Consider the following 41,995-nt stretch of genomic DNA (forward strand, 5'->3'; position numbering starts at 1 on the left):
GGTATCAAGCCAATTGACCCAGTTTTCCAAAATCTCCCAGGCCGCCGGGTCATTGCTGCAAAAGTAGTATTCCGCCAGCCGGTAGAAGGCCCAATACTGCCCCAGGCCATGCCCCACTTCCGGATAAGAGCTGCCGTTTAATTTCCCTTGGATGATCTTCCAATTGTCCTGCAATTCGGTGGCTGGTAAAGCCCGGCCCTTGGTAATCCTGACCATATCAATCCAGCCTTCAAAATAATGGTAATTGTTGTCGCTGGCCCGACCGATACATAAGGGATAAGTGCCGTCGCAATTGCCGGGACGTTGACAGACACAGGTGCCAATAGTTCCGTCTAAACAGAAGGTTACGTTGCCGTCCCGATCCGCCGAGGCCGCCACATAATGCCATTGGTTGTCATCTATTATTAAATCAGGGACAGGATAATGATGAGTGTGTGTGCCGTCATCAATTTCCAGATTTAATTTATTTGCACTGTTAATCCATAAACCCCAGCCGTATATGTAAGGGCTATCCCGTTTAACGACAATTCCCCTCCAGCTGCTGGATAGATCGTCGCGTTTAATAACCGCCTCGATGGTAAAATCTTCGGTTCCCATATTGAAATCATCACAGCTGGCATGAGAAAGATAATGACTGGCATCCAAACGGACTGAGGTATCCCCGGGCTGACAGATGCCGGTGGAGTAAACCGGAGACCCGCCGCCCTGCCAGGTCAGGGCATGCCCCTTGCCGGAAGCATCGGTCAGGGCCTCGTTGAAGTGCCAGAAGCCCATGACCTTGCTGTAATCCCGATAGCGCGGCCACCAGCAAAACTTTCCGAAGTTTTCCTCGCCGCACAGGGCAATGTTTTCAATGTCGTTCCGGGTGTGCACCGGCATTATCGGGCCCTTGATCCCGCCATAACGCTCGTTAAACTCATCCTGGGCATCCCGGTGCAACTGTAAATAATTGGTCTTCAGATCATGCCGATCCAACAGATACGGCCCCAACGGATGCGCATAATGCACCAGGGTCGGCCCCCGCCAGGCGTTCTGGCCATATGGCCCCAAGGAGATCGCCAACCGCGGCGCATAAGGATAGTCATCCCCGGCCTCCAGGTTGACCCCTACATCGTCCAGCCACCAGGCCGGTGCCTGCGATAAAATCATGGGGATTTCAGAATATTTGAATTCCAGCAGCCGTAGCCGGGTGGCGCTGGCAAAGGTCATATGGTCGTCAAACTTGATATCCGTAATCAGGAGGGTGCCGGCATCGGGAGGGCTGCCGGCAATGCTGAAATCAATTAGATTTATCGGGTGAGTTAGCTCATCCCCGGCATTCTCCGGGATAAAATCGTTAAAATCAATGCTCACCCGCTGCCAGGCGCCGATCGTCACCGTCTTATCTTTGTAAAAATAATTGTCATTGGCATCCTTGATTTTGACCCGGATCTCCTGGCTGCTGACATTGGCAATCGACGGGTTGATCAGAAAATTGACATTCGTCCGCCCGGTCGAATCCACCTGGGCCGAATCCACCCCCACCCAGACCCCAAGAGAATAAATGGTCCCGGTGGACACCCAGCTGATTTTCCGCTGGGTATAAAAAATCTCCTCAAAGATGGTCTCGGTCTCTTCCCGGTCGCTGATAGTGATCAGACACTTGCCGCTCCCGCCGGGATAATACCACCGTCCCCACTGGCTCCGCCGCCGGTCCCGGTCGTCCACGACATTGTCAATCCGCCAGAACTGGTCAAAATCCACCTCAAATTCGGTCAATTCCTCATACCGGTCCGGCACCGCATGTATAAAATAATGCTCTGCCCCCCAGGGATCCTCATCCCCCGGCTCCGAATCATTCAGGATCACCTGCAGCCGCCTGGGATGATGCTCCGGATCGCCTACCCAAAAAGACCAATAATCATTTTCCTCAAAATCATTTCCTTCTCCCGCTTCCCAATAAATCGCCATGCCGTTACCCAATGCAATCGGCGTTTCTCGGCCGGCGGTTTTAATCTCGACATGTTGGTCTATTTGAGTTTCCTCATAGTCATATACGGTCAAAGTAAATTCCGCATTGCCGATTTCACCTGCCTTGGTTATCTGGATGTCATACTTAAAACTATCTCCGCTTTGATAACCATCATGAATTATGAGTTTAGCTGTACCTGGGTTCCCGCCTGCGGGATACTTGGTTTTCGCCATATTTCTGATCTGGCTGGGAGTGCCATTCCCCCGCAGCCTAAAGCGCACTTGATCAATGTTGCTGAAGGGGCTTTCGGCCAGGCTCCAGTTCATGCCATAGCCCCACCAGGCCGAAAAGTCGCTGGTGGTATAATCATTGATAATCACCCGCAAGGCCCGCGATCCCTTTGCCGGGGCCAGCTTCACCATCTCTTTTGCCTTATCCCCGGGATAGAGGTCGATGGCAAATTTCTCAAACCCTCCTGCTCCCAGAGTCGAATCATGATAAAGCAGATAGGAGCCTTTATCCCACCGCCCGCGCTCAAAGGTGTCCATAATTAAGGGCGAACTCAGACTGGCCTGCCGGGAATAAAAACTCTCCCACAAAAATTCGATGATCTTGCTGTAGTCCCGGCCCCGTTCCCTCCCGGCAAAATGCAGGATGGACATTAAATCCAGAATCCGGTCCACCGCGAAATCATAAGTGTAATCACCTGTTTCACGATAAGCCGGGCGCATACAAGGGTATGAACTGAGCGCCTCATACTTGCCTCCCCGCTCTCCGGTCTGATAGATGTAATAAACCTGGACTGCGGTGCCGGCTGGCAGGCAAGTGCCCAGAGTGATAATGGTCAGGTCCCCCTGGTTCTTAAAACTCCCTCCCGTATAGTAATTGGTTTTATCTCCGCTCTCGGGCTCGGCCCAGAACCCGTTCCAGGGGAACACCGCACTGGTTTTCCACACCCCGCGCAGATAATAGACCTGTCCGCCGCCCAACAGAGGCGCTTGAAGGTAAACCTTGCCATCCTGAGCCACTGTCGTCTGGCTGCTTACCCCGCTCCAGTTGCCGTGCACCGCCTCCATCAGCGGCGTGCCGCCCATATTATCGAACGTCCAGTTAAATTGAGCCGCCCGGGCCCACTGTATCCGCCCCATCAAAACACTCCACTAGTCCCCTCTCCCTCTGGGAGAGGGCCAGGGTGAGGGTATTTAATCCTCCCCCAGATACGCCCTGATCTTGATTTCCCCGAAATCCACCCAGAATTCATATAAACACGCCGCTACAATGGCCTGAATGGCGCGGGCCGCTTCTAAATCCTCAAACCGCACCCCAATGTTGTATTCCAGGGTATCGGCTCGGGCCTGAGCAAAATGCTCCGGGCTGATATAATCCACCAGTCCCACCTGGGTCAAAATATCCTCGATGATATCCACCGGATGCCTGGTGTCATCCTTCACCACCCGTGCTTCCACTCTCCCTGATTTCCCCACCACCGTTATTTCCCCGGTCTCCGCCGACGCCGCCACCGACCCGGTCACTTCCTCATCGTTCAGATACACCCCCGTAATCTCCTGAAACGGCGCCCCATATACCCGGTAGTGATAAACCTTGGCATGGGCGGTGATCTCCCACTGATCCCCGGCCACAAAGTCATCGCCGGCGCCGCCCGTCCAGTAAATCTCCAGGCCGTATTCCAGGATCAAGGGCTCCGCCGCCGACGCGGTCACAATTTCCGTCTTCTCCCAAGTCTGGCCGCCGTCCTTCGACCACTTGCAGGTCGCTGTCCCAAGCTCCCCGGTCGTCTCCGCCTCAATCAGATAAACTTTGTCTATCTCCCCGGCATACTTGCTGTCGTCGACGATATACAGGGTCGCCGAGCCGCTCCCGTTTTTTATCGGCTCATCACAAAACGCTTCATCCGTGCTGATCAACTCTGTCTTGTCCCGATAATACCCCCGCATGAACGGCCTCTTGGTGCCGTCCTCATCCGGCACCCCGATCTTCTTTTGCAAACCCTCCATGATCAAATCGGCCGTCTCCAGCACCGCAGTATGTCGCCCCTGCCAGCTATGGCCGATCTGGCTGATCTTCAGCAGCTTCCCGATATAGACCAACTGCCACTCAACAGACCCGTTGGCCAGTTCAAAGCCATGATAAAGCCTGATAAATTTCCGATACCAGGGCAGCTCTTGGAGATAGAAGCTACCGCCTCCAGGGATCCACTGCCGCTTCCGGTTATCCACTTCCAAAGCATTAGTTCCAGCCCTTAAGTCGCTGAAATCCAAGGCCATATCTACGGCAATCTCGCCAGGGCTGATGATTTCGCTATCCGCCAAATGAATCTGCCCCTCAAACCCCAGGTCCTCCAAGTATCCCGGAAACTCCCCATCACTGGCATAGCTCTGATAGCCGCTCTCTGGGGCCTGATCGACCGCATAGGCAGTATAATTATCCGCATTGCCGACCTCTTCTACCGCCCAGGCCCGGATGTTTTCATCAAACTCTACCTGTATTTGGAAAAATTGGTTTAAATCATACTCCTGGCCTGCAGTCAGTTTCTGGTAAGGCGCGCTGCTGACAAGACCATATTCTGCTGCACTCCGCAGCCTGATTACGGTCTCCAGGTATCCGGCCTGGTCCTTCCAGCTAGGGATCATCCGGTTCAGATTGGCCGTATGGGCCTGCATCACCGGCCCGGTCCAAGCCCCGGAGGTCTTATATCCGGCCTGCATGGCCAACTTGCCGGCCACGCCACCATATTCAGTATTTACATAATCCCCTGAGTTCTCCGCCAACCCGTAATCCAGATCGTAGGGATAGAGGACCGCTTTGACCAGAGGCTTGGCTCCCCGTAATCGGCGTTCTTCCTGGATATATTCTACGGTTGCGTCTCTCATGGCACCTTTGCGTTTTGGCCTGAGCTAAATTTCTTCCAACTCAATGGTTCCTGACCAATAACCCGGGGCTACCTCGACAAAATCAAAATCATTCACCCAGGCAAAAACCCCTGTCCGATTCTCATTCGCGTCCCGGTAGAAATCAATATCCACCCCGGCCTGCTTGATCTCCCGGAACTGCTCTTTTTGAGATGGAGAAATATAGCTAAAATCCAGTCGCCAGAATTGTTTTAAAGCCCGGTTATAACTTCTTAGCGTTCCATCCAGAGATCGTTGCCGATCATGGTCGTCGTGGCAAGCCTCTTGATAATTCCAGGAAAAGTTTACCGGGAAATTATAGGTTTGTGGGCTCCCTCCCACTGGTGTCCAGACAAATTTCCCATTCGGCATCTTTGAGTTCCCTAATTTTCTTTAAAGTAATATCTGGCTACTGCTAGACTTTCCGGCTTTGGGCCCTGTTCAAAGCGGGTATTATCTGCCGACTGACAATCCTATCCCAATTAAGCCCGGCCACGCTGTCTCCATCCAAGGCCTGTACCTGGATCTGAATCTTATAGTTGTGACCGGCTGCCACCTTAGAATCGGCCAGTCGCTCAAACTGGCCGGTTCGCAAGGCCTCAAAGTGCTTTTGTCCCAGGCGGGCCATGCTGTCTCGCGGCAATATGCCTTCCCCGGTTTGGGCGACTATTAGTTTCTCGTCGGCCTCCAGGTGATTGGTTATCCCCCCCAGATAAGACGGCGGCACCACCATCCCCTGGTGGGCCTTGACTACCCCACCGTGGTGGAACCATCCTAAACCCGGACTGACTCCTCCCGATAGGCTGCCGCCGCCCAGATCTCCCATCAGGCCCAAATTGCTGCCAAAAGCGTTCAGCCCGGGTCCCCAGGCTTGCTTGAGATTATTTACCAGCCCCGCTCCCAGATCGTCCAAGTTCTCGGACAGGTCTTGAACCACCTGGTGCAAACTCTCGGATATCGTCTTGGTGGTATCCACGGCTTGGTCGGCGATCTGAGCAAATTTTTGGCCGGCCATGCTTTCCATCGAGTTCAGGGTGCCTTCCCAATCTTGGGCCATATCCTCCCAGAATCCTTGCAATTGGCTTATTTCCTCTTGCCAGCTTTGCAGTCGGGCCTCGCTGTAAGAATCGTTAAGATCGTTTATATGCTCCTGAGATTCCTGATAGTTACTGACCATTTCGGCTTCTTTGAATTTGCCCCAGGAATCTTTCGGGTAAGTTCGCTTCGCCATAATCAATCCTTTTAAATCCTTGTCCAAGCCTAATTAGGCGGTTGTGTGACGGTCGGAACTCGGGGAATTTTTAACTAGTCGCTGACTATTGATAATCCGCCTGAACAGCCCCAATAACATCCAGGTCTCTAAACTTAGGTCATTGGCCTGGAAAGGATAGCCTGCGCTTTGGAGTTGGTAAAGAAATAATAAGTGCCAGGTCCAGGGGGAGATCCGCTCGACAGGGATATACTCCCGACACTGGCTACAGGCCCACTCTGAAAATCCCTGGTCCTCCTGCTGACATTTCTGGCGCTGGGCCTCGGTACATAGCCGACCGGAGACAATTGCTCCGATTTCCCTGATGAGGTCGGTAATCATGTTGCCATCGCCGTTGTTTAGGGCACAGCCGTCCCTGGCTGCGCCGGGGGTTATTCCCCCCAGTTGGGACTCCCGGCCGATTCCGCTCTTAACCCCTCAAAGACATATTGCCCCAAAAAAGAGATCAAATCCGGGGCATGACGGGCCAGCTGTTCCTTCCAATCCGAATCCGTCGCGGCATCCAAGGGCACTTCCTGACCATCTTTAATCACGTAAAAATCTCCCGGGGCAAAGCCGGTCATAATCTCCAGGCCAAATTTAAGCCTGGTTTCGCCTAAACGTAATTGCCGGCGTTGGCCTTCGATCCGGAAAGCCGAGGTCTGGTAGGCCACTCGTTCTTCTGAAGTCGGAATCCGATAATACAGAGTGATCACCGTTCCCGAAATCGGATCCCGGACCCGCAAAGTCTGTGGCTCATCAGCAAGTTTTCTGCCCATATCCTTCCCTTTGTAAAGCAGCCATCAATTTTCAGTCACTGACTACTGACCACTGGTTAATGACAACTGATTATCGACCATAACCCGAGACCTGATTTTGGACATAAACTATCACTGATCCCAGGCTGTCGTCCTCCAGCACCGCAAATTCGATGCTCTCTGCCAAGCGCCGTTCCGCCACCCGCGTCGGCACCGCCACAATTCCTACTTTAGGAAAGACAATCTCCACCGTGTATTTATATCCAGGCGCGTACTCGGGGCCTTCAGATTTGAGATGCACTACCAGGGTGTCATTATCGGCCAGATGTTGTTTCATCAGAAAATCGCGGAAATCCCGATCAAATTCTAGCTTCTGGCGGCGACCCCGGCGAAAGGCCCGATTAGCATAAAGGGCGCCACTCCCGGCAGTGCTTTCGATATTTAAATTGTTCATAAAAGTCCAACTCAGGTCCCGCAACTCCGCCGCCAGCAGATGCCCCCCCTGGATGGCGCTGCCGGTCCACTGACCGCCAAGAGTGACGCGTAATTGGGTGGACCGCAGTGGGGGTTCGCTAACCCGTTCGGGAAAATTCATCCAGCCGCCTTCGGTGGGAAGATAATAAACCCGGTAATTAGTATTATCCCCGGTGCCGCCGGGGGCAATGATGGTAATTACCGCCGGGCTGGTCCCAGAAACCGCGGTATAGGTAACGTCCTCCCAGGCTGCCGTGCCCGGGTTTTGCACCTTTATGGCCTGAACATTACTGAGCCGTTCGGCTGCCGTACTGCCTGCCACCCCATTGCTGGCCAGAGTCAGACTGGTAGCATTATAAGCCTGCAATACCGTTTCCCAGTAGGTATTGTCGTCAATTTTGCCGGTGCCTTTGACAACCCCGCTGATCTTGGCCCAACCATCCTTGGGAAATCGAACCTTGACCTGGTCGACAAAACAGGAGACAAAACGGCACTTCATCACCTGTTGGCCCAGACGTTGGGCTGCAGTGAAGGACGGATTTGATCGGGCCACGTCCAGGTTGCCGGCCATCGGGGTGATGGTATGCCGATAGCCGCCGCTTCCCGCGGTGCTGGTGCTTACCTGCCCCAGGGCATAAGCCAGCAAAAAGGCAAAATGCTGCGGCTGGGCCCGGGAAAATTCCACATTGCCGCGCGTCAACCCTCCCAGGTCGTAAATTCTATCCGGTTCTTCCTTGCCCGTGGCTTCTTCACTGTTGGTCCAGCGGGTCGGGTAGTAGTTTAGGACATTATGCAGATCAACCAACAGAGTGGTGTCCAGCGTCTGGGCGGAATTTATCTCGGCTTCGCGCTGTTGCGCGGAAACGGCCAACAGATTATGAGTGGCCAGAAAGTTGCGAATAGACCAGGCCATATAATGCTCCCCTCTCGAACCCTAGTTGGGGTTTTGGTTTTTAGTTTTAGTTGGTAATCTTAAAAGATAACCAATGATTCCATCCGCTAAACCAAAACCATCCACCAAAACTGCCAACTTATCCAAAACTTACAACCACTTGAGTCTGATAATCGGCGGCAAACACCGCTACCTGGCGATTATTGATCAGAGCCTCTTCCCTGAGCAGCATAAAAGGATTGACCTCCAATCCCAGGTCCTGATCCCACAACGCCAACCGTACATCTTCTAACATCTGATAGGCCCCGGTATTGCCCAATCGCCCTTGCTGATTTCCCCGCAGGTTGCGGTCGGCCACGATAATGCTGAAGGTCAGTTTCAGGTCATAACTGTGGGCTGCGGCTTTTCTAACCTGGGTGTCCTTCAACATGACCAAAGACGCAGGAAGGCGCCAGGCAAACTCCCCCAGATCCGCCTCCAGCTGTCCCTGGTAACTTTCAATGGTCTTGACATAGGACCCCAACCGGTCGGTCAATGCCGCTAAAATCGCATCCTCAATCTCTTTAATGGTGTAATCCGCCATTTTCTATCCAGTGTCTCGGCTTTCTCTATGGTTGCTAAACCCGGTCCAGAACAGTTCAACCGGTTGTTGCCGCCCAACCATGAAACCGCTACCATCTTCCCAGGTAGGTCCGGCTAAATACCCGCGCCTCGCTGGTCATCTCAGTCACCTCCCGGCCGGTGGACGTGGCGGTGCTGCCGGAAACGCTCACCACTGCGGTCCCCTGGGCAATGGCCTTAAGCTGCACCAGCGCATCCTCATACTTCTGCCGTCTGACCACGGGGGCCACACTCCGCCGGGAATAAAGATGATACAAAGCAATGTCCACCGATAATGACTTGACTCGATCCGGAACCGGATCAAACGGCACCAGGTACTGCACGCCACAGTAGGCATCGATCTCACTATCGGCCTTGGCAATCGCCTCCGCCACCACCGCGGCATCGGGCGTACCCCCGGACTCGCTGGTGATTTCAGCCAGTTCTTCCAAGGGAATCATCTTCAGCAGATCATCTTGGCTGCAATAGGCCATCCTGCCTCCCTTTTGTCCGTCTTTGCTGCCCGTCGTCAGTTGCTGACTACTGACCACTTTCACAACCCCGAATCGGGGCCTTTCTATCGGTCTGGATCAGACACCGCCTCGGCTTTAATCGAAACTGACAACTAAAACTAAAAGAAATAGGTAATCCTCAAGATACCCGACTTATTTTTCGCCTGAATCGCCTTAAACTGCCTTAAATTCTGGGTTCCCCACAATACCATTGAATCGCCGGCCCCCATCAAGTGACCTTCGTCTTTGGCCGGGGCCTGGCCATCCAGGCGAAAACGGATATCGGCGACCTCCAGGCTTAGCAGCGCCCCCCGGGCTTCCAAATTTTCCGTAATATCCTCCGGTCTGATCTTCGCCGGAGTCAGGCTGACCGCCATCTCAGCTATGGTAAGGGTTTCATACTCTTTGGGGACCCGTTCCAGGGTTTCTAGATGATTTTTGCTAAGCCAGACCATATGCCTTCCTTGGTTAAGGGGCATGATTATTCACGCCCCTGAAATTTGTTTTAAATCTTTAAATACTGACCTAACTTAGCCAATGGACCACCAACAAGTCGGCCGAGCTTCTCCAGATATTACTTTTGCTGCCCCCGGCAGTGGTATCGCCCAGGATGAAATCAGCATGTAAAATCTCCCGGGCCGCGGCCTCCAAAGAGGGCGGCACCACCAGCATATTGGGCATAATCCCCAGCGGCACCCCTTCGTCATTGGTAAACGCGGTCATCGCCGCCCGAGCCAGAGAATAATTGGTGGCATTCAAGGTCTCTTTGGAGGCATAGGCCAATTGCCACAGGCCATAGCCAAACGAACCCCGATAATTGGCTCCATACAGGTAGCGTCCCGATAAAAAGACTTCCTGGTCCTCGGGCCGATCCAAAGAGGTGAATTCCACCTCACTGCGCTTCTGGAAGATCAGCGGTTTGATTACCCGTGAGGTATCCAGCAGATACCAGGCGGTCCCCGTCCCCCCCGCGAAGTTGCTTTGGGTGCCGCTCCCTACCGGATGGTCCGTATCAAAGAAATTTTGACCGTCGTAGCAGGCGGTGCTAAAGCCTTGCGGCAGCAGGCCGAAAACCTGTTGGTTGATATGATGGGCCGCCTGTTCAGCCAGAGCCTTCACCAAGTAGGTAAACATTCCCAGCTGATCATCGGCGATCTCGTTCTTATGGAGGGTGATACCGTTGGCCCACTCCTGGTTGACCAGGGTATAACTGTAAGCCTTTAAATCCTGAATCCGTCGATTGCCTAGCCATTCAGTCATCATCGGCACTTCCCCCAGCCATTTGTAATCATTCTGGCTGGTAGTGGAAGGCACCACCATGGCTACCTTTTCATACAAGGCGGGGACCTGGCTCATGGTTTCATAAAACAAGGCCCGGGCACTGCGATAAATATCGGCCAGATTTGCTAATCCACGCATGCTTTGCTTTCCTCCTATCGCATGTCAATATCGACCAAGACACTGGTGGCCGATTTAAAGCCGGCGATTTTGCCACAGGCAATATCATTAGTGGCCTGAGCCGCGGTCCCCACCGTCTGATCGTCCAGCACATAGGCGCAATCACAAATTTTGGTGATCGCCATGGCTGAGGCCCCGAATTCAAAAACTCCCTTGCGCCATACCCGGACCGATTTAGCCCCGTTGGCCCCGGCGCTGTTATCCACATATTCTGCTGCTACTCCCAGGAATTTATAATTTGCCGTATCCGCCGCCGGAACCACATAACCGGAGGTGTTGAGGCAGACCAGGGAATTGGCATAAATAACAGTATTACCGGCTACTTTATAGGGCAATTCATCTCCGGCATACTTCTCCAATCGGCGATCCTCGGTTAATGCCGCCATGTTTACTCCCTCCCTTCAGAATTATATTTTAAGTAAATTTCTTCACTTATCCCCATAAGCTGGTTGATCTCCATCTGACTTGAGCTGAGAGTGGGCTTGGGTTTGCAGTCCTCCCTCAGATTTAACTGCTCTCCCACCGGAATAATCTTAGGAGCTTGGGCCAGGAACACTTTAAACCCCTCCGGGTCCCGACGGACATATTCTACCGCCCATTCCCGCTGGGCCGGGGTCACCTTGCCGGATTTCAGGGCTAACTCCATCAACTCCTTGGAGGACCGCTCCGCCTCGGCTGCCTTGAGCTTGGCCACCTCTTCCTGAAGCCTCTCCGCACTTGCAACCCCGCTTTTAAGCGCCGCAATCGTGGCCTGGACTTGAGATCGATCGGCAGTATCCGGTAACCCCAAGGCGCTTAAAATCTCTTCCCGGCTCATCTGGTTGGCGGCTCTGGTTCCATCCGCGGTATAAAACCTTAATGGATCTTGGGGCCGTATCTCCTTTAATTGGCCTTCCATCTCCCCGTCCTCATTCTTACAGGCAATTGCGCCTTGTCGAGGGATAGACCAGCTGCCCAGTGGCCCAAAGGTTAAACTGGCAGTCTGATCTTCCAATCCCTTTCCCTCCATACCCATGGCTGCTGGTCGACTTGGAGCCTCATTGGCCTTTGCCTTGATTTCCGCTGCTCCCCTGGCATCCGCTGCCATCGTCAGTTTGGCTACCAGGGGCGGCAAGTGATTGATGGCCGGGGTATTGGTCAAAGCCACATGATGCAGGGCGATAGGCCGGCGCGTCTCCCGGTCGAGCGTCAGTACCGGGGAAAAGTAGCGGTACTCTCGATTATGTAAGTAGTCGCGTCCTTTTTCGGTCCACTCTACCCGCGCCCAGAGGCCATCCTCTCGACTCACCAGGGACTTGATCCAACCCGCCGCCGGGGCCTGACCGCCTTCCAAAGTCTGATGCTCGTAGTCAATCACCATATCCAGCCCGCGCGCCGTGAAGTGGTTGATGATGTTGTCGATGGCTTCCTGGTCAACCTCAAACTCCGGACGACCATCTCCCAGGCTGATCAACCCAAGTGGCAATATCCGAATCCACTCCGGGATTCCGGAAGTTTCGATACTTAATGCAATTTCTTTATGCATTGCTCCCTCTTTAATCAGTGTTAGGTGGTGCCTGGCTTTGGATTAATTTCTGCCCTGGTTCCGGCAGGGGGATGCCAAACCGCTCCGCCACATGTTCCTGGGTCAGGGGATAACCGATCTTATCCAGATTGACATATACCTCTGATAGGGTCTTAAGGTCCTCCTCTTCGGCGTATTTGAACCGGAACCAGGGCAGTGGCCTATCCCATCCGAAATTAAACCCTACCAGGGGTTGAATCAACTGAGACCGCAAAGTACGACTCAAGGCCTCGGCATCTGCCCGCAGCAGATCCTGTCGCACCAGATTATGGGTTTTGGCAGCACTATATGTCCCAGTGCTGCCGGCGGTATCGGTGGTCAGGGTCTGCCCTAGAATGGCCTTGGACATCTCCCGATTACAAAATTCCGCCATCACTAAATACGGGATATTTTGCCCCGATTGCCGGGCCGAAATCTCCACAAATTCGATCTCGGTATTCTTACTGATCACCCCGGCAGCATCGGTCCCCAGAGCCCGGATCGCCGCTACTAGGGCATCCCGATCCACCTGACTGGCGGAGGGTTCATACTTTCCCAACCGCAAGGGCATACCAAAGACCTCATTAAAGGTAGCCCAATCTTTCAGAGCATAATTTTTGAATAGATACATCCAGGCCACAACTCGCAGCATCCCGGCCCGGGTATCGTAGCCACTGCGAGCTTTGTAACGATGATAGATGATCTTCCATTCCGGCGGCTCAATCCCCCGCCAACGCTCCTGATCAGTAAGAATCCGAGGCGTTAAGCTGTCGGAAAAGCAGAGTTTTTTCTGGTTTATCCAGCGCAATCCGCTAACCACCGCCCGATTATCCACGACGTCCCAGAAGATTTCGCTGACCGCAATGCCCTTGCCGATGGCATCGAGCAGATCAAGCAGGGTGTCCTCAAAATCGTCCAACCCAAAGATAATATCCCCTACAAATCCGGCAATCTGTCGATCCTGAGGCGTATCGCTATAAGGCAAGATGTCGTAATCAAGGCTCAACACTGCCAGTTTGCGGGTTTGCAGAATACCCGCCAGATGCGGGTCTTTTTCTTCCATCTCTTCAAAGAGTTCGGCCTGACGGTAAATATCCCCGTAATCTGCCTCCCGGAAGATAGCTACCAAACGCTCCGGCGTCAGACCGGCACTGGGATAAGTGCTCCATCGGTCCTGTAAATTGACCGCGGCGATTTCCTCAGTCACCGGACTCACCTTTTTCTTATCTAACCTTCGCCCTCGGTGGGCGACCCAACTGAAAAAATCCTTTAAGGCCATAATCAAACCCTGATCCTTGCAATCATTGGTGGACTGGTAAACTTCCTTCAGACTTGCTTTGAAACTGGTACAGAAACCAGGAAACTGAAAACTCAGTACGCTCCTCTGCTCCCAAAGGCCCGCTTCTGCAGCGGCGCATAACGGGGCAACCCTACCGGCAATCTCTGGGCCAGCCGGATAGCTCCTTCCAACGCGTCAGGGCCATCATCATGGATCGACGCCGAAGGAAAATAAAGCAATTGCTCGATTAAAAGTTCCTGATCGGAATGTCCTCGGATAAACCGGATCTTACCTCGCTCCAACAGAGGTGATAGACCGGCAATCCGGGTCTCCTTGGCTATCCGGTTGGTCACTCCTTTGATGGGCAGAATCTGGCCCCGCTCCTGACCCAGGCGCTCAAACTCCTTGAGGAGCAACCGCTGGAAAAGATTGTCTTCCACTCCTAACAGATGGTAATTAAATTCTTGATGTCGATCAAAAATGATATTTAAGGTGTGTTCTAAGGTGGCCTTCTGAATAAAGGCATCCAGGACATAAAAGACCATTTCCTTGGAATCGAAACCTACCGTGACACAGGCTTTGTAATCGGCGCTGGCCCCGCTTTCAATAGATGGGTCAAAGAATCCAGTGACAATTAAATTTCGATCCTTTAAACAATCCGGATGGTAATAATGGATCCACTGTTGCTGGAACAGCCCGGCTTCCTGGACCGGTTCGTTCATCTTTTCCCGATTGAACGCTACGGTCCCCATCAATTGCTTCTCCAACAACAGCTTCTTCAGGGGGTGCTTGGCCTCCCATAAAGAGGTGCCATCTTCCTGAATGGCCCGGTAGATGCGGCGCCCGAAATAGCAGTAAGGTTCCTCCTCACTGGTCAGCATGATGTGAAGGGCACTATGCCAACGCAACACCGTGCCGATAATAAACAGATTTCCCCCGGCATCGATGGCCGGGTAGACGGCTGACTTGACCCAGTTTAATATTTGCTGGACGATTTTTGGGTTGCGGACATTGGTATCGTTTTCCAAGTCATCCAAGATCACCAGATCCGGACGCCATTGGCGGTGCTTGAGGCCGCGCAGCCTTTGCCCCCGCCCCCGGGCCTTGACGCGAATGTCATTTGTGGTCACAAAATCATTGACTGGACGGTTGCCCTTCACCAGTTCCCCGAAATCATCTCGTATCCGATCATTGTATAATAATTCCAAGTAGATGTATCCCGTCAGGTCGCTGGCCAGGTCTTCGGTATCACTACCGATAATGATAAAATGACGTTTGCCAAAGCAGATTTGATGCAGCACATACCCGAAAGAACATAAGGTCGTCTTGGCAAATTCCCGGGGGGCCGCCACCACTACCGGGGTTACCGCAGTCGCCAGGCCGTCGTTTCCCTCCGCTTCCTTCTCCGGCTCCGCCTCCGGGCTCTTTAATACTGCTCTTTGTTCTAATAACTTCACTAACTCATACTGAAAGGGGGCTGGGGCCTGAGAAAAATAGTGCGGCAGATAGGTCTTACAAAAAAATAGGGGGTCCCGGGCCGCCCGTTGGAGCCGATCTTCCCGCTGACCCTCGGTCTCGGGAAGGAAGGAGGTCACTTCCAGATTCAGCCGGATCAATATCTCATCCACCCGCTGCCGAAACTCAGTCCGAGTCAACTTCCTTTTCAGAGTCATCGACTTCTTTCTCCTGGGAGGCTTGGCCGCTGATTGCTCCTGGTCGGTCCGCTTCTCCGAACTGACTATTTTTTCTCCTCCAACTCTTGGAAAAACTCTTGAATCCGACGTGAGAAACATCGCAACTCCCTTGGATCTCTGACCTGTTGGCGCAAAAATTCAACAAATTGACTCATTACCTCCAGGGCTGCGACTCTTAGATCCCAGGCCTGCTTGCCTAACCGATCGATGAGGGTGATCAATTTCGTCAACTCCTCTACTTCCGCGGCCCGGAGATCTCCCTTGGCTAATAGCCTCTCCGTTTTCTGGCGCAGCACCCCTTTTAACGCTTCCCCTAACAGGCGAGGAGAGCGATGGGCGGCTTGCCGTTTTTCTTCCCAATGACCCTGTTTCTGCCAACTCTTTAAAGTTCTCTGGGCTACCGGCAAAATGTTCCCGATCTCTTCTACACTCTTCCCGGCCAGATACAGAGATTGGGCTTCGGCACAGTAAAGCTCCCGTTTGCTTTCTCGCTTGGATTTCCTAACTGTCGCCATAGTGGCGATTTATATATATGAAATCATTAATAATTACCAGAACGCCTGGATAATCTGGCACAATCATTGCGCTAGGGTCACCACAATGGCCTCTCCACCTACCATCCGCTGCTCCTCTTCACCAGATCACTTCCAACATCAACTGCACCGAGCTCTCCAAAATCCGTAGACTTCCCTCGCTTAACTTGATGCCTCTTAGCTTGCCCTCCCAAAACCAGCGATAAACCGTGGAGCGCGATACCCCTAATCGCTGAGCCACCTCTCGCGGTCGTAACAATCGGTCCTGATTCATTTTCCCCTCCATGGTCACCCTTTGCTTCAGACCCTGTTTCAAGAATCATGTCCAACAAGAGAAAAATGTCCTCTCCTGTCACTGAAACCAGGAGATTTTCTCGTTGACTGCAAATCTGCTTGATATTTCATCACTTATGCCGTAGAGCGGTCAGACCGCTACCTTATCCGCCCGGCTCGGCGGTTATTGTCAGGGTGGAAGGAACCGGAAAATCAACAAAAAGAACTGAACAGCCCTAGAGAGATCAAAAAAACCCCTAGAAATTAGGGAAAATCTCTCCTAAAAATCTAGGGGTATTCGCAGGAATCTGGTGGCTTATTTATTATTAATAATATTTACTGATACTTATAAAATGTCGTTATCGGCCTCAGTTTTGCTTAGAAAATAACCCAAAAATTTTGTTATCGGAAACCTAGACCAGCCTCTCTAAATTTATCCAAGCAGGCAGAAACGCATTTGAAAGGAGGAGAATTATGGAATTTATCAACAGAAAACGGTTATTCCGTCCGGACGAAGTTGCCCAGCTGCTGGACCTCTCACGCCGGACCATCTATCGCATGATCCGTGATGGTCGATTAAACGGGGTGCGCCTGGGATCTCGTCCCTGGCGAGTTCCTCGAGAAGCGCTGATAGCTCTGTGTCCGGAAATTTTTAACCCTCACACTACTAGATATTAGGTCAGAAAAAGGTTTCCCCCAACCCATTCTCACAACCTTAGGGGAGGTTGGGAGGGAAGCTGAAGGGAGGGCGGGGGGTCGGCAGTCCCCCAACCTCCCCTCTAACTAAACTGAATAAATTAAACTTTTAAATCCCCCGAGTGAACTTTACAGAACTTTATCAACCCGATCTACCTATTTTTTCCCCAAAAACGCAATTTACCCTTATTTATTTTTTTCCCTCAGCCGATAAGATTGTTGGTGATACAAATAATTGATAACTTTGTGAAACCCTAGCTTGAGAGGCTGATGGTAATCGATAACCAAATCCTATCTCCCGGCCAGAATCAACGAGTTCGATCCGAGTTTAAAGGGATGAATTTTTTAGTAGTCGATGATATGGCGGCTATCCGAGAAGTTTTGTGTCTGATGCTGGTTAAGCTAGGGGTGCGGGAACTGATCGAAGAAGCCGGCGATGGTCTGGAAGCCATTGCAAAATTAAAAGAGACCCAAATAGATTTCATTATTAGTGACATCAATATGCCCCGTTTGAATGGCTTAGAACTCCATAAATGGCTGCGTAATTCCAAAAAATTCCGAAATATCCCATTTTTAATGATTACCGGCGAAGTCCCGGAGGAAACCGTTGCCGCGGCAATTGTCGGTGAATTGGACGGCTATTTGCTAAAACCATTCCAGCTGGCTACCCTTGAAGTCAAGATTCTTGAATTAATCAAGAAGAAACAAAATCATGCCGCCGAGAAGATTAGCTTCAGCAAGGCCTAAGCTTATTCCACTCCTCTAACCAAGAAAAATCTGACATTTTTTACTTTATCGCCACCTGAGGATCGTCTGGAGGCAGCCAGGAAAGGTCTTGACAGGCAATAAATAATTACTAAACCCTTGCCGACTTCGAGTTGCAGGTTTATATTCTAATTGCCATTGTTGCAAATTGACTTAGAATATGATAAAAATTATTCGAATCGTTGGGTTTCCCTTAGATTTTAAGGATAATTAATGAACAATCGTCTCACCCCTTTCTATAAAAACCTGGCTCTCTGGCTCCTGATAAGCCTGGTGATGATCTTTCTTTTTAATTTTTTTAATCGACCCCAGTCAGCGCGCGAAAAAATTCAGGTAAGCTATAGCCAGTTTCTGGATCTGGTTAATGAAGGCAAGGTAGCCAGTGTCACTTTGCAGGGGGAAGAAATAGTTGGAAAAAAACTAGACGGCCAAGACTTCCGCACTTATTCTCCCCATGATCCAGAATTAATCAAAATTTTGCGGGATAAAGGTGTCGAAATCGTCGCCAAACCCGTAGAAGATTCCCCTTGGTACACCAACTTCCTGATCTCTTGGCTGCCGATGCTCCTTCTGGTCGGTGTCTGGATCTTTTTCATGCGGCAAATGCAAGCCGGGGGCGGAAAGGCCATGTCCTTTGGCAAAAGCCGGGCCCGACTGTTGTCCGAGAACACCGTCAAAATAACCTTTAATGATGTCGCCGGGATTGAAGAGGTCAAGGATGAAGTAAGTGAGATTATTGAGTTCCTCAAAGATCCCAAGAGATTTTCGCGCCTAGGGGGGCGGATCCCGAAGGGCGTTTTACTTGTCGGTCCTCCCGGGACTGGCAAGACGTTGTTAGCCCGCGCCATTGCCGGTGAGGCAGGTGTCCCCTTCTACAGCATCAGTGGTTCCGACTTTGTCGAGATGTTTGTCGGGGTCGGGGCAGCCCGGGTCCGCGATCTTTTCCTCCAGGGGAAGAAAAATTCTCCCTGTATTATATTTATCGATGAAATCGACGCGGTCGGCCGCCACCGGGGAGCTGGGCTCGGAGGGGGCCACGACGAACGCGAACAGACCCTCAACCAACTACTGGTTGAAATGGACGGCTTTGAAGCCAATGAAGGGGTTATCCTGATTGCTGCCACTAACCGCCCTGACGTCTTGGACCCCGCCCTGCTCCGTCCCGGACGCTTTGACCGCCAGGTAGTGGTTCCCATACCTGATCTCAAAGGTCGAGAGGCTATCCTCAAGGTTCATACCCGTAAAACCCCGATTGCCGATCTGGTCGATCTCTCCGTCCTGGCTCGGGGAACCCCGGGTTTTTCAGGGGCTGATCTCGAAAATCTGGTTAACGAGGCCGCCCTGTTCGCGGCTCGAGCCAACAAAGATCGCCTCACCATGGAAGATTTTGAACACGCCAAAGACAAGATCCTGATGGGCTCGGAACGCAAAAGCATGATCCTTTCCGATGAGGAAAAAAGGAATACTGCTTACCATGAATCCGGCCATACACTGGTAGCCAGGCTTCTCCCGGGGACCGATCCGATCCACAAAGTTACCATCATCCCCCGGGGGCGAGCCCTGGGCGTAACCCAACAGCTTCCTTTGGACGAAAAACATACCTATTCAAAAGAATATTTGCTCAATACCCTGATCGTCCTATTGGGAGGGCGAGCTGCCGAAGAACTGGTCCTGAAACATCTCACAACCGGGGCCGGCAACGACATTGAACGGGCCACCGATCTGGCCCGCAAGATGGTCTGCGATTGGGGCATGAGTGAGGAATTGGGTCCTCTCACCTTTGGTAAACGCGAAGAGCAGATTTTCTTGGGACGAGAGATTTCCCAACACCGTGATTATAGCGAAGAAACCGCCCGCAAGATCGACGCTGAAATAAAGAAGCTAATCACTGATTGTCATCAGCGGGCCACCGAACTTCTCTGCAACAACCTGCCCAAATTGCATGCCTTGGCGCAAGCCTTACTGGAAAAGGAAACCCTGGGATCTGCCGAAATTGATGAAATCATACATGGTCCCACTCCAGCGGACCGTTCGCCTGAACCCGAAGATACCCAGGATTCCCCAGTATCCCAATCTCTACTCGTCCAGCAGGCGTAAGTTATGGACCAGCGGGCGGTGACCTTAGGCGGTGCCGGGTTAAGTTCCGTTCTGCGGCCGGCTCGCCGATTCACCATCGGCCATCATTCCTATGATCTCTCTCTCCGAGCCTTGATCATGGGGGTGATTAATGTGACCCAAAATTCTTTTTCCGATGGTGGCCAATTCTTCGAACCGCAGGCAGCTCTGGAGCATGCTCAGGCAATGGTCGCCGCAGGCGCCGATATTATTGATATCGGCGGTGAATCGACCCGGCCCTTTGCCACCCCAATTTCTCTCCAGGAAGAACTGGATCGAGTCATCCCGATCATTGAAACCCTTCGCAGCCGGTCAGAAGTCCTTATTTCTATTGATACCTATAAAGCTGTGGTCGCCCAAAGGGCCCTGAAAGCCGGAGCCAACCTAATCAATGACATCAGTGCCCTGCGCTTTGATCCGGACATGGCTGACCTGGTGGCCGAAACCGGGGTGCCGGTAGTCTTGATGCATATGCAGGGTACTCCCCAAAATATGCAGATCAAACCCCAATACCAGAATCTGATCGGCGAGATCAAAACGTTTTTCCAGGAACGTCTGGCCTTTGCCGTTGCCCATGGTATATCTCGTTCCCGGATCATCCTGGACCCAGGCATCGGGTTTGGCAAAAACTGGCAACATAATCTGGAATTAATCCAAAGACTGGACGAATTTCAGGAACTCGGCTGCCCGATCCTCCTGGGGCCATCGCGCAAAGCCTTCATCGGTAAAGTTCTTGATCTCCCGGTTACTCAGCGTGATATCGGCACCCTAGGGGTCATTGCCGTGGCCCTGATGCGCGGGGCCAACATCATCCGGACCCATAACGTCTTGTGGGGCCGCCAGGTAATCAACATGGTGGAGGCCATCCTCCACAGTTACCCAAAATAAATTTCTTCAGCACTCCAGAGTATCAAAAAATGCAAGAATTATATAATCTGCGGTGGCAAGATGGGGTGGATATCATTTTGGTGGCCATCCTGATCTACCAGTTGATCCTGCTCTTACGAGGCACCCAAGGCATTCAGGTATTGGCCGGTATGGTCATTCTGTTCTTAGCTTACTGGGGCGCTCGGCGGCTGAATTTATTTACTTTAGAGTGGGTGCTAGAAAGTTTTGTCAAAAGCTTCCTATTGATTGTGATCATCCTTTTCCAGGCCGATATCCGCCGGGTATTAAGCCGCATGGGCCGACGCGCCATCATCCGCCCATCTATTCCGGTGCCCAAAGCCCTGGAAGAAATCTGTGCCGCCGCTGATTCCTTGGCCAGTAAAAAAATCGGCGGTCTGATCGTGCTGGAGCGGCAGGCCCAGCTGAACGATTACCTCGAAGGCGCTATCCGACTCGATGCCCTGGTCACCCGCGAACTGCTCACCAGTCTTTTCTGGCCCCATACCCCCACCCATGATGGGGCGGTCATTGTCCAGGGTGACTTGATTATTGCGGCCGGCTGCGTTCTTCCTTTATCCCGCCGTCCCGGGATTGACAAAACTATGGGAACCCGACACCGGGCAGGGTTGGGCATTACTGAAAATACCGATGCGGTGGCCTTAATCATCTCGGAGGAAAGGGGTCAGGTGTCCCTTGCCCAGGGTGGCAAAATGATTCCCAATCTCAGCCGGGTACAACTCTTACAAACCTTAGAGGAAATTTTTATCCGAGAAAAAGAAAGTGAACAAGAAAGCTGGCTGGCAAAAATTTTTAACTTCACTGAGCAAAAATAAAGGACTCAAGATACTTTCCCTGGCGCTGGCCTTGGCCCTATGGTTCGCGGTGGGTGGCGAAGAGCGGATCGAAACCGGTTTGAAACTCTCCCTGGAACTGGTAAATATTCCCGCCAACCTCATTATAACTAACGATATTTCCCCGCAGATCGAGGTTCGCATCCAGGGCCCTCATAGTGTCGTCCGGGAATTGAGCGCGGAAAGATTGCATAAACGGATTGATCTTACCGGCTATAAACCCGGCAATTATGTCTTCCCCTTAAGTCCTGGCAGCTTTGACTTTCCTCGGGGAGTGGTAGTAACCCGGATCCGTCCCAATGCCATTACGGTGATTCTTGACAAGGCTATTACGCGCCGCCTGGAGATCCATCCCGTCATAAAAGGCAGCCCCGCCCCGGGTTATGAGTTGGTCAAAGTTAAAATGTCTCCAGAGCGGATTGAGGTCAAGGGGCCGGAAAGCGAGCTTTCTCAACTTAATTCCTTAAATACCCTGCCTATTGAAATCAGTCATCTTAGCTCCCCTGTGACCCGTGAAGTAGATCTAAATTTTCAGAATCTTCGTCTTTCCTATGTTGGGAACAAACCAATATTGGCTGACCTGGAAATACATCCCATCCAGAAAACCAAGGTGCTTACCGGAGTTGAAATAGTGCCCACTATGGCCTCCGGGCCAGTTCAACTTCATCCCCCCAGGGTATCTTTAACTATCCGAGGTCCTGCCCCTAAACTTGATGACCTTTCCCCCAACGATTTAACTGCCGAGGTCGATCTGCATAACCTCAAACCAGGACGACACAAGGTCCGGGTTAACGCGCAACTACCTCCTGGATTGGAATTACTGAGTATTCAGCCCCAAACGGTCCAGGTGCGTCTGAAAAAGACCAAGAAAAAAAGTTAGGCTTTTTTCTGTGAGTTGTGCGCCTGCCTCGGTCTTTGAATCGTTGGCCGCCGGAGATAACCAGTCAATAGGATAATTATTGATGATATTAATACCGGTTAGCTTTCAAATGAGTAATTTTACCCTTTATCCCCTCTCACCCGCCGGCGGGGGAGAGGGCGAGGGTGAGGGGGCATTTTAGCTCTTTGATCGCAACTTGGTATAAGCTATTATGGTTTTTGTCGCCCCTACAGTAGTGCTGTTTATCTATCGGGACGAGGTATATCGAGAGGAGTCGCCGGATACTGGCGATGGTGGTCTTTGAGCAGGCCAGCGAGACAAACCCTTGGGTGAAAGTCTCACACTAAAATGAGGGAAGGGTTTAGGTCGCTTCACCTAAACCCTAAATAACTTATTGAAATTATTGGTGCCGGAGGCGAGACTCGAACTCGCACAGGCATAAAGCCCGGGGGATTTTGAGTCCCCTGCGTCTACCCATTCCACCACTCCGGCAATCGGATTAACAAAATCAGTCCACTATGAATTTATAAAATCTCTGGGCCGGTTTGGCAAGATCTTTTGTTTCCAGAGGCTGGCTTACCTTCGCCGCCACACCGGCCCCTGTTGGGTATCGATCACTTCAATACCCTGGGCGGCCAATTCCTGGCGGATCTGATCCGCCCGGGGCCAATCCCGCTGACGCCGGGCTTCCTCCCGGGCCTGGATCTGGGCTTCAATGGTGGCATCTTCAACCGGCTCAGGGATGTTCATGATCCCTAAGATCTCGTCCAATTCCTGGAAGCGGACCAGAATGGCTTGGGCTCCTGCCTGGTCGAGACGGTTCTGGTCCATCAGTCCATGCCCGACCTTCAAAAAATTAAAGAATGCCGCCAATGCCTGGGAAATGTTCAGGTCATCGTCCATAGCCGCCATAAAATCCTTCTTTAATTGGAAAAGCAGCTGATCAAGCTCTGGAAAATGACCCCCGCGGCGTACCTGGGCCAGACGATCCAGGAAAAAATCGAGTCGTTGGCGACCACGGCGAGCCGCGTTTAGGCTGGCTGGCGTAACCTGGAGCGACTTGCGATATTGCGTGGCCATCAGAAAATAGCGCAAATCTTCCCCCCGAAACCCTTGTTCCAGCAGTTCCCGCACTGTACTGTGTCCCTGACCTTCGGGGATTTTGCGGCCCTCACAAAGAATGCGTTCACTATGGAGCCAATAACGGGCCAGCGGTTTTCCCGTAGCGGCTCCACAGATAGCCGTGACGTTTTCATGGTGGGGAAAGATCTGATCCAAACCACCGGCATAGATATCGATAGTCTCACCCAACTGCTTCAGAGCCATGGCAGCGCATTCCAGGTGCCAGCCCGGACGGACATTGCCCCACTCGGTGGCATAATAAAGGCCGCTTTTCAATTCCCCCAGTTTGGCCCTTTTCAGCAAGGTGAAATCCCGGGGATTATCCTTTTCATACTCGTCCAGATCAACGGTTTTACCTAGCCGGATCTTGGTCAGATCGATGCGGGACAGCTTGCCATATTCCTTAAAGCGGGAAATATCGAAATATACCGAGCGCAGTTTTTCATAAGCGTAGCCCCGATCCATCAGACGCCGGGTAAGGGCCAGCATACCATCGACATGCTCGGTAGGACGCGGATAAGCAGTGGCGGGCTTCAATCTTAGTGCCTTAAGATCCTTAAAGAATTCTGTGGCATAGTGCCGCGTGAACTCTGTTATCGGCTGTCCAGCCGCGGCCGCGCCCTGAATGGTTTTATCGTCTAAATCAATCAGATTGACCACCAGGCGGACCGCCAATCCCTGATATTCGAGATAGCGCCGCAGCAGATCGACCATTACCAACCGCCGCGCCCCGGTAAGAGAGAGATGGGCATTCATGGTAGGCCCATCGGTATAGATAGTTACTTCGCCAGGCTTAAGGGGAGAAAAGGCCTCTTTCTGACGGGTCAGGGTATTGTAAAAAACCAGGGAGGGCTTCTCTTTTTCAGCAAATAAAGGAGTCGACAGATAACGTTCACCGCCATCCGGGCAGATAGCGACAATCAGTCCCTGTGCCAATTCCTGAGCCAGTCTTAAGGCCACGGCTACTGCCGCCCCGGAACTCATTCCCAAGAACAGGCCTTCGTCCCGGGCCAGGCGGCGCGTGGTTTCAAAGGCTTCCTCGTCCTCGATGTTGACAATGGCATCGGCCTGGGTTTTGTCAAAGATGCCGGGTTTATAAGATTCCTTCATATTTTTGAGGCCTTGCAGTTTATGGCCTAAATAGGGTTCGACTCCGATGATTTGCACCGCGCGATTAAGTTCCTTGAGTCGCCGATAGGTGCCCATCAGCGTGCCGGTAGTCCCCATGGTAATGACCACCATACTGACCTGGCCCTCGGTCTGATCCCAGATTTCCTGAGCCGTACCATAATAGTGGGCCAGAGGATTGCTGGGATTGTTAAACTGATCAGGCAAATAATATTTTTCCGGGTGTTCCCGGACCAGTCGGTAGACCTCTTCAATGGCACCGTCGGTCCCCAGTGCGGCCGGGGTCAAGAGTAGTTCGGCGCCCAGGGCCTTGAGGATGATTTTGCGCTCCTGACTGGCCGATTCTGGCATGGCCAGCAGCAGGGGATAGCCTTTCACGGCACAGACCATGGCCAGGCCGATGCCGGTATTGCCGCTGGTTGCCTCAATAACCGTCTTGCCTTTGGTCAGTTCCCCGCGGGCCTCGGCATCCTGGATCATGGACCAGGCCACCCGATCTTTGATAGAGCCCCCCGGGTTGAAACTTTCAAGTTTGACATAGATTTCTACATCGGGGTTGGGATTGAGGCGATTGAGACGGACCAGCGGGGTCCGGCCAATGAGTTCGAGGATATTATTATAACATTGGCGCATAAGGGCCGACTTCCTGGCTGAAAAAATTAATCATGAAAATATTAACCGCCGCTAAGCAGTGTGTTTAAAAAGGAATTTCGGTCTCTTCCAGAGCAGCCAGATCCCTCTGACCCGATAGCCGCTTATAGAATACCCGATAAAAGGTTGGCCGCACATCCGAGCTTCCGGATGCTTCGGCAGGGCAAAATTCAGGCCTGTCCCAAAGTGCCAGCCAGGTGCTGATTGATTAATTGCACTACCGAAAGGGTAAAAAGCCGCTGGGCTTCCGGATTTTCGTCCAGAGCCTGCAGCAAGCGGTGCATCAGCGCAATGATAATGGTCCCGGCCTCTTGGGGATTAATATTTTCCTCATTGAAGCGGGCCAGGATCTCGTTGACCAGAGGGCGGACACGCTCTGCCAGTTCAAATTCCGGGGTGTGTTCCATTACCATAATCTATTCCTTTGGACTCCGACATACCATCCTCTGGGTAACCTTGGGACTCGAGATCACCTGAGGTAAGGACCGGGGCTGGTTAACCAAAAAGTAACTTACCATTTTAGCAAGAAAATTATCATAATCTGTTGTTGATTGCAAATCAGGTTGGCCAATCATGGGTAGTTCAAGTATAATTCAGATCCATCAAATGCGCCAAAGTTTTCTAAATGGGTTCAGGAAATTCAAAAAACTTCCGTTTTTTGTGACCTCTACCCATAAAAATTATAAATGACTGCTTAATACCAGCGAATAAAAATACTATCCGGAAAACGGGAGCCAACCACCTATGAAAGGACTGATATTAAGCGGCGGCAAGGGGACCCGTCTACGACCCTTGACCTATACCGCGGCCAAACAACTGGTACCAGTGGGTAACAAACCAATTCTGTTCTATGTGATTGAAAATTTAATCCATGCCGGGATTAACGATCTGGGAATAATCATCTCTCCAGAGACCGGGACCCTGGTTCAGGAGGCCGTGGCTAATGGTGACCGGTGGGGAGTCAATATAACTTATATTGTCCAAACCGAGCCCGCCGGGTTAGCCCATGCGGTCACCACTGCACAAGAATTTTTAGGAGACCAACCCTTTGTGATGTACCTGGGTGACAACCTGATTGGCAGCCGGATCAATGGCTTCCTTGAGACCTTTCAACATGATCAGACAGATGCCCTGATACTGCTTAAAGAAGTCAGTAATCCTTCCCAATTCGGCATTGCTGAAGTAGATTCCCAGGGGTGCCTGGTCAGGTTAGAAGAAAAACCTCAGAATCCTGCTTCTAATCTGGCCTTAGTGGGGGTCTATATCTTTTCCCCACTGATTCACCAGGCCATTGCCGGATTGACCCCATCCCGACGGGGAGAACTGGAAATCACCGACGCCATCCAGAAGCTCCTGGAGTCCGGGGGAGGAGTGAAAAGCTATCGGCTCGACTCCTGGTGGTTGGATACCGGAAAGAAAGATGATCTATTGACGGCCAATACCATTGTTCTGGACGAATGGGTCAGTCGTGATCTGCAGGGAGAGGTGGACGATTTAAGCCAGATCAGCGGCCGGGTCAGCATCGCCCCGGGAGCCCGGATCATTAATTCCACACTGCGGGGCCCCATAGTAATTGGGACCAACTGCCTCATTAAGGACAGCTTCATTGGCCCTTTCACCAGCATCGGGAATAATTCCAGGGTAGAAAGTTCAGTTATTGAACATTCAGTGATCCTTGACGAAGTCCAAATCCAGCAGATCGACCGGCTGGAAGACAGTCTAGTCGGTAAGAATGCCAGGTTGGCCCGCCATGAACGACATCGATGCCTGCGGGTGATGATTGGCGATGATTCGGTAGTGGAACTATAGGACCATGCTTAGTTAGGGACACCGAGGCAAACCCAAAAATCAGATGCAACCCCTTAATTTAACCCTGCTTATTTACCAGATCCTCCCCCTTTTTCTCTCCCCATCTCGTCATGAAAGACTGCATTGCTGTCCAGTTGTAAAAATTCTTAAACGTTATGTGCGAATAGTCAAACAATATTGCTAGAACTGAGCGCCTCTTACTACTGGCAGGCATTGCTATTCTAATCAATCTTATTTTCTGATTTTGGTATGTGAATTGCATTTAATTCAGTATAACAAAATACTTGGCTCACAGGAAACCAGAACATGCCTGGGAAAACCGAAGTCTCTCGGGTTCAATCCGACCCCGAAGCGATTCAAAGCCAACTCCAACTGGCCCGGGAGCTAATGGACCGGGGCTGCTTATCGGAGTCATTGATTCAATACTTACAGGCTCTGGAGAATTCTCTGGTAGCCTTACAGCAAAAGCTCGGCATGTTTCATGAGTTTCTGGTCCGGCGCCGATCTAGGTCTCGGAAACAGGTTCTACAGCTGAACCGAGATTTACTACATGACCTTAACCGATTAAAAAGAAATTATATTAAGAAAGATCCCTCAACCCTCCATTAAGGAAGTATTCTTCCAGCCACTAAAGCAAACCTTGTAAAGGGGGCCGGAGTTTTGGCCCCTCCCTCCTTTTCAGGCAAGCCGAGGGTTTCAAAAAGTTGACAAAATTTCAGACATCAGTTTAAATTACAATGATGTCGGTACATCTCATCATAGACGGTTATAATCTGATTCGGCAATCCCCGGAACTGCTGATTTTTGAAGCCCAGGACCTACAAGCCGGGCGGCAGGCCCTGCTCCAGAAACTGGCCGCCTATCGCCGGGTGCGGCACCATCCCATCACCGTGGTCTTCGATGGCTGGGAATCAGGAGAGTTGACCGAAAGCCGTGATCGCTACCAGGGCATCCTGATCATCTATTCCCGTCGGGGAGAACCAGCCGATGAAGTGATTAAACGGTTAGCTTCTAAAGAAAGGCAGCGAGCCCTGGTGGTCACCTCCGATCGGGAAATTCTGGACTATGCGGAACATCAAGGGGCCACCGCCATATCGGTACCGGAGTTTGAGTCCCGCCTGCAACTGGCCGTGGCCGGGCAGGAGGACCTATCCGAGGAAGAAGAGCCCATCTTCAAGCATACCCGCAAAAAAGGCCCGGCCTACCGCGCCCCCAAAAAGAAACGGCGGCATAATCAGCGGGTTCGAAAGATTTAAGACCCTTGAGAGCCAATCACCCCATCCTTCCGGCCAGTCTTATATTGCTCAGGTCATAAAATATCTGAGTAATAACTATTTACTTGACAAGTATTCATCTGTTTAGTATACAGTGATCATGCGAGCACTGACGGATAGACAGCGGGCGGTATTGACCTTTATAGAAGAGTTCTGTCACCAGCAGGGCTATCCGCCTACGGTGCGGGAGGTGGCGGCTCACTTCGGCATCCAGCCCCGGGCCGCCGCCGACCATCTCAGTGCCCTGAAGCGCAAGGGCTATCTCCATCGCGAGCCCGGGCGCTCTCGAGGTCTGGCGTTGCGGTCGCGCAGCCTGGGCAACACGGTGGAGGTGCCGCTGCTGGGTCAGATTGCCGCGGGGCGGCCGCTGTGGGCAGTGGAACAGATCGAGGACACCATCCCCTTGCCCGAGGCCTGGGTACGCGGGGACGAGGTCTTTCTCCTGCGGGTCTCTGGCGACAGTATGGCCCCGCTGCTGTTGCCGGGCGATCTGGTGATCGTCCGGGTCCAGTCCCAGCTGGGACGGGGAGAGATCGGCGTGGTGCGGTGGGGCGAGGAGGCTACCATCAAGCGGGTTTATCAGGAGCCGGATGGGCTGGTGCTGAAAGGTGACAACCCGGATTTTGCCCCGCTGCGACTCACTCCGGAGCAGGCGGCTCAGGTCCAGGTGCTGGGCCGGGTGATCGGCGTCTATCGCGCCCTGGGGGCAGCGTGAGGCCTGGGGATGGGTGCAGCCGGAACCTGGAAATACTGGTTAGCGACCGCGAGCGCGGGGCAGGGATTACTGCTTTTTGGGGAGACTATCCGGCCTCTGGTAGCGCCGGCCGCGGTCTGGGCCACGGCCCGCGGGGCTAAGGTCCTGGTCGTGGACGCGGTCGGGGCTTTCGATCCCTATCATCTGGCCCGGGAGGCCCGCTTTCGGGGACTGGTGCCGGCCAAGGCCCTCGACCAGGTGCGGGTCGCCCGCGCCTTTACCTGTCATCAGTTGGTCCGGTTGGTGCGGGAGAGTCTGCCCGCTGAACTGGCCGCTATTCCCAGCCCGGAGGGCGGTACCCCCCCTGCCCTCTTGCTCCTGCTGGGTCCTTGTTCCTTATTTTATGATGAACAGGTGCCGCTGGCCGAACGGCGCCAGCTCTTTCAGACCTTGGTCCACGGACTGGCACAACTCAAGCCCCGAGCCACTATCTGGCTGCTGCAGCCCTGCCTGCCCCAGGTGATTCCTAATCGCCATTTTGGCCGCGGGCTGGCGCCGCTGGTCGATATTATTCTGGAACTGCGCTGGGGGCGGCACGGCCCCTATCTGCAACCTCGACCGTGCTTGAGCCACCGGGCCGGGTCTTATACCAGTTTTAGTGCCAGAGGCAACCAACCGAAAACCGACAACCGGAAACGGTATTAACTGGGAGTATTTATGGGTCGCACTGTCCTGCCTTACAGTCAGGTCCTGGAACAGGAAAAACTGCGCTGGCAGAAATTCCGCCGGGCCTTGCGCCGGGAAGATCAGGCCCAGTTAGACCGCCTCTTTGAACTGGCCCGGCTCCATACCCAGGCCGGGGTCTATGCCTCGCAGCCCTGGCCCCTGGAGGTCATCCTGATGTCTATGCTGCTCGAGCATCAGAAGGCCCTGGAGGCCCTGGAGGAGCGGCTCCGGCGCTTAGAGGGAAGCGGGGATGGAGACCACGGCCTGGCTCTTTGACCTCTATCCTTTGGAATCCCGGATGGTGCTCTGGTTCGTCACTGCGGCCGGCCAGCGCCTCCGGGTAACCGACAGTTTTACCTATCGGATTTATGTCCACGGCCCCCAGCCGAAGTTGCGGAGCCTGGCCGCCCACCTGAAAAGCCGCGCCCCGGCCAGCCGCTGGGTTAAGCGAACCTATATGGACCAGGGGATGGAACTCTGGCAGGACCAGAGGCTGGACGTGCTCTGCCTGGAACTCCGGGTCTATGGTGACCTGGCACCGCTGTTGGCCTACCTGGGAACCTGGGACGCGGAGCTAGCGCTTTATAACTGCGACCTCAGTATTCCGGTCTATTATCTCTATGAAAAAAAACTCTTTCCCTGTTCCTGGTACCGCCTGGAGACCACCGGGGATCAGCTTGACCGTCTTAGCCCGCTGGAGCATCCCTTTCAGGAGGAGTTTGTCCTACCCTCCCTGAGGACCATGACCATCTCTCTGACCCGGGACCCCCTGATCCCGCTGGAGGCGGGTAACTCCCTGGCCCTTACCTGGGAGGGCCAGACGCTGGAGTTGGAGGCGGCCAGCCCGGCCGAACTGGTGAGCGAGGTGACCCGGCAACTGGCCCGCGGCGATCCGGATCTGGTAATCAGCGACTGGGGCGATGAACGCATCATCCCCGCCCTGTGGAACTGGAGCCGCCGCTACCATCTGGACCTGCCGCTGGACCGGGAGCCGCGGCCGGTCTCCCGGAAGCTCAGCCTGCGGGGGCGGTCTTATTTTTCTTATGGCCGCATCGTTTATCAGGGTCCGGCTGCACCTTTTCAGGGCCGCTGGCACGTGGACCGGCGCAACTCCTTTTTTTATCGGGAGGCCGGGATACCCGGCCTGGTGCAACTGGCCCGCCTCGGCCAGATGCCCCTGCAACAGGTGGCCCGGGCCAGCCCCGGGACCCTGATCACCTCCATGCAACTGGCCCAAGCCGTGGCGGACCGCATCCTCATCCCCTGGCGCAAAGGTGAGCCGGAACGGTTCAAGAGTGCCGCCGAACTCTTGGTATCGGATAAAGGGGGACTGGCCTTCCTGCCGCCGGTGGGCTGCCATACCCAGGTGGCAGAGCTCGACTTTGCCTCGATGTACCCGACAATTATGGCGATTCACAATATCTCGCCGGAAACCGTCAATTGCCGGTGTTGTTCCAGCCCCCGGGTCCCGGAAACCGGCTATACCCTGTGCCAGCGGCGGGAAGGGCTGGTGCCTCGCACCCTGAAGCCGATCCTGGCCTTACGGGCCCGGCTCAAGACCCGGGCCTGCCAGGCAGAGGGAGAAGCGGCGGCGGAATTCAATGCCCGCCAGAATGCCCTTAAGTGGATTCTGGTGACCTGTTTCGGCTATCTGGGTTACAAAAATGCCCGGTTTGGGCGTATCGAAGCCCACGAGGCCGTAACCGCCTTTGGCCGGGACAAACTCTTGACCGCCAAAGAAATCTGTGAGGCTGCGGGTTACAAGGTGCTCCACGGGCTGACCGATTGTCTGTGGATTCAGAAGCCCGACCTGCAGGAGGTCGAGATCAGAGAGCTGTGTGACCGGATTACCGAGGCTACCGGGGTGACCATGTCTCTGGAAGGCATCTACCGCTGGGTGGCGTTTTTACCCTCCCACAATCAGGCCGACCGTCCGGTAGCCACCCGTTATTTTGGGGTTTTCCAGGATGGCCGCCGCAAGTGCCGGGGGCTGCTGTGCCGCCGCCGGGACACCCCGCCCTTGGTACGCCGGGCCCAGGAGGAGCTGTTGGCGCTGCTGGCCCGGACCGCGGGTTGGGATCACGGCCACCCTCAGGAGACGGAAATCCAGGAATTGATCACTGACTATCGTCTCCGGTTGGAGCAGGGTCAGCTCCGGCCTCAAGACCTGCTAATTACCAAGGTATTGTCACAACCGCTGGACCACTATCGGGTAGAAACCCATACCGCTCTGGCCGCTCGGCAATTGGAAGCGGCCGGGATAATGCTGAAACCAGGAGAAAAGGTGCGCTATGTAGTCCGGGACCGGCAGGCGCCCCCGGAAAGCCGGGTGCTGGCGGCCCCCTTCCTGGACCAGTTGGATGGCTATGACACCGCTTATTATGTGGAGCTTCTGGCGCGGGCCGCCCAGGAGGTGCTCTCACCTTGGAAAAATAATAGTGAGTTCAGCAGATTATCTACTTGAGAACTTTAATGCATTGGCGCATCTAAAATCAGGCTGGGGCCGTCTGCAGGGATAAAAAATCGCCCGGGGCTGAATTACTGACCCCAGGAAATTGATCCCAAGAAATTTTTTTAGAAAAATCATCAAAAATGCAGACCACAAGTGAGTTTTTTTATTGTCAGAATATACCCTCCTGTGCTATGGATATTCAATAATTACCAATCTACTCCACCAACTACCAAAAAATACTTTAAATGCGTGTGCCACCGAGGCCAGACCAGCCTGAAGGGGAAAAATTTATGATAAAGGGGGGAGAGAGGAACAAGATATTATTTTTACTGAAAAATTGTGGCTTATGGAGGAGTCCAGCCGACAGGAGGACAGTTAATCATCTGACAACCAAATGGAGAGAGGGAGAAAAGGAATGACCAAGGCAGAATTAGTATCTCGGATTGCGGGAGAGGCTCAGGTAACCAAGTTGGATGCGGAAAAAACCCTTAACGCCTTGATACACAGTATCACCGACATCTTACAGACTCAAGGGCGGCTGACACTGGCCGGGTTTGGAACCTTTTTGGTCAGCGAGCGTAAAGAACGAGAGGGGCGCAACCCCCAGACCGGGGAACCCATCAAGATTGCTGCCACCCGAGTGGTTAAATTCAAGCCAGGCAAGGCTCTCAAAGAATCTATCAAGTAGCTCAAGTAATAGCCAGGTGCCAATTTTTTACCCAACCGGGTCAGAGCTAAGATGTGGCTCCTAGAACAGATCATCCGGCCCCTGTCTCTCGGACAGGGGCTGATTCACATTGACCGTTTTTTCTGACCTCCAGTTCATTTATTTTCTGATCTAAGTTATATTTTGTGAGCTGAACAATACTCTTAAAGGCTGGCGCAACCCATCCCAATTTATAACCTATGATTAAAGACTATTATCAGATTCTGCAAATACCCCCGGTGGCTGATAGCGAAGAGATCAAAAGGGCTTATCGTCACCTGGCCTTGAAGTATCATCCGGATAAAAACCCAGGACAGCTGTGGGCGGAAGAAAAATTTAAGCTGGTCAGCGAGGCCTACGGAGTCCTCATTGATCCGCAGAAACGGCATTGTTATGACTGCCAGCGGCGGGAAAAACCTCCCGAAACCGCCGCCCCAGGCGGATTCAGCCTTTCCCAGGAGGATATCTTCCAGGATTTAAGGCAAAATCTCTCAGCCTGGGAAATATTCCGCCAGATGGCCCGGGAAGCTCGGGGGTTCCGCTTTGATGAGAATTTCCTGGGACAAATGTTTGGAGGTGGTTCGGGGACCTCTCCTAGAGGTTATCATCGTTCCCCACCCGCCCAGAGACCTTCACGTCCGGCCCGCCGGTCAACCTTGGGGAAAATATCGGGCTTGGGGGGGCAAGTGCGCCGTGCCATTGATAACCTCTTAGCCTGGCTTGACAAAAAATTCTCTCTGGACCCGGATCCCAAAATAAAGTCCGGTTCGGCAGCTTCAGACCTGGTGATGAACTTGAAATTGCCTCGTCGAGCCGCTATTCAGGGAACCGAAATCAAACTGGCGGTGCCGGGACCATTGGTTAAAAAGTACCTCCGAGTTAAAATCCCGCCCGGAACCCACCACGGGGACTGCCTCCGGCTTAAGGATATGGGGGAGGACTGGGAAAGTAGCAAGGGAGACTTATACCTCAAAATTACCATCATCGATTAGGGTGGTTGAATTTTCAGGCTCTGGCAACAGGTTTTCCAGGACGTGGAGCAACAAGGGTTGATCTTCCGACAGAATGGTGCGCAGATCCAGCAGCAGGTGCTGCTGTTCCAGACGGGCAATAACCGGCGGATTGGACTGGCGGAGACGGGCTTCCAGATGATGGGGAGGCCAATCCGGGTGCTCCAGGCTCAGAGCTTGACTGGGGAGAACCAATTGGGGCAAGGCTCCCCCTCCGACCCGGGCCAGGCTGGGCCACAACCGCACCCGAAGGCCGTTAGTCAGGCGGCGTCGTAGACGGCGGGCTAAGCTTTGGGCCTGACGCTTGATTTCGTCCAGGGGCCGGGTAATCATCCGCAGGGTGGGAATTGCAGCCACGGCCTGCGGTTCGTCGAGGTAGAGGCGTAGGGTGGCTTCTAAGGCGGCCAGGGTGAGTTTATCGGGGCGCAGGGCCCGGGCAAGTGGATTGCGCTTGAGCTTTTCCACTAAAGATTTATCTCCCAGGGCCAGACCGGCCTGGGGCCCCCCCAGAAGTTTGTCCCCGCTGAATAAGACCAGATCTGCCCCGGACTTGAGGGCCTCCGAAACCGTCGGCTCTTTTTCCAGACCATAGCGACTCAGGTCTAGCAAACAACCACTTCCCAGGTCCTCCACCACCGGCAGACCATGCCGGTGTCCCAGGGTTACCAACTCCGTCAAAGGCACCTCCTGGGTAAAACCGACTATACGGTAATTGCTCATATGAACCTTGAGTAAGACCGCGGTTTCAGGAGACAGGGCAGCTTCATAATCGCTAAGGTGGGTCTTATTGGTGGTGCCCACCTCCCGCAGTCGGGCCCCGCTGGCCGCCATGATTTCCGGCATCCGAAAAGAGCCGCCGATTTCTACTAACTGACCCCGGGAGACTATCACTTCCCGTCCCTGGGCCAGAGTATTGAGGGTCAACATCACTGCGCCGGCATTGTTATTGACAATCAGGGCCGCCTCAGCGCCCGTCAGGTCATGGAGCAGACCCTCCAGGTGGACATGCCGTGACCCCCGTTTCCCAGCCTTAAGATCATATTCCAGATTGGAATAGTGGCCCCCGACTGCCAGCAATCGCTCCAGGGCCGCTGCCGGCAAGGGGGAACGGCCTAAGTTAGTATGGATGATGACTCCGGTGGCATTGATGACCCGGCACAACTGGGGACGTTGAGCCTGTAAGAGACTCTGCTGAATATACTTCAACAGCTCTGCTTGGTTAATGTTGTTGGGTAACTGATCTAGAGGGCACTGCAGTAGCTGACGGCGATGGGCTTCCAGGGTCTCTCGAATTACTTGCGTCATTAGTTTCCGGGGTAAGCTCAAACGCGTAGCGTGAAATTCAAAGTGCTGTAAGAGTTCATTGACTCCGGGGAGCTGCCGGAGCAGATGGCGACGCTGGGCATCCATGATGTTTTCCTCTAAAAATGAAATATGCCAACAAATTCATTGTCTGTCAAATATCTAATTCTGAGTCTAAGACTGGTTATTTGACTGGATGATGGCGGGTCTCGGAGCCGGCAATTTTCCCGGCTCTAATAGGGGGAAGTAGCAAAAATCTTGAAACTTATGCCGTTAAGGTAGTATAAAGTAAAATATTTCGTCCCATGGGAGCTACGAAGGATGGTTTAAGATGACAAGAGTGATCTGCGTTTTGGGGGCAGTGCTGATATTGTTGACGGTATGTCCGGTTTGGGGTCAGGAAATCGAGCTCTTTCAAGCCGAGCAATTTGAGGGCGGACCCTGGACCATCAAAGCCGACCAGATCACCTATGATGCTGATACGCAAACCTACGATGCCCATGGGCGGGTTGAGATTCTCCAGGGAAATCGGCGCATTACCGCCGATCACATCCGGGTCAATGAAACAACCAAGATCGCCTCGGTGCGAGGTCATGTCGTGATGGTGTTGGAGGACGACATCTTTACCGGGCGGGTGGGAAACTTTAATCTGGCCACCCGCTGTGGCGAAATGCAGGACGCCCGTTTGTTCCTGAAACAGAACCATTTCCATGTGGACAGTGCCCTGATCCGCAAAACCGGTGACAGCACCTATCATGCCGAACGCTGTGTGGTCACCACTTGTGATGCCGACCGACCGGTGTGGAGTTTTTACGTCCGGGAACTGGATGTAGTAATGGAAGGCTATGCCATCGGCAAATTTACCCGGCTGCAGGTGGGTCCCCTCCCGCTGATGTTCCTGCCCGTGGTAGCAATTCCAGTAAAAACTACCCGGCAGAGCGGTTTTCTGATGCCCCAATACGGTCAGCATCAGGCCGGGGGGACGGTAGTAGAAATGCCGCTATACTGGGCCATCAATAACTATATGGACGCCACCTTTTACCAGACCCTGATCAGTTCCCGGGGTTATATGCAGGGTGGAGAATATCGTTATGCCGCCAGTCAGAATTCCGGCGGGACCCTGAGATTGGCCTATCTCCGGGACGGCAAGGAAGAAGCTCCGACGCCACATCGCTATTGGGTGAGCGGCATGAGCAATCAGCATCTGCCCGGAGACTGGCAGGCCAAACTTACTTTAGATCGGGTCAGTGATGCACGTTACTTGGAAGATTTTAATTTTGGCTATCTGGGTTTAAATCGTTACAATAATATTTTAAAAAAAGATTACGGCCGAGATCTCGAACAGGAAGATGTTAACACCCGGGTATCCTCTCTGTTGCTGACGCGGAATTTTTCCTTAGTCAATCTGACCGCCTTTTCACGCTATTACCAGCGCCTGTTGACCTCTTATCCTATGCCTTTTCATAAAGTGCCGGCCTTGAGTGTGAATACGCTAAACATTCCATTGGGGAATTGGCCCGTACTGCTGGGCCTTAATACCTTGTATACATATTATTATCAGACCCATGGGCTGGCTGGTCATCGACTCGACCTGCATCCCCAGTTAATCTGGCCGGTGCGGCTGTTCGGGGCATTGGATTTAAAAACTCAATTTGGCCTGCGGGAGACTGCCTATCGGGTTGAAAAACGGGGCGAATATCAGCAATTGGATGATTATTCGGGCCGGCAGTTGTATGACCTGAAGGTTAGCATGTCAACCTCCCTTTGTCGTGATTATGGTCGAAATTCTGGGTCAACAAGTTTCTGGCGGCATATTCTGCGGCCGGAAGTCACCTATTGGAGCCTGCCCGATTATACCACCGACCGTTATCCCCCTTTTGATCCGATCGATCTGGGCTGGCGGGATCAGACCGATCGTAATTTGCCGATTCTGGAAGGGGATGAGCCTTTCGGCGGAGTCAATGCCGTAACCTACTCACTCAGCAATAGTTTTTTGCGGCGCTCGGTAACTCCCCAGGGATTGTCCCAGGTCAAGGAGCTTTTTTGGCTACGCCTCAGCCATAGTTGCTTTTTTAATTCCGCCCACTATGGCCTGGACGGCATACCCCAGCCTCATCATCGGTTTTCTGATCTACTGACCGAATTTGAGTGCTATCCCTTGGACAATTTTTCCTTGGGACTAGATCTGGGAACCTCACCCTATAAAGAAGGACTGAACCGGGTGAATTTGAGGATGGCATATCACGACCAGCCGCGGCAGAACTATCTGAACGTGGACTACCTTTATCTAAAGGACTATGCCCAACAGATCAATACTGTGGCTTATCTAAATCTCTTTAGATCGATTAAAACCTGGATTTCCCATCAGCACACCTTTGTTTCCGAAAACAGGTTGGAAACCAAATACGGCGTGATTTTTCAACGCCAATGTTGGGGCTTGAGCCTCCATTTTACCGATCGCCCCGATGACAAAAGAATAGGCTTTATGATCTTTATCCCAGGTTGGGGGGAAAGAATGGTGTCCTCTCCGGTGCGGCAGTGAACCAGTATGACCACCTTAGCTCAAATGATCTCCTCCCAATCAATCTGGTGGAAAAACATCTTTCTAAATAATACATTTTTGAGGTGATGAATGCGGATAGCCGTTATAGGTACTGGTTATGTGGGGCTGGTTACCGGAGCCTGCTTTGCCGAAATGGGCAACGACGTTATCTGTGTCGACATTGACCAGGGCAAGATCGAGTTGCTCCAGCAGGGCCAGATTCCGATCTATGAGCCGGGCCTGGAGGAACTGGTGCGCCAGAATTGTCAGGAGCAGCGCCTCTTTTTCACCACTGACCTAGCCCACGCAGTGGAAAAGAGTCTGTTCTGCTTCATTGCCGTCGGCACTCCTCAGGATAAGGATGGGTCGGCGGATCTTTCCTACGTTTTGGAAGTGGCGCGCGATATTGGCCGTCATATCAATGGCTACAAGGTGATCGTGGAGAAATCGACGGTCCCGGTCGGGACCGCCGCAAAAATTCAACAAATAATCCAGGAAGAGCTTCGGGCCCGCCGGGTGGAATATGAATTTGATATAGTTTCCAATCCCGAATTCTTAAAAGAAGGCACGGCTATTGACGACTTTATGAAGCCGGACCGGATTGTGGTGGGATGCGACAACGTCCGGACTGCGGAGCTCATGAAGGAGCTCTATGCTCCTTTTGTCCGGACCCACCGCCCGATTATTTTAATGGATGTGGTTTCCGCCGAGCTGACCAAGTACGCCGCCAATGCCTTCCTGGCCACCAAGATCTCCTTCATCAACGAAATCGCCAATATCTGCCAGCGGGTCGGTGCCAATGTGACTCACATCCGCAAGGGTATCGGCTCGGACCAACGCATCGGCAATCAATTTCTCTTCCCCGGGGTCGGTTATGGGGGGTCTTGCTTCCCCAAGGATATGCAAGCCCTGATTAAAACCGCAAAAAACTATAACTATCAACCTCGCCTGCTGGATGCCGTGGAGGCCATCAACCAAGACCAACGCCAGATTTTTGCTGATCAGGTGCTGGACTATTTCAATCGGGACCTGAAGGGTAAAACCCTGGCCTGCTGGGGACTATCCTTCAAGCCTCTTACTGGTGACATGCGCGAGGCCCCTTCTCTGACCATCGTTTCCCATCTGATTGAACACCAGGCGCAGATCCAGGCCTACGATCCCAAGGCTATGCCCTTCGCCAAGCAGATCCTGGGGGACAATCAGGCCATTTCTTTTGCACCCTCGTGTTACGAAGCCCTGAAAGGGGTGGATGGGCTGATGATCATCACGGAATGGACTATTTTCCGAGAACCGGATTTCGAGCGCATGAAGGGCTTGATGAAAGCTCCGGTAATCTTTGACGGCCGCAATCTGTATGATCCGAATAAAATGAAGAAACTGGGGTTCACTTATTTCAGCATCGGACGGGAGAAAGTCTTACCCTGAGATGATGCCTAGGCTTGGGCCGGTTACAGCTTAACACCATGCATGCTCCTGAGATCACAGACAGTTCTCTGCCCTCTTTTGAGCGTTTGCGCCAATTGGACCTGCGCGACCTCTCTTCCTTGAAAGTCCTGGTGGCCGGAGACTTCATGCTGGACGAATACCTGTGGGGAGAAGTGGAGCGAATCTCTCCCGAAGCTCCGGTCATGGTGGTCAATGTGGAACATGAAACCCGGGTATTGGGTGGAGCCGGAAACGTGGTCAATAATCTGATCGGCCTGGGAGCGCAAGTGGAAGTCCTGGGTCTGGTGGGGCAAGATCAGCCTGGCGCTCAGCTTCGGGAAGAACTCCAGCGCCTGGAAATTGACCCCAGAGGTCTGATCACTGATCCTGGGCGTCAGACCACCCGCAAAACCCGAGTGGTGGGGGGTAATCAGCAGATCGTTCGGCTGGATCGGGAACACCGCCACCGAGCAGGAGAAGAGTTCGAACAGGCCGGCCTCCGCCACTTGCAGGATTGTCTGCCCTCGGTGGATGCAATTATTGTCTCAGACTATGGCAAAGGATTGCTGACCCCCCGCTTGCTAAGCGGTTTGATTGACCAGGGCCGTAAACATGATCTGCCGGTGGTGGTGGATCCCAAGGGCAATGACTTCTCACGATACCGCCGGGCGACGATGATCACCCCCAATCGCAAGGAGGCTGAGGCCGCGGTGGGTTTTTCTCTGAGCCATCCGGATGAGCTGATCCGCGCCGGAAATATCTTGTGTCGTGACCTGCAGACCGAAGCCATTCTAATCACTCAGGGGCCGGCCGGAATGACCCTGTTCCGTCCGCTGGCGCCAGCCTTACATATCCCGGCTCAGACCCGGGAAGTTTACGATGTCTCCGGTGCCGGGGATACCGTAGTAGCCGTGGTTACCCTGGGGCTGGCCCGCTGGCGGGATGCCGCGCTGGCCGCTACCCTGGCCAATATCGCCGCCGGCGTGGTGGTCGGGAAAGTGGGAACCGCACCTATCTATCGGCCCGAATTAGAAGAGGAATTACAGGCGTGCGGCGAACTCAGTTATGAAAAAATCGTCAGCCTGGCGGAACTGCGGCTGCTGGTGCCGCGGCTGCAGGCCCAGGGCAAACGAGTGGTCTTCACTAATGGCTGTTTTGATCTGTTGCACTGGGGTCATATCAAATTTCTGGAGGAGTCGCGGCGTCAAGGCGATGTCCTGATTGTGGCCCTTGATTCCGATGCTTCGGTGCAGCGGGTCAAGGGCGAAGGGCGCCCGGTGATAGGCGAACAACAACGCCTTCGGATGTTGGCGGCCTTTAAAGCAGTAGATTATGTAACTCTGTTTGCCTCCGACCAATTACCCGAGATCCTGATGACGCTCAGGCCGGAGATTTTGACCAAGGGCAGCAACTACCCGGAGACCGAGGTGGCAGGTCATGAACTCGTCCGGAGCTATGGCGGGGAGGTTGTGCTGATCCCGATTACCGACGCCATCTCCATCCGGGGTCTGATTCGCCAGATCAAGGAAGGCAATTCACAACTGCTGTGATCCAAAGTCCCCTGCCCTGGCCACTTCAAATATAATTACTTTAACGAGGCATTATCATGAGTAAAAAAATCTTTGCCTGGCTTTCTATCATCTCTTTAGTCCTGATCAGTCTCCCGGCTCAGGCCGTTAACGGCACCGCCTTGGGATTGCAACAGGATTTTATCCGGGTGGTGGAGCGCATCATGCCCTCGATTGTCAGCCTCCGTTGTCTCCGCGTGGTTACCGTGTCTCCCTTTCCAGATCTGAGTGAAGATTTTTTCCGGGGAACGCCGTTTGAAGGTTTCTTCCGAGAATTTGCACCTCCTCCGGCCTATCGCCAGCGCCAGGAGGGCCAGGGTTCCGGCCTGATTATTGATAGCCGGGGTTACATTCTGACCAATTACCACGTGGTCGCTGGAGCGCAGGCGATCACCGTGCGGCTCAATGATGGCCGCCAGCTCCCCGGTCGGCTGATCAGCGGCGATCAGCGGGCCGATCTGGCGCTAATTAAGGTTTCGGCATCTGGTTTACAGGCGGCTCCATTGGGCAATTCGGATCAGATCAAAGTGGGACAGTGGGCCATCGCCATCGGCAGTCCCTTCGGTCTGGAACACACGGTGACCGTTGGGGTCATCAGTGCCACTGGCCGGCGGGGTCTGGGCCGGGGAAGTTATGGTGACTTTATTCAAACCGATGCCTCGATTAACCCCGGTAACAGCGGCGGCCCCTTGCTGGACATTAACGGCCAGGTGATCGGCATCAATGCCATGATCGTGGCCCCGGGACAGGGCATCGGCTTTGCGATCCCGATCAATCTGGCCAAAAAAATCATGGCCAAGTGGATCAAATGAAGAGGCTGGGTCATGTCAGACACTCTTGGCGAAGCCCGATTAAGAGCCAATTTTGCCAAGATTAAGGAGATCATCAGCGACCAGGAAATGTTAGAGCGGGTACCCTCGGAGGTGTTGGAATTCTCCCCGGCCCATCTGGAGGATCTGGTCAAATACGCCTATTTCGGCGGGTTCATCGATATGGGCGATGTTCGCCGGCTGCTCCTCTTGGAACGACGGCAACTCCAGCAACGCCTGATGGCCTGGTACGAAGAGGTGCGAGAAAAAGGCTGCTGGTTGTGCTAAGCGAAATTTTTTCACTCTGACCATCATCAACTTAATTATATTATCCCTGACCTATTTTTGAGCTCTTCCAAGCAACCTGATAATGGATCAAGATGACCCCAAGAAAAAAATCGCATCAACCCCGACGGTCCGAGCAACAGCAGGTCTTGCAGGTTTTTAAGCGGGCCAA

Annotated in this window: 40 protein-coding genes and 1 tRNA gene; 20 read left to right on the top strand and 21 right to left on the bottom strand. The window is 53.1% G+C overall.

The window, feature by feature from the left end:
- From JRG72_07160 to JRG72_07240, 17 genes are all read right to left on the bottom strand, one after another.
- Window positions 1–3,099, bottom strand: a 3,099-nt coding sequence (locus JRG72_07160; protein ID MBW2134993.1) for a hypothetical protein, incomplete at its 3' end; no start/stop codon positions are given.
- 54 nt (window positions 3,100–3,153) lie between these two features.
- On the bottom strand, window positions 3,154–4,842 hold the full coding sequence (locus JRG72_07165; GenBank protein MBW2134994.1) for a hypothetical protein: 1,689 nt from the start codon (window positions 4,840–4,842) through the stop codon (window positions 3,154–3,156).
- A gap of 24 nt (window positions 4,843–4,866) precedes the next feature.
- Complete coding sequence (locus JRG72_07170) at window positions 4,867–5,232, bottom strand: hypothetical protein (protein MBW2134995.1); 366 nt, start codon at window positions 5,230–5,232, stop codon at window positions 4,867–4,869.
- Between the two features lie 43 nt (window positions 5,233–5,275).
- Window positions 5,276–6,091 (bottom strand): hypothetical protein, encoded by an 816-nt coding sequence (locus tag JRG72_07175; protein ID MBW2134996.1) that lies wholly within the window; start codon window positions 6,089–6,091, stop codon window positions 5,276–5,278.
- Between the two features lie 33 nt (window positions 6,092–6,124).
- Complete coding sequence (locus JRG72_07180; GenBank protein ID MBW2134997.1) at window positions 6,125–6,451, bottom strand: hypothetical protein; 327 nt, start codon at window positions 6,449–6,451, stop codon at window positions 6,125–6,127.
- A gap of 50 nt (window positions 6,452–6,501) precedes the next feature.
- Window positions 6,502–6,888: a hypothetical protein gene (locus JRG72_07185; protein ID MBW2134998.1), complete on the bottom strand. Its 387-nt coding sequence runs from the start codon at window positions 6,886–6,888 to the stop codon at window positions 6,502–6,504.
- Window positions 6,889–6,958: 70 nt separating this feature from the next.
- Window positions 6,959–8,254, bottom strand: coding sequence for a hypothetical protein (locus tag JRG72_07190; protein ID MBW2134999.1), 1,296 nt, complete (start codon window positions 8,252–8,254; stop codon window positions 6,959–6,961).
- Between the two features lie 118 nt (window positions 8,255–8,372).
- Window positions 8,373–8,816 carry a DUF1834 family protein gene (locus tag JRG72_07195; protein ID MBW2135000.1) on the bottom strand — a complete coding sequence of 148 codons (444 nt, stop codon included), beginning with the start codon at window positions 8,814–8,816 and terminating at the stop codon, window positions 8,373–8,375.
- Window positions 8,817–8,904: 88 nt separating this feature from the next.
- Window positions 8,905–9,327 (bottom strand): DUF1320 domain-containing protein, encoded by a 423-nt coding sequence (locus JRG72_07200; protein MBW2135001.1) that lies wholly within the window; start codon window positions 9,325–9,327, stop codon window positions 8,905–8,907.
- A gap of 137 nt (window positions 9,328–9,464) precedes the next feature.
- Window positions 9,465–9,800, bottom strand: coding sequence for a hypothetical protein (locus JRG72_07205; protein MBW2135002.1), 336 nt, complete (start codon window positions 9,798–9,800; stop codon window positions 9,465–9,467).
- A gap of 70 nt (window positions 9,801–9,870) precedes the next feature.
- Window positions 9,871–10,764, bottom strand: coding sequence for a Mu-like prophage major head subunit gpT family protein (locus tag JRG72_07210; protein ID MBW2135003.1), 894 nt, complete (start codon window positions 10,762–10,764; stop codon window positions 9,871–9,873).
- A gap of 14 nt (window positions 10,765–10,778) precedes the next feature.
- Window positions 10,779–11,189, bottom strand: a complete 411-nt coding sequence (locus tag JRG72_07215) for a hypothetical protein (GenBank protein MBW2135004.1) — start codon at window positions 11,187–11,189, stop codon at window positions 10,779–10,781.
- A 2-nt stretch (window positions 11,190–11,191) separates the two neighbouring features.
- Window positions 11,192–12,328: a hypothetical protein gene (locus JRG72_07220; protein ID MBW2135005.1), complete on the bottom strand. Its 1,137-nt coding sequence runs from the start codon at window positions 12,326–12,328 to the stop codon at window positions 11,192–11,194.
- Window positions 12,329–12,338: 10 nt separating this feature from the next.
- Window positions 12,339–13,625 (bottom strand): DUF935 domain-containing protein, encoded by a 1,287-nt coding sequence (locus JRG72_07225; protein MBW2135006.1) that lies wholly within the window; start codon window positions 13,623–13,625, stop codon window positions 12,339–12,341.
- Window positions 13,626–13,717: 92 nt separating this feature from the next.
- Window positions 13,718–15,298 carry a phage terminase large subunit gene (terL, locus tag JRG72_07230; GenBank protein ID MBW2135007.1) on the bottom strand — a complete coding sequence of 527 codons (1,581 nt, stop codon included), beginning with the start codon at window positions 15,296–15,298 and terminating at the stop codon, window positions 13,718–13,720.
- Between the two features lie 65 nt (window positions 15,299–15,363).
- The gene (locus tag JRG72_07235; protein ID MBW2135008.1) at window positions 15,364–15,834 is read right to left on the bottom strand and encodes a hypothetical protein; all 471 of its coding nucleotides are present in this window, start codon (window positions 15,832–15,834) and stop codon (window positions 15,364–15,366) included.
- Window positions 15,835–15,952: 118 nt separating this feature from the next.
- On the bottom strand, window positions 15,953–16,126 hold the full coding sequence (locus JRG72_07240; protein ID MBW2135009.1) for a helix-turn-helix domain-containing protein: 174 nt from the start codon (window positions 16,124–16,126) through the stop codon (window positions 15,953–15,955).
- A gap of 473 nt (window positions 16,127–16,599) precedes the next feature.
- Between JRG72_07240 and JRG72_07245 the strand changes: the two genes are divergently transcribed.
- The 6 genes from JRG72_07245 (at window position 16,600) to JRG72_07270 (ending at window position 22,320) form a co-directional block, all read left to right on the top strand.
- A complete protein-coding gene (locus JRG72_07245) occupies window positions 16,600–16,803 on the top strand; it encodes a helix-turn-helix domain-containing protein (protein MBW2135010.1) in 204 nt (67 codons plus the stop codon).
- Between the two features lie 288 nt (window positions 16,804–17,091).
- Window positions 17,092–17,568 carry a response regulator gene (locus JRG72_07250; GenBank protein ID MBW2135011.1) on the top strand — a complete coding sequence of 159 codons (477 nt, stop codon included), beginning with the start codon at window positions 17,092–17,094 and terminating at the stop codon, window positions 17,566–17,568.
- 231 nt (window positions 17,569–17,799) lie between these two features.
- The gene (ftsH, locus tag JRG72_07255; GenBank protein ID MBW2135012.1) at window positions 17,800–19,683 is read left to right on the top strand and encodes an ATP-dependent zinc metalloprotease FtsH; all 1,884 of its coding nucleotides are present in this window, start codon (window positions 17,800–17,802) and stop codon (window positions 19,681–19,683) included.
- 3 nt (window positions 19,684–19,686) lie between these two features.
- A complete protein-coding gene (gene folP, locus JRG72_07260; protein MBW2135013.1) occupies window positions 19,687–20,589 on the top strand; it encodes a dihydropteroate synthase in 903 nt (300 codons plus the stop codon).
- A gap of 29 nt (window positions 20,590–20,618) precedes the next feature.
- Complete coding sequence (locus JRG72_07265) at window positions 20,619–21,422, top strand: TIGR00159 family protein (GenBank protein ID MBW2135014.1); 804 nt, start codon at window positions 20,619–20,621, stop codon at window positions 21,420–21,422.
- Window positions 21,370–22,320: a hypothetical protein gene (locus tag JRG72_07270; protein MBW2135015.1), complete on the top strand. Its 951-nt coding sequence runs from the start codon at window positions 21,370–21,372 to the stop codon at window positions 22,318–22,320. The genes JRG72_07265 and JRG72_07270 overlap by 53 nt, the downstream gene beginning before the upstream one ends.
- 404 nt (window positions 22,321–22,724) lie before the next feature.
- Here JRG72_07270 and JRG72_07275 read toward each other — a convergent pair.
- The 3 genes from JRG72_07275 to JRG72_07285 form a co-directional block, all read right to left on the bottom strand.
- Window positions 22,725–22,812 (bottom strand) — tRNA-Leu (locus JRG72_07275).
- An 84-nt stretch (window positions 22,813–22,896) separates the two neighbouring features.
- Window positions 22,897–25,203, bottom strand: a complete 2,307-nt coding sequence (locus tag JRG72_07280; GenBank protein MBW2135016.1) for a cysteine--tRNA ligase — start codon at window positions 25,201–25,203, stop codon at window positions 22,897–22,899.
- A gap of 188 nt (window positions 25,204–25,391) precedes the next feature.
- Window positions 25,392–25,634 carry a hypothetical protein gene (locus JRG72_07285; protein ID MBW2135017.1) on the bottom strand — a complete coding sequence of 81 codons (243 nt, stop codon included), beginning with the start codon at window positions 25,632–25,634 and terminating at the stop codon, window positions 25,392–25,394.
- 331 nt (window positions 25,635–25,965) lie between these two features.
- Here JRG72_07285 and JRG72_07290 point away from each other — a divergent pair, with 331 nt between their 5' ends.
- The 9 genes from JRG72_07290 (at window position 25,966) to JRG72_07330 (ending at window position 33,874) form a co-directional block, all read left to right on the top strand.
- The gene (locus JRG72_07290) at window positions 25,966–27,030 is read left to right on the top strand and encodes a glucose-1-phosphate thymidylyltransferase (protein MBW2135018.1); all 1,065 of its coding nucleotides are present in this window, start codon (window positions 25,966–25,968) and stop codon (window positions 27,028–27,030) included.
- A 306-nt stretch (window positions 27,031–27,336) separates the two neighbouring features.
- Window positions 27,337–27,639 carry a hypothetical protein gene (locus tag JRG72_07295; GenBank protein ID MBW2135019.1) on the top strand — a complete coding sequence of 101 codons (303 nt, stop codon included), beginning with the start codon at window positions 27,337–27,339 and terminating at the stop codon, window positions 27,637–27,639.
- Between the two features lie 128 nt (window positions 27,640–27,767).
- Window positions 27,768–28,286, top strand: coding sequence for an NYN domain-containing protein (locus JRG72_07300; GenBank protein ID MBW2135020.1), 519 nt, complete (start codon window positions 27,768–27,770; stop codon window positions 28,284–28,286).
- Window positions 28,287–28,404: 118 nt separating this feature from the next.
- Window positions 28,405–29,019: a repressor LexA gene (gene lexA / locus JRG72_07305; GenBank protein ID MBW2135021.1), complete on the top strand. Its 615-nt coding sequence runs from the start codon at window positions 28,405–28,407 to the stop codon at window positions 29,017–29,019.
- A 9-nt stretch (window positions 29,020–29,028) separates the two neighbouring features.
- Window positions 29,029–29,703, top strand: coding sequence for a hypothetical protein (locus JRG72_07310; GenBank protein MBW2135022.1), 675 nt, complete (start codon window positions 29,029–29,031; stop codon window positions 29,701–29,703).
- 12 nt (window positions 29,704–29,715) lie between these two features.
- Window positions 29,716–30,000, top strand: coding sequence for a hypothetical protein (locus tag JRG72_07315; GenBank protein MBW2135023.1), 285 nt, complete (start codon window positions 29,716–29,718; stop codon window positions 29,998–30,000).
- Entirely contained in the window at window positions 29,975–32,188 is a 2,214-nt protein-coding gene (locus tag JRG72_07320; protein MBW2135024.1) for a hypothetical protein, read from the top strand. The genes JRG72_07315 and JRG72_07320 overlap by 26 nt, the downstream gene beginning before the upstream one ends.
- 403 nt (window positions 32,189–32,591) lie before the next feature.
- Window positions 32,592–32,864, top strand: a complete 273-nt coding sequence (locus JRG72_07325) for an HU family DNA-binding protein (protein MBW2135025.1) — start codon at window positions 32,592–32,594, stop codon at window positions 32,862–32,864.
- 218 nt (window positions 32,865–33,082) lie between these two features.
- Entirely contained in the window at window positions 33,083–33,874 is a 792-nt protein-coding gene (locus JRG72_07330; protein MBW2135026.1) for a J domain-containing protein, read from the top strand.
- Here JRG72_07330 and JRG72_07335 read toward each other — a convergent pair.
- Window positions 33,845–35,302, bottom strand: coding sequence for an L-seryl-tRNA(Sec) selenium transferase (locus JRG72_07335; protein ID MBW2135027.1), 1,458 nt, complete (start codon window positions 35,300–35,302; stop codon window positions 33,845–33,847). The two genes, JRG72_07330 and JRG72_07335, sit on opposite strands and share 30 nt — an antisense overlap.
- Window positions 35,303–35,525: 223 nt before the next feature.
- Between JRG72_07335 and lptD the strand changes: the two genes are divergently transcribed.
- From lptD to JRG72_07360, 5 genes are all read left to right on the top strand, one after another.
- A complete protein-coding gene (gene lptD, locus JRG72_07340; protein MBW2135028.1) occupies window positions 35,526–37,736 on the top strand; it encodes an LPS assembly protein LptD in 2,211 nt (736 codons plus the stop codon).
- 90 nt (window positions 37,737–37,826) lie between these two features.
- On the top strand, window positions 37,827–39,161 hold the full coding sequence (locus tag JRG72_07345) for a UDP-glucose/GDP-mannose dehydrogenase family protein (protein ID MBW2135029.1): 1,335 nt from the start codon (window positions 37,827–37,829) through the stop codon (window positions 39,159–39,161).
- 38 nt (window positions 39,162–39,199) lie between these two features.
- On the top strand, window positions 39,200–40,711 hold the full coding sequence (gene rfaE1 / locus JRG72_07350; GenBank protein MBW2135030.1) for a D-glycero-beta-D-manno-heptose-7-phosphate kinase: 1,512 nt from the start codon (window positions 39,200–39,202) through the stop codon (window positions 40,709–40,711).
- A gap of 56 nt (window positions 40,712–40,767) precedes the next feature.
- Window positions 40,768–41,541 carry a trypsin-like peptidase domain-containing protein gene (locus tag JRG72_07355; protein ID MBW2135031.1) on the top strand — a complete coding sequence of 258 codons (774 nt, stop codon included), beginning with the start codon at window positions 40,768–40,770 and terminating at the stop codon, window positions 41,539–41,541.
- 12 nt (window positions 41,542–41,553) lie between these two features.
- Window positions 41,554–41,826, top strand: a complete 273-nt coding sequence (locus JRG72_07360; protein MBW2135032.1) for a hypothetical protein — start codon at window positions 41,554–41,556, stop codon at window positions 41,824–41,826.
- Window positions 41,827–41,995: the final 169 nt, after the last annotated feature.

The organism is Deltaproteobacteria bacterium (assembly GCA_019309545.1).
Lineage (GTDB): Bacteria > Desulfobacterota > Desulfobaccia > Desulfobaccales > Desulfobaccaceae > Desulfobacca_B.

Excerpts from the sequence above, each read along its gene's own strand:
- JRG72_07165 (MBW2134994.1), bottom strand. The coding sequence starts at position 4,842 with ATGAGAGACGCAACCGTAGAATATATCCAGGAAGAACGCCGATTACGG.
- JRG72_07170 (MBW2134995.1), bottom strand. The coding sequence starts at position 5,232 with ATGCCGAATGGGAAATTTGTCTGGACACCAGTGGGAGGGAGCCCACAA.
- JRG72_07175 (MBW2134996.1), bottom strand. The coding sequence starts at position 6,091 with ATGGCGAAGCGAACTTACCCGAAAGATTCCTGGGGCAAATTCAAAGAA.
- JRG72_07180 (MBW2134997.1), bottom strand. The coding sequence starts at position 6,451 with ATGATTACCGACCTCATCAGGGAAATCGGAGCAATTGTCTCCGGTCGG.
- JRG72_07185 (MBW2134998.1), bottom strand. The coding sequence starts at position 6,888 with ATGGGCAGAAAACTTGCTGATGAGCCACAGACTTTGCGGGTCCGGGAT.
- JRG72_07190 (MBW2134999.1), bottom strand. The coding sequence starts at position 8,254 with ATGGCCTGGTCTATTCGCAACTTTCTGGCCACTCATAATCTGTTGGCC.
- JRG72_07195 (MBW2135000.1), bottom strand. The coding sequence starts at position 8,816 with ATGGCGGATTACACCATTAAAGAGATTGAGGATGCGATTTTAGCGGCA.
- JRG72_07200 (MBW2135001.1), bottom strand. The coding sequence starts at position 9,327 with ATGGCCTATTGCAGCCAAGATGATCTGCTGAAGATGATTCCCTTGGAA.
- JRG72_07205 (MBW2135002.1), bottom strand. The coding sequence starts at position 9,800 with ATGGTCTGGCTTAGCAAAAATCATCTAGAAACCCTGGAACGGGTCCCC.
- JRG72_07210 (MBW2135003.1), bottom strand. The coding sequence starts at position 10,764 with ATGCGTGGATTAGCAAATCTGGCCGATATTTATCGCAGTGCCCGGGCC.
- JRG72_07215 (MBW2135004.1), bottom strand. The coding sequence starts at position 11,189 with ATGGCGGCATTAACCGAGGATCGCCGATTGGAGAAGTATGCCGGAGAT.
- JRG72_07220 (MBW2135005.1), bottom strand. The coding sequence starts at position 12,328 with ATGCATAAAGAAATTGCATTAAGTATCGAAACTTCCGGAATCCCGGAG.
- JRG72_07225 (MBW2135006.1), bottom strand. The coding sequence starts at position 13,625 with ATGGCCTTAAAGGATTTTTTCAGTTGGGTCGCCCACCGAGGGCGAAGG.
- terL (MBW2135007.1), bottom strand. The coding sequence starts at position 15,298 with ATGACTCTGAAAAGGAAGTTGACTCGGACTGAGTTTCGGCAGCGGGTG.
- JRG72_07235 (MBW2135008.1), bottom strand. The coding sequence starts at position 15,834 with ATGGCGACAGTTAGGAAATCCAAGCGAGAAAGCAAACGGGAGCTTTAC.
- JRG72_07240 (MBW2135009.1), bottom strand. The coding sequence starts at position 16,126 with ATGAATCAGGACCGATTGTTACGACCGCGAGAGGTGGCTCAGCGATTA.
- JRG72_07245 (MBW2135010.1), top strand. The coding sequence starts at position 16,600 with ATGGAATTTATCAACAGAAAACGGTTATTCCGTCCGGACGAAGTTGCC.
- JRG72_07250 (MBW2135011.1), top strand. The coding sequence starts at position 17,092 with ATGGTAATCGATAACCAAATCCTATCTCCCGGCCAGAATCAACGAGTT.
- ftsH (MBW2135012.1), top strand. The coding sequence starts at position 17,800 with ATGAACAATCGTCTCACCCCTTTCTATAAAAACCTGGCTCTCTGGCTC.
- folP (MBW2135013.1), top strand. The coding sequence starts at position 19,687 with ATGGACCAGCGGGCGGTGACCTTAGGCGGTGCCGGGTTAAGTTCCGTT.
- JRG72_07265 (MBW2135014.1), top strand. The coding sequence starts at position 20,619 with ATGCAAGAATTATATAATCTGCGGTGGCAAGATGGGGTGGATATCATT.
- JRG72_07280 (MBW2135016.1), bottom strand. The coding sequence starts at position 25,203 with ATGCGCCAATGTTATAATAATATCCTCGAACTCATTGGCCGGACCCCG.
- JRG72_07285 (MBW2135017.1), bottom strand. The coding sequence starts at position 25,634 with ATGGTAATGGAACACACCCCGGAATTTGAACTGGCAGAGCGTGTCCGC.
- JRG72_07290 (MBW2135018.1), top strand. The coding sequence starts at position 25,966 with ATGAAAGGACTGATATTAAGCGGCGGCAAGGGGACCCGTCTACGACCC.
- JRG72_07295 (MBW2135019.1), top strand. The coding sequence starts at position 27,337 with ATGCCTGGGAAAACCGAAGTCTCTCGGGTTCAATCCGACCCCGAAGCG.
- JRG72_07300 (MBW2135020.1), top strand. The coding sequence starts at position 27,768 with ATGATGTCGGTACATCTCATCATAGACGGTTATAATCTGATTCGGCAA.
- lexA (MBW2135021.1), top strand. The coding sequence starts at position 28,405 with ATGCGAGCACTGACGGATAGACAGCGGGCGGTATTGACCTTTATAGAA.
- JRG72_07310 (MBW2135022.1), top strand. The coding sequence starts at position 29,029 with ATGGGTGCAGCCGGAACCTGGAAATACTGGTTAGCGACCGCGAGCGCG.
- JRG72_07315 (MBW2135023.1), top strand. The coding sequence starts at position 29,716 with ATGGGTCGCACTGTCCTGCCTTACAGTCAGGTCCTGGAACAGGAAAAA.
- JRG72_07320 (MBW2135024.1), top strand. The coding sequence starts at position 29,975 with ATGGAGACCACGGCCTGGCTCTTTGACCTCTATCCTTTGGAATCCCGG.
- JRG72_07325 (MBW2135025.1), top strand. The coding sequence starts at position 32,592 with ATGACCAAGGCAGAATTAGTATCTCGGATTGCGGGAGAGGCTCAGGTA.
- JRG72_07330 (MBW2135026.1), top strand. The coding sequence starts at position 33,083 with ATGATTAAAGACTATTATCAGATTCTGCAAATACCCCCGGTGGCTGAT.
- JRG72_07335 (MBW2135027.1), bottom strand. The coding sequence starts at position 35,302 with ATGGATGCCCAGCGTCGCCATCTGCTCCGGCAGCTCCCCGGAGTCAAT.
- lptD (MBW2135028.1), top strand. The coding sequence starts at position 35,526 with ATGACAAGAGTGATCTGCGTTTTGGGGGCAGTGCTGATATTGTTGACG.
- JRG72_07345 (MBW2135029.1), top strand. The coding sequence starts at position 37,827 with ATGCGGATAGCCGTTATAGGTACTGGTTATGTGGGGCTGGTTACCGGA.
- rfaE1 (MBW2135030.1), top strand. The coding sequence starts at position 39,200 with ATGCATGCTCCTGAGATCACAGACAGTTCTCTGCCCTCTTTTGAGCGT.
- JRG72_07355 (MBW2135031.1), top strand. The coding sequence starts at position 40,768 with ATGAGTAAAAAAATCTTTGCCTGGCTTTCTATCATCTCTTTAGTCCTG.
- JRG72_07360 (MBW2135032.1), top strand. The coding sequence starts at position 41,554 with ATGTCAGACACTCTTGGCGAAGCCCGATTAAGAGCCAATTTTGCCAAG.